Below are 54,042 nucleotides of genomic sequence, written 5' to 3'. Positions count from 1 at the left end.
GCGAGTGCGGCGACCTGGGTCTTCTCCAGGGCCACGCTGGTGACGCGGCCCGAGGCGGATGCCTGGAGGAAGAACGTACGGCGGCCAGGCAGCCCGACCGTACCGGCCACGAAGCGGTCCGGCGGGTCGTAGAGGAACACCTGACGGGACACGTCCTGTCTCCCTTGGGAATTGACGGAATGGGGCGGGCCGGGGGCTCCCGGAGAGCGATCCTCCAGGATGGCGCGGACGGCCCGTCCACCCTACTGCGCGCGGCGATCACGCGGCGCCGGTGCCGCCGCCCACGACGGCTTCACCGCCGCTGTCCTTCTTTCCCTCCGCGCCGTTCTCACGCGGTGTCAGGGAACCGAGGTCGCCGGTCTCGCCCAGTCGCAGCAGGAAGGGGCGCAGCCGGGTGTACCGGATGGCGGTGACCGAGCACGGGTCGGCGTGGATCCGCTGGAAGAGGTCGAGATGCATGCCGAGCGCGTCGGCGACCAGGGACTTGATGATGTCCCCGTGCGAGCACATCAGGAAGACGGCGCCTTCGCCGTGCTCGGCCTCGACGCGGGCGTTCCAGTCCCGTACGGCCTCGACGGCGCGTGCCTGCATGGCGCGCATCGACTCACCGCCGGGGAAGGCGGCGGACGACGGGTGCTGCTGGACGACCGCCATCAGGGGGTCGTCACTCAGCTCGGCGAGCTTGCGCCCGGACCAGTCGCCGTAGTCGCACTCGCTGATCCGCTCCTCCTGGTGCGTCTCGATGCCGGGGCGGGCGTCGATGAGCGGCTGGATCGTCTCCAGACAGCGCTGGAGGGGGCTGCTGACGACGGTGGCGAGCGGCAGGTCGGCGAGGCGTCCCGGGAGGGCGGCGGCCTGCGCCAGGCCCTGCTCGTCGAGCGCGACGCCGGGCGTCCGGCCGGCGAGGACGCCCGAGGTGTTGGCGGTGGAGCGTCCGTGCCGTACGAGGATCAGGGTGGCCATGGCGGCCAGCCTAAACGGTGCGCGGAAAGGCGGGCCGGCCACCTGGACGACGGGGCTCGGAGCGGACGGCGGGCCGGTCCTGGAGTCCGGCGCTGGTGCGGCAGACGTGCGTCGAACCCCTTCGGCCGGGAATATGGACGGGGTGATCGTCGACCGTGCCATCTACCGCGACGGGCGCCGCACCGACGGGCCCGCCGATCTGTCCGACGCCCTGGCCGAGGCGCGCGCCGAGGGGGACGCCTTCCTCTGGGTCGGTCTCTACGAGCCGACGGAGCAGGAGTTCGACCTCGTCAGCAGTGAGTTCAACATGCATCCGCTGGCCGTCGAGGACGCGCTCAAGGCACACCAGCGGCCCAAGCTGGAGATCTACGACGACTCGCTGTTCATGGTCCTCAAGCCGGTGGTGTACGACTCCGAGCACGACACCGTCTCCAGCGGCGAGTTGATGGTCTTCGTCGGCGACTCGTTCGTGGTGACGGTCCGGCACGGCGAGGGCGCGCCGCTGCACGCCGTACGCATGCGTCTGGAGTCGGAGCCCAAGGTGCTCAAGCACGGTCCGACGGCGGTTCTCTACGCGGTGAGTGACGCGGTGGTCGACCACTACGTCGATGTCGGCTCGGAGCTCCAGGTCGACCTGGAGGAGCTGGAGGCGCAGGTCTTCTCGCCGAACGAGGACGGTTCGGGCAGGAGCCGGAGGACGGGCGGCCAGCCGACGGCGGAGCGGATCTACACCTTCAAACGGCAGGTGCTCGAGTTCCGCAGGGCGGCCGGACCGCTGGCCGAGCCCATCTCGCGCCTCACGCGCGCCGGGGTGCCGTTCGTCAGGGAGAAGTCGCATCCCTTCTTCCGGGACGTGGACGACCATCTGACGCGCGTCAACGAGCAGGTGGACGGGCTCGACCGGCTGGTCTCCGACATCCTGTACGCCCATCTCGCGCAGATGGGCGTACGGCAGAACGACGACATGCGCAAGATCTCCGCCTGGGCGGCGATGGCGGCGGTGCCGACCCTGCTCGCGGGGATCTGGGGCATGAACTTCCAGCACATGCCCGAGCTGAGCCAGGTGTGGGGTTATCCGGCCGCGCTGTCCGTGATGGTCGGCGCGGTGACCTTCCTGCACCGGCTCTTCAAGCGCAACGGCTGGCTCTGACCCGGCGCCCGCGCGCCGTACGGCTCAGAAGGCGGGCGCGGTCGCCGGGCCGCCCAGCGCGTCGCGGCGCTCCGGCATGCTGAGGCTGACCATCCGCCGCCAGCGGCCCGCCCGTTCGACCCCGTACATGGCGTGGATGCCCGCGGCCAGCAGCGCCGCCTTGGGGCGGGGCCAGCGCAGGATGCGGCCCATGTGCGCCATCACGGCGATGCTCACGTCGCGGTAGATCTGGATCTCGGCGTGCGCGCTCTCCTGGAGCACCCGCTGGATGGTGCGGCCGTGGCCCTGGCGCGCGAGGCGCAGCAACTCCTCGTGGCAGTACGCCAGATGGTTGTCCTCGTCGGCGCTGATCATCTGGACGGCCTTGCCGACGACGGGGTGGTCCGCGAAGTGCTTGCGCAGCAACTCCATCTGGTCCGAGGCGCGTTGCTCGGTCACCCGGCTGTGCGAGAGATAGACGACGATGTCGTCCTCCGTCAGCGGGTCGTTCCGGCGCAGCTTGTCGTGCGGGAGGCCGATACCGCGCCGTTCGAGCAGCAGCGTGTAGTCGGTGGCGGGCGGGACGTCGACGGGCTCCAGACCGCGCTTCTTCAGCATGGCCTGGAAGATCCGCCCGTGTTTGTCCTCGTCGGCGCCGTGCCGCGTGATCTTGGGTGCGAGGTCCCGCATTCCTTCGGGTACCAAGGCGGCGATACGGCCGTTCTCCCAGCCGCCCTGGGCCTCGCCGCTGGCCGCGATGGAGCAGAAGAGCTGAAAGGACTCGTCGTTGTCGAGGATTTCCTCGAACAGGCCTCGGGCCGAGAGCATTGGATGCCACCTCCATACCGATGTCCGCACAGACATCGCACAAGGATTCAAATCCGACACCGTGGTGCGGGCAACAGCTCAGGTACCGGAATCGGCCGTTGGAGGGAGAGGCGGGCGCACGTCCGTACGTATACGGGCTTGCGTAACCCGGTGGGGGCCGGGGCGTTGTCCTCTGTGACGGCCGTGGCGGGGAAGACCCCCCGAGCCCCCACCACGGCCGCAGACTTCTCCGCCCTCCAGAGCCTCTCAGGCTCTCGGCGCCTCAGCGCCTCAGGTGACGAGACCGGCCAGTTCCAGGGCCTCGGTGCCGGCGCGCAGGGCCGTGAGGCGTTCGTCGAGGGTGAAGCCCGCGGGGGCCAGGGTCAGCGTCGTGACTCCGGCCGCGTCGTACGCCTTCATTCGGTCGGCGATCCGCTCCACCGAGCCGAGCAGCGTGGTCGAGTCGATGAGCTGGTGCGGGACGGCCGCGCCGGCGCCATCCTTGTCGCCCGTCAGGTACCTGTCCTGGATCTCCACCGCCTCGCGCTCGTAACCCATGCGCCGCGCGAGCTGGTTGTAGAAGTTCTGCTTGCGGCTGCCCATACCGCCCACGTACAGCGCGGTGTACGGGCGGAACATGTCCGCCAGGGCCTCGATGTCGTCGCCCAGCGCGATCGGCAGGGTCGGGCAGACGTCGAAGCCGTCCATCGTCAGACCGGCCTTCTCGCGGCCCGCGCGCAGATGGCTGAGCGCGGTCTCCTCAAGATGCTCGGCCGAGGGGAAGATCAGCAGTGCGCCGTCGGCGATCTCACCCGTCTGCTCCAGGTTCTTGGGGCCGATCGCGGCGATGTAGAGCGGGATGTGCTCACGCTCGGGGTGGACGGTCAGCTTGAGCGGCTTCCCGGGGCCGCCCGGCAGCGGCAGGGTCCAGTGCTCGCCTTCGTAGGAGAGCCGCTCGCGGGACATCGCGCGGCGGACGATCTCGACGTACTCACGGGTGCGGGCCAGCGGCTTGTCGAACTTGACGCCGTACCAGCCCTCGGAGACCTGCGGTCCCGAGACCCCGAGGCCGAGACGGAACCGGCCGCCGGAGAGCGAGTCCAGCGTGGCGGCCGTCATCGCCGTCATCGCGGGCTGGCGGGCCGGGATCTGGAGGATCGCCGAACCGATGTCGATGTTCTCCGTCTGGGCGGCGACCCAGCTCAGCACCGTGGGGACGTCGGAGCCGTACGCCTCGGCGGCCCAGCAGACGTCGTAGCCGAGCCGGTCGGCCTCCTGGGCGACGGCGAGGTTGTCGCTGTCCATGCCGGCGCCCCAGTAGCCGAGATTGATGCCGAGCCGCATAACCACTCCCTTACCGATCAGTAACGTCTCTGTGCCGGGACTCTAGCGCGTGGCGCGGGCATTCGTCAGGGCCGCCATCGGGCCTCCGCTGGGGGCGGGTTGTCCACAGGCTGACTGCGAGTGGGGCCCCGGCCAGTAATCTCAGCGGTCATGGAGCAGAGGCATCTCGGCCGTACCGGCCTGCGAGTGTCCCGGATCGGGCTCGGCACGCTGACCTGGGGGCGGGACACCGACGAGCACGACGCCGCCGACCAGTTGAAGGCTTTCTGGGAGGCGGGCGGCACTCTCGTCGACACCGCCGACGTGTACGGGGGCGGGGAGGCGGAGTATCTGCTCGGGCAGCTCGTGGAGAGACTTGTGCCGCGCCGGGATCTGGTGATCGCCACCAAGGCGGGCAGTGTGCCGGATCCGTACCGGCGCTTCAACGGCTCACGCGGGCATCTGCTCGCCGCCCTGGACGCCTCGCTGGAGCGGCTGGGCACGGACCATGTCGATCTCTGGCAGATCCACGCCTTCGACACCGGGACACCGCTGGAGGAGACGCTTCAGGCGCTCGACATAGCCGTGAGCAGCGGCCGGGCCAGATACGCGGGGGTGTCCAACTTCTCGGGCTGGCAGCTCGCCAAGGCGGCGACCTGGCAGCTGGCCTCCCCCGGCGTACGGACCCGGCTGGCCAGCACGCAGATGGAGTACTCCCTGCTCCAACGGGGCGTGGAGCGCGAGGTGTTGCCGGCCGCCGTCGATCTGGGGGTCGGGCTGCTGCCCTCGTCGCCGCTCGGCCGGGGTGTGCTGACGGGCAAGTACCGGTACTCCACGCCGGCCGACTCCCGTGGCGCCTCCGAGCAGTTGGCGCCGTTCGTCGAGCCGTATCTCGACGAGCCCGCGAGCCGCATCGTCGACGCGGTGCTGACCGCGGCCGAAGGACTGGCGACGACGGCGCTGGAGGTGGCGCTCGCGTGGGTCAGGGACCGGCCCGGCGTGGTCGCCCCGATCATCGGGGCGCGCAACGCGCACCAGCTCACGGCCGCGTTGTCAGTGGAGAGCCTTAGGCTTCCCGACGAGATCTGCCGGGCGCTCGACGATGTGTCGGCGCCCGTGCACCGCTATCCCGATCAGGACTGGAGCACCCTGTGACTGTGCCTTCCCCGGGGGCGACCCCCGGATCCCCTGCCGAGGACAGCGACACCGCGGTCGCGGAGGTGGCCACGTCCGAGGCGGTCGGCGGGGCGGACGGCGACGGGGCCGAGGGTACGGGCGGGGACGAGGCGAAGTCCGCCGAGGACGCGCCCGCGCAGCTGTCCGAGGCGGAGGCCGAGATCGCCGCGCAGCGTGAGCTGCGCGCCCGGATCGCACAGCGGAAGGCCGAGAAGGAGGGCCCCATCCCGGCGGGCGCCAAGCTGAGCGGGCAGGCGGCGGATCTGCTCGCCGCCGTACGGGCCATGGAGAGCGGTCAGGCGGCGCCGGCCCGTCCGGTGGCGCCCGCTGCCCCCGCGCCCTCCGTGTCTGCCGCCGGGGCCCCCGTACCGGCTCAGAACGGGCCACGGGCTCCCGAGCCCGCGCGGGCCGCCCCGGTGGCCCCCGTGAGCGCTCCGGAGGCCGTGGCGGCCGTCGAGGCCGTGCTCGCCGACGGCGGTGCGCCGGCGGCGCTGGCCCCGCAGGCCACGGCGGTGCTCGGGGAGCGGGCCGGTGACGCGCTGCGCGCCGATCCGTGGCTGCTGCTGTCCGTCCCCGGGGTCCGGCCCGAACAGGCCGACGGTTTCGCCCGCGCGCTGCTCGGCGACGGCTGCGGTCCCGGGGACGAGCGGCGGTCCGCCGCCCTCGTCGGCTGGCTGCTGGCGCGCGCGGCTCTGCAGGGGCACACCGCGCTCGCCTTCCCGGCGGTGCGCGCCGCACTGGCGGAGCGGTCGGTGCCCGACCCCGACGGGGCGCTGCGGCACGCCATCGCGGAGGGCGCCGTGCTGGTGTTCCAGGACGGCGCCGAGGACATCGACGAGGACACGCAGGAGGCGGCGGAGGAGAAGGCGGCGGAGGAGAAGGCGGAGGAGGACATCGCCGAGGCCGCGCCCGTCCTGCTCGGTCTCGACCGGTACGCGCTCGCCGAGGAGAGCCTCGCCGACGGTCTGGCCCGGCTGGTGAAGACCGCCCAGGAGGCGTCCTGGGACGAGGCCGCGGCGGGGGCGCCCTCCCCTTCGGCGGCCGAGCTCATCCGCGCGGTCGCCGGACACGGTCTGGTGGTCCACACGGGCGGCGAGGCCGCGCGCGCCGAGCCGGTGGCCCTCGCGGATGCCGTGCGCGCGCTCGGTCTGCGGCCCGTCGTGGCCGCACACAGCGAGAACGGCCGGCGCAGGCTCGGTGACAGCGCCGTGACGGTCGCGGGGCTGCTGTCCGGGGCGGAGGGACCGGGTCGGGACGCGGACGGCGCGCTGGACCTCGACCTCCTCGTCGTCCTGGACGCGCCCCAACTGGACGTGGAGACGGCGACGACGCTGGTGGAGTCGCTGCCCGACGGCGCGCGGCTGGTTCTCTGCGGCGACCCCGGGGTGCTCTGGTCTGCGGGATCCGGCCGGGTCTTCGCGGATCTGCTGGGCGCCCGGGTGTGCCCGCAGATCGCCTCGCGCACGCCCGACCCCGGGCCGCTCGGCGAGCTGGTCTCCGGCATCGGCATCGGTGAGCTGAACCAGGTCGAAGCGCCCGGCAAGGAGGTCGTGATCGTGCCCGTGCGCGACGCGGGCGAGGCCCTGCACCGTACGGTGCAGCTCGTCGCCGACTCCGTGCCGCGCGCCATCGGTGTGCCGTCCGGGCAGACGCAGGTGATCACGGTCGGGCACGGCGGCGCGGTGGGGACGCGGGCGCTGAACGTGGCGCTCAAGGAGCGGCTGAATCCCGGCCCCGGCCCGTTCGGCGGCTTCGACCCGGACGACCGGGTCGCCTATGTGCCCGCACCGGGCCGGACGCTGACCGGCTCGGTCGTGTCGGCGGACGCGGAGGGGCTGCGGCTGGACTGTGACGGGGTGCCCGTCCTGGTGCCCAGGGAGCTCGTCGAATCGGTCGTACGGCACGGCTGGGCCCTCACCGCGCACCAGGCGGCGGGGATGCGGTGGCCGGCCGCCGTCGTGGTCCTGCCAGGCGACGCGGCGCAGGGCCTGAGCCGGCCCTGGGTCTACACGGCCTTCGGCCGGGGCGAGCGTCATCTGTCCGTGGTCCACGGCGTCGACCAGGCGCTCGCACACGCGGTGGCGGAGGTGCCTGCGGCCGAGCGGACGACACGGCTCCGGACGCTCCTGGAGGGCCTGCTGGCGCCCGCGGTGTGACGCCGGCACCCCGGATGACCCGAACGGCCGACGGCCCGGCCACCAATTCGGTGGCGGGCCGCCGGCGGTGCCGGACCGCGCGGTCAGGCGTCCTGTTCCTCCAGGTCACCGAGGGGATCCCGGCCCCGGACCCCGGCGCCGTCGAAGTCCTCGTCGTCGAAGACGGAGCTGACGTCGAAGCGGCAGACGACCTGCTGCGGATCGGCCTGTTCGAAGGGGGCGCCGAGCCATTCGCCGGGCTCCGGAAGATCGTCGGCGGCCGACACCCAGAGTGTCGAGTCGCCCTCCTCCAGGCCGAACTCCTTGTGCCGGGACGCGATCTCGTCCGGCTCGTACTCGCCGAAGAGCACGCCCACAGCGGCGTGCACACTGGCGCCGACGACCGCCACGGTCTCGGCGTCCCCGTCGACATCGGCGATGCGCTGTGCCTGAGCGAGCAGTCTCCGCGGCTCCGCCACCGCGTAGTCGCGGCGGATCAGCACGCTGAGCGCGTTCGGCTCCTCCGGCCCCGCGTAGGGCGGCAGGGAGTCGTCCGTGCCGGGGATCTCGAACGGGGTGACCTCGTCGTAGAGATCGTAGAGCCGCTCGTCGTACGCCTCCGCCGCGGTGGCAAGGGCGTTGAACGCTTCGGAAACCGCCGGGTCGTCCTCACCCGTGCGGCGTTCGACCGCCGCGAGGTGACGGTCCAGCGCGACCTTGACCGCCTCGGCGGCGGCACGTACCTCGGCAGCCGTGGGCTGCGCAGCATCAGACATAGAGCAGACGCTATCCGTACCGGGGCTCTGCCCGCACAATAGATGCGATGCCGGAATACGAATTTGTCGACGTGTACGTGCCGCGCGGGGTGTCCCGCAGCGACGCGACCCGCCTGCTGACCGACCACGCCGAGTACGGACACTGGGAAATGGACCGACTGAGCCTGCACAGGGACGGCAGTCGCAGAGTGCGGCTGCGCAGACGCATCATCCGTCAGGTACGCGCCACCTGGTGAACGGCGACGGGGCGGATCCCCCGCTGTGCGGAGGTCCGCCCCGTGCCGTACCGGGCTGAACACGTGCCGTACTCGCGCGCTCCTAGGCGGCCGACCGGGCGCGCCGGTAGATGACCGTGCCCGCGAGAAGCAGGGCCGCGCCGGCCGGAATGATCAGTCCGAGGCCGTCGCCACCGGTCGTGGCCAGCACGTCGGTGCCCTCGGCGGCCGGCTCGACGGTCTGCTCCTTGGGCTCGTTCGGGGACGGCGGGAGCGTACGGTCCGTCGGGGGCTCGGGAGTGCCCGGGGTCTCGGGCGTCTCCTTGGCCGGCGGAGCGGGGGTGTCCGCGTTCGCGCACTCGTTGCCGACGGCGGGGTTCAGCACGCCGACGATGTCCACGGTGTTGCCGCAGACGTTGAGGGGGATGTCGAGCGGCACCTGGATGGTGTTGCCGGAGCCGACACCGGGTGAGTTGGCGGTTCCGCCGTCGGCGTGCGAGCCGCCGCCTCCGGAACCTCCGTGCGAGCCGCCCTTTCCGTCGGTGCGGCCCTCGGAGCCGTGCGAACCGCCGCCCTGGCCGCGACCTCCGTCGGACTTGTTCGCGCAGGCGTTGCCCGTGGCGGGGTTCAGCGCCCCGACGGCGTTGACGGTGTTGCCGCAGGCGTTGACCGGGATGTGCACCGGAACCTGGACGTTGTTCCCGGACAGCACGCCCGGGGAGTTCGCCGCGGTTCCGTCGGCACTCGAGTCCGCTTGCGCGTAGCCGCCGATGGCGAGTACACCGCCGGCCGCCGCCACACTGATCAGGCCCTTGCGAGTGACCTGTCTCATAGCTTTTTCCTGCCTTCTGCCTTTCGGATACCCCCGGCACAACGCCCGGGGCTGGAAGCGCGGCGGCCCCGGAGTGCGTGGCGCGCACTCCGGGGCCGCCGGCTCAGACCCTTACGGGTACGAGGTACAACGTCACGCGTTGACGCAGGTGTTGCCGAAGGCGGGGTTCAGCAGCCCGATCACGGAGACCGTGTTGCCGCACACATTCACCGGAATGTGGATGGGCGCCTGGACGACGTTGCCGGAGAGCACACCGGGGGACCCCACGGCGGCACCCTGGGCACCGGAGTCGGCGACGGCCATTCCCGCGCCCGCGAGCACGAGACCGCCGGTGGCAGCCGCAGCGGCGACGACCTTCTTGATCATTATTCCTCCTTGTTGGCAAATGCGGTCCCAACCTCGGACCGCACATCTGTAACGAGCAGGAGGAAGTGGGGCTACGAGCCCATGGCCGCTTTCACTCTTTCCAGTCAGGTGCGCACGCACTGCCGAATACGGCTCAGCTGGCGTCGATGAAGCGGTCCAACACCCGTACGCCGAACCGCAGTCCGTCCAGCGGCACCCGCTCGTCCACGCCGTGGAACATGCCGGCGAAGTCCAGCTCCGGCGGGAGCTTGAGCGGGGCGAAGCCGAAGCCGCGGATACCGAGGTCGTCGAAGGACTTGGCGTCCGTGCCGCCCGAGAGCATGTAGGGAACGGCCCGCGCGATGGGGTCCTCCGCGACGAGCGCGGTCTGCATGGCGTCCACGAGCCTGCCGTCGAAGCTGGTCTCCAGGGCCTTGTCGCCGTGCACGTCCTCGCGCTTGACGCGCGGGCCGATGATCCGGTCGATGTCGGCGAGGAACTCCTCCTCGTAGCCGGGCAGGAAGCGGCCGTCGACATGGGCGGTCGCCTGGCCGGGGATCACGTTCACCTTGTAGCCCGCGCCGAGCATGGTGGGGGCGGCGGAGTTACGCAGGGTGGCGCCGATCATCTTCGCGATGCCGCCCAGGGTGGCGAGCGTGCCCTCCATGTCCTCCGGGTCGAGCGGGACGCCCAGCGCGTCGGACAGCTCGTCCAGGAAGGACCGCACGGTCTTGGTCATCCGCACCGGCCATTCGTGCCGGCCGAGCCGGGCCACCGCCTCGCAGAGTTCGGTGATGGCGTTGTCGTAGTTGGTCATCGAGCCGTGCCCGGCGGTGCCGTCCACGGTGAGCCGCATCCAGTGCATGCCCTTCTGCGCCGTCTCGACGAGATACAGCCGCAGGTTCTCGTTGACGGTGAAGGAGAAGCCGCCGACCTCGCTGATCGCCTCGGTGACGCCCTCGAAGAGGTCGGGGTGGTTGTCGACCAGGTACCGCGCCCCGTACGTACCGCCCGCCTCCTCGTCGGCCAGGAAGGCCAGGACGATGTCGCGCGGGGGCTTGCGCCCGCTGCGGAGCCTGTCCCGCACCACGGCGAGGGTCATGGCGTCCATGTCCTTCATGTCGACCGCGCCGCGCCCCCAGAGGCAGCCGTCGGCGATCTCGCCGGCGAACGGGTCGTGCGTCCAGTCGGCCGCGTTGGCGGGGACGACATCGGTGTGGCCGTGGATGAGCAGGGCGGGCCTGGAGGGGTCCTCGCCGGCGATCCGGGCGACGGTGGAGGCACGGCCCTTGTGCGACTCGAAGATCCGCGGTTCGAGCCCCACCTCGGCCAGCTTCTCCGCCACGTACTCCGCGGCGGCCCGTTCGCCGGGGCCCGAGTGGTCCCCGTAGTTGCTGGTGTCGATCCGGATCAGATCGCGGCAGAGATCGACGACCTCGTCCTCGCCCGAGACCGTCCCGCCCGTGTTCGACTCGCTCACTCTGCTCACTCCCGCTGTCGTTGCCGGTGGTCGCCCCATCCTCCCACCGGGCGTGGATCGGGCAGTGCCCGATGTTTGCTATGGTTTTCCACGTCGGAACGGCCTTCGGTCGTCCGGCGGACACCTTGTCCGGGTGGCGGAATGGCAGACGCGCTAGCTTGAGGTGCTAGTGCCCTTTATCGGGCGTGGGGGTTCAAGTCCCCCCTCGGACACCATCGTTGACGTAATGCCGGTCGGGATCTGTTTCCCGGTCGGCATTACGCGTTTCACGGCCCTGCCCCTTCACCCCTAACATCCGCCCCGAACTCCCAGGCGGGGGCCGGGATCGGGCGGAATAGGGGTTGCCCGCGAGGGGGCACGCTGGCACGTTTGCGAGGCAATTCTCAGTCGGCGTGTGCCCCCAGAATGAGGCGACGGAAACATCATGACTCTCGCGCCCAGCGAAACGAAGCCGTGGATTCGACGCTTCAAGCCGGCACCCGAAGCGCCCACCCAGTTGGTGTGTCTGCCGCACGCGGGCGGGTCCGCGCCGTTCTTCCTTCCGGTGACCAAGGCGCTCTCCCCCGAGACCGATGTGCTGGCCGTGCAGTATCCGGGCCGGCAGGACCGCCGCGACGAGAAGGGCATACCGAGCATTCCGAAGCTGGCCGACGCGGTGGCGCGGGAGCTGCTGGAGTGGGCGGACCGCCCGATCACCCTCTTCGGTCACAGCATGGGCGCTTCCGTGGCGTTCGAGGTCGCCCGGCGGCTGCGCGACACGGACGTGGAGGTGCTGGGGCTGATCGTCTCCGGCCGGTGCTCGCCGCGCTGCCGGTGCATCACGACGCGTCAGCTCTTCAGCGACGAGAACATCCTCGACGACGTCCGCCGGATGAGCGGGACGGACGCGGAGGTGCTCGGTGACGACGACGTCGTACGCATGATCATGCCGGCTCTGCGCAACGACTACGCGGCCGTGATGTCGTACCGGAGCGAGCCCGGGGCGACCGTGCCGTATCCCGTCGTGGCGCTGATCGGCGACTCCGATCCGCAGGTGCCGGTCGTGGACGCGCGCGGGTGGGCCGATCACACGGAGGCGGACTTCCAGCTGCACGTCTTCCCCGGCGGCCACTTCTACCTCAACGACCAGCCCGCCGCCGTGGTCGGCACGGTCAGGCAGCACATCGCGCGGTGGTCCACCGCGGACGCGCTGCGGGACCGCGTCGCCTGAGACGGCGACACGGCCCGCGCGCGGCGGTCCGGTCAGCCGCCGGAGCGGATCCACTCGTCCAGCTGCGGCGCCTCGTCCCCGATGGTGGTCGAGTCGCCGTGTCCGGTACGGACCACCGTCCCGGGCGGCAGCGTCAGTAGCCGTTCGCGGATCGACTCGATGATCGTCGGGAAGTGCGAGAAGGACCGGCCGGTGGCGCCGGGCCCGCCCTGGAAGAGCGTGTCGCCGGTGAAGACCGTGGACAGCTCGGGGGCGTGGAGACAGACCGCGCCCGGCGCGTGGCCCGGCGTGTGCAGGACCGTGAGGGTGATCCCGGCGACGGACAGGCCCTGGCCGTCGGCCAGTTCGCCGTCCGGGAGCCGGTCCGGGTGGGTCTGCTTCCACAGCGGCAGGTCGTCCGGGTGCAGCAGGACCGGCGCGCCGGTGGCGGCGGCGAGCGCCGGGGCCGCGTCGATGTGGTCGTTGTGGGCGTGGGTGCAGACGATGGCGCGCAGCGTCCGGCCGCCCAGCGCGGTCTCGATGGCCGTGGCGTCGTGGGCGGCGTCGATGACGATCGCCTCGGTGTCGTCGCCGACGATCCAGACGTTGTTGTCGACGTCCCAGGTACCGCCGTCGAGCGAGAACGTGCCCGAGGTGACGAGGTGGTCGACGCGCGCCGCGGCGCCGGTGGCGGCCATCAGAGCACCACGACCGAGCGCAGGACGTGGCCCTCGTGCATATGGGCGAAGGCCTTCTCGACGTCGCCGAGTCCGATGGTCTCGGTGACGAACGCACCCAGGTCGATACGGCCCTGCTGGTGCAGGTCGATCAGCATGGGGAAGTCGCGGGACGGCAGACAGTCGCCGTACCAGGACGACTTGAGCGAGCCGCCGCGCCCGAAGACGTCGAGCAGCGGCAGTTCGAGCTCCATCTCCGGGGTGGGGACCCCGACCAGGACGACCGTGCCGGCCAGGTCACGTGCGTAGAACGCCTGCTTGTACGTCTCCGGGCGGCCCACCGCCTCGATGACGACGTCCGCCCCGAAGCCCCCGGTCAGTTCGCGGATCGCCTCGACGGGGTCGGTGGAGCGGGAGTTGACGGTGTGCGTCGCGCCCATGGTCTTGGCGGTGGCCAGCTTCTGGTCGTCGATGTCGACGGCGATGATGCGGGCCGCGCCCGCGAGACGGGAGCCGACGATCGCCGCGTCGCCGACACCGCCGCAGCCGATGACGGCGACGGAGTCGCCCCGGCCGACGCTGCCGGTGTTGATCGCCGCGCCGATGCCGGCCATGACACCGCAGCCGAGCAGACCGGCGACGGCCGGTGAGACGGCCGGGTCGACCTTGGTGCACTGTCCGGCGGCGACCAGGGTCTTCTCCGCGAAGGCGCCGATGCCGAGCGCCGGGGAGAGCTCGGTGCCGTCCAACAGCGTCATCTTCTGTTCGGCGTTGTGGGTGTTGAAGCAGTACCAGGGCCTGCCCCGCAGACATGCCCGGCAACTGCCGCACACCGCACGCCAGTTGAGAATCACGAAATCACCGGGAGCGACGTCGGTGACGCCGTCGCCGACCGACTCCACCACGCCCGCGGCCTCGTGGCCGAGCAGGAAGGGGTAGTCGTCGTTGATCCCGCCCTGCTTGTAGTGCAGATCGGTGTGGCAGACGCCGCACGCCTGGATCTTCACCACGGCCTCGCCGGGGCCGGGATCGGGGATCACGATCGTCTCGATCCGCACCGGCTCGTTCTTGCCGGGCGCAACAACGCCTCGCACCTGCTGCGACATGTCAGGACCTGCCTCTCCATCGAGCCTGAAGGGCCAAGTCTGACATCGCGCCTCCGGGACGCGCCGCCTGGTCAGGGTGCGAGCACGTCGAGTTCCTGGAGGGCGCCCACGGCGATCTGCCGGGTCAGCTCCTCGGCGCGGGCCGCGTCCCGCTCCCGTACGGCCTCGGCGACCTGTACATGCAGGGTCACGGCCGCCGGGTCGGGGTCGTGGAACATCACCTCGTGCCGCGTGCGGCCCGTCAGGACCTCGGCGACCACGTCCCCGAGACGGGCGAACATCTCGTTGCCCGACGCGTCGAGCACCACCCGGTGGAAGGCGACGTCGTGCCGTAGATAGCCCTCCAGTTGGTGTCCTCGTGAGGTGGCGACCATGCCGAGCGCCTGCTCCGTGAGGGCGGCGCACTGCTCGGGGGTGGCATGGGTGGCGGCGAGACCGGCGGCGACCGGTTCGATCGCGGAGCGCAGCACGGTCAGTGAACGCAGCTGGCGCGGCCGGTCGTTGCCCGCGAGGCGCCAGCGGATGACCCGGGGGTCGTAGACGTTCCACTCGGCGGCGGGCCGCACCGTCACGCCGACGCGGCGCCGGGACTGGACGAGGTGCATCGATTCGAGGACGCGGACCACTTCCCGTACGACGGTGCGCGAGACGTCGAAGCGACGCGCGACCTCGTCGGTGCGCACGACGCCGCCCTCGGGGTACTCGCCCCCCGTGATGGCGAGACCGAGGGTGTCGAGCACATGGGTATGCAGGCCCCGGCCTTCTGTGGTCATGCCGGAAGCCTACGGGGCGGGTCGGGTGAAGAAAAAATATGACAAGTGAGTGACGACACCTTGAATACGTCGTACATATGAGTTTCAGTATCGCGGAGGCAGCGGAGCATGCGAAGACAGCGAGGCATCACATGAACACCCCCCACGTCGTCGTGGTGATGGGCGTGGCAGGTACCGGCAAGACGACCGTCGGTCCCCTGCTGGCCGCCGCCCTGGGCGTCCCGTACGCCGAGGGCGACGACTTCCACCCCCCTGCGAACATCGCCAAGATGTCCGCCGGCACCCCGCTGGACGACGACGACCGCCGGCCGTGGCTGGACGCGATCGGGCGCTGGGCGCACGGCCGTGCCGGTCTCGGCGGTGTGGTCAGCAGCTCGGCGCTCAAGCGCGTCTACCGCGACCGGCTGCGGGCCGCGGCGCCCGACGTCCTCTTCCTGCACCTCACCGGTGACCGCGCCCTGATCGAACGGCGGATGGCGGACCGCAAGGGGCACTTCATGCCCACCGCCCTGCTGGATTCGCAGTTCGCCACGTTGCAGCCCCTGGGCGACGACGAGGCGGGCGTCACCGTCGACGTGGCGGGCACCCCCGAGGAGATCACCGAACGGGGCGTCGCCGCGCTGGCGGCACTCGACCGTCCCCAAGGGCCCTACGAGCCCGAACTCACCTGACAGACAAGCCAGTCAACTCCCCGATACCTAAGGATCCCCCCGTGACCAGTCTCAGCGTCGAGACGCTGGCAGCGGACGCCGTAGAACCGATCACCTCGGCCGGCAACACGCAGCTGGGCATCGCCGTTCTCGCCGGTATTGCCGTCATCGTCCTGCTCATCACCCAGTTCAAACTGCACGCCTTTCTCGCCCTGACCATCGGCACGCTGGCGCTGGGCGCGTTCGCCGGCGCGTCCCTCGGCGACACGATCACCAGCTTCTCCGCCGGTCTCGGCTCGACCGTCGCGGGTGTCGGTGTGCTGATCGCGCTCGGCGCGATACTCGGCAAGCTGCTCGCGGACTCGGGCGGCGCCGACCAGATAGTCGACACGATCCTCAGCCGGGCGAGCGGGCGTGCGATGCCGTGGGCGATGGTCCTCATCGCCTCGGTGATCGGGCTGCCGCTCTTCTTCGAGGTCGGCATCGTGCTGCTGATCCCGGTCGTGCTGCTGGTCGCCAAGCGCGGCAACTTCTCCCTGATGCGGATCGGTATCCCGGCGCTGGCCGGCCTCTCCGTCATGCACGGACTGATCCCGCCGCACCCCGGTCCGCTCGTCGCGATCGACGCCATCGGCGCCGACCTCGGCGTGACGCTGGCGCTGGGCCTCCTCATATCGATCCCGACAGTGATCATCGCCGGGCCGCTGTTCTCGCGTTACGCCGCGCGCTGGGTGGACATCCAGCCGCCCGAGCGGATGCTCCAGACGCTGGAGAAGCGTCCGTCCGAAGAGAGCGACAGGCGTCCGAGCTTCGGCGCCACCGTCGCGACCGTGCTGCTGCCGGTCGTGCTGATGCTGGTCAAGGCACTGGTCGACATCGTCGTGGACGACCCGGAGAACCAGGTCCAGAAGGTCGCCGATGTCATCGGCTCCCCGCTGATCGCGCTGCTCGCCGCCGTGCTCGTCGGCATCTTCACACTGGGGCGGGCCGCCGGCTTCACCAAGGACCGGATCGCGTCGACCATCGAGAAGTCCTTCGGGCCCATCGCGGGCGTGCTGCTGATCGTCGCCGCGGGCGGCGGTTTCAAGCAGACCCTGATCGACGCGGGCGTCGGCCAGATGATCCTCGACTTCTCCGAGGACTGGTCGATCCCGGCGCTGCTGCTGGGCTGGCTGATCGCGGTGGCGATCCGGCTGGCGACCGGCTCGGCGACCGTCGCGACGATCTCCGCCGCCGGGCTCGCGGCACCGCTCGCCGCCGACATGTCCACGTCCCACGCCGCACTGCTGGTGCTGGCGATCGGCGCCGGTTCGCTCTTCTTCAGCCATGTCAACGACGCGGGCTTCTGGCTGGTGAAGGAGTACTTCGGGATGGACGTCGGTCAGACGATCAAGACCTGGTCGGTGATGGAGACGATCATCTCCGTCGTCGGTCTCGGCTTCGTGATGCTGCTCTCGCTGATCGTCTAGCCGGTCACGTCGCACGCGAGCCGGTTACGTCCCCCGGGCGGGGCGGGTCACTCCTCTTCCTTCCACAGAGCGTGCTCCCGCTCCGCCCACGGCCGTTCCACCGATCCGGTCCGCATGCCGCGCCGTGCCTCCGGGTCGGCGAACGCCATCCCGATGTGCCCGACGAGTACGAGCCCCACGGCCAGCGACAGCCAGTCGTGCACGAAGGTGGCGCTCGTCCGCCACACCAGCGGCGTCAGCCAGGTGAACCACATCATCAGGCCCGTCGCGAGCATGACCAGGACCGCTCCCGCGATCCAGCCGCCGTACACCTTCTGCCCGGCGTTGAACTTGCCCGCCGGGCGCGACTCCGGCCGGAAGTCGCGGCGCCGCACCGCTCGCAGCCACTCCTTGTCGTGCGGCGCGAAGCGGTTGAGCCGGCGCAGATCGGCGCGGAAGGAGGGGGACGCGAGCCCCAGGAGGAACGGCGCGGGCAGCAGCAGGCCCGACCACTCGTGCAGGGTGACCACGAGATGGCGGCGGCCGACGAGTTCGGCGAGCTGGGGTACGTACAGAGACGCCGCCGTCACCACGCACACCAGCATCAGGACGCCGGTCGCGCGGTGGACCATCCGCTCGGCGCGGCTGAACCGCCGCCGCAGCCGGGGTCGCGCCGGCTCCGGCCGGTCCGAGGGCGGGCCGTCGGGCCGGTCAGACGGTCGGGGTGTCGGTGCGGCCGTTGGACCGCCCGACCCAGGCGTCGACGTCATAGCCGCGCTCCTCCCAGTAGCCGGGGCGGACGTCGGAGGTGACGGAGATCCCGGAGAGCCATTTCGCCGATTTGTAGAAGTACATGGGTGCGACGTAGAGCCGTACCGGACCGCCGTGCGCGTGCTCGACCGGTTTGTCGCGCATCTTCAGCGCCACCAGGACGTCGGGCCGTCTGGCCTGCTCCATGGTCAGGCTCTCGCTGTACGTGCCGTCGAAGCAGGTGAAGCGGACCGCCTTGGCGTCCGGCCGTACCCCCGCGGCATCGAGGATCCGCGACAGCCGTACGCCTTCGAACGGCGTTTCCGGCACCCGCCAGCCGGTGACGCACTGGACGTCACGGACCATGCGGGTCTGCGGGAGCTTCCGCAGGGCGTCGAGCGTGTACGTGGTGGGCCGGTCGACCAGCCCGTCCACGGTGAGCCGGTAGTTCTCAGGGCCTTTGCGGGGTACGGAGCTGGCCACCGAGTAGTAGCGGAACCCGCCCCCGTTGGGCAGCAGGCCGGTCAGCCCGGTCGGGTCGGTGTCGGCCACCGAGCCGAGGAAGGCTTCGAGCCCCCGCTGGAGATAGGGCGCCGTGACGACGCCCGCCGCGCCGAGACCGAGCATGGAGAGCACCAGGCGCCGCCCGACGGGCGTGCCCTCCCGGTCGTTGTGTGGAGTGGTCACCCATTGATTCGAACACCGTGGAGACGCGGAAACCAGGGGCGCCGGCGATCCGTCATCGTTTCGTCAGAGTCCGGCAGACTGACGCCATGGCGACCCCCCAGGAACACCCCGAAGCCCTCCCGCCCTTTCTGCTGGCCTTCCCCGGGCCGCTGCGCGATCAGCTGGTCGCGGCGGTCCTGTCCGGGAAGAAGGTCTCGACCACGGGCCTGCTGGCCGAGTACGAGGTGGAGAACGAGGAGCTGCCTCCGGTCGGCGAGCGTTCGGCGCTGATCGACTCGGCCGGTCGCGAGACCGCCGTGCTGGAGCTGACGGAGGTACGGGTGCTGCCGCTGGGACAGGTCGATCTCCAGCACGCGCTGGACGAGGGCGAGGGGTACGACTCGGTGGCGGCCTGGCGCGCGGGCCACGAGGCGTTCTGGCACAGCGACGAGATGCGCGAGGCGATGGGCGACCCGTCGTTCACGGTGCACGACGGGACGCTGGTGGTGGCGGAGCGCTTCCGGGTGGTGGAGCGCCGGTAGTACCTGTCGGGCGATCCGGCCCGATCCGAAAGACCCCCTAGGCGACCGCCTCCGCCGCCGCCCGCCCGGCCGCGCGCCCGGAGAAGACGCAGCCGCCGAGGAACGTGCCCTCCAGCGAGCGGTAGCCGTGCATCCCGCCGCCGCCGAAGCCGGCCGCCTCCCCCGCCGCGTACACCCCGGCCAGCGGTGTGCCGTCCGGCCGCAGCACCCGCGACGACAGGTCCGTCTGAAGCCCGCCGAGCGACTTGCGGGTCAGGATGTGCAGCCGTACGGCGATCAGCGGACCGGCCTTGGGGTCGAGGATGCGGTGCGGCGCCACCGTACGGATCAGCTTGTCGCCCAGATAGGCGCGCGCCCCTCGGACGGCCGTCATCTGGAGGTCCTTGGTGAACGGGTTGGCGACCTCCCGGTCGCGGGCCACGATCTCCCGGCGCAGCCCGTCCTCGTCGATCAGCGGCTTCTCGGTGAGCGCGTTCATCCCCCGCACGAGCGAGGCCAGGTCCTTCTCCACGACGAAGTCCGCGCCGTTGTCCATGAACGCCTTGACCGGTCCCGGCACGTCCTGGCGCGCCCGGTCGATCACGTCGCGGACGGACTTCCCGGTCAGGTCGGGGTTCTGCTCGGAGCCCGAGAGCGCGAACTCCTTGCCGATGATGCGCCGGTTGAGAACGAACCAGGTGTAGTCGTGGCCGGTGTGCATGATGTGGTCGAGGGTCCCGAGCGTGTCGAAGCCGGGGAACAGCGGCACCGGCAGCCGCGTGCCGCGCGCGTCCAGCCAGAGCGACGAGGGACCGGGCAGGATCCGGATGCCGTGCCTGGCCCAGATCGGGTTCCAGTTCTCTATGCCCTCCGTGTAGTGCCACATCCGGTCCCGGTTGATGTGGTGGGCGCCGGCCCGTTCCGTGATGCCGAGCATCAGACCGTCGACATGGGCGGGTACGCCGGAGAGCATCTTCCCGGGCGGGGTGCCGAGGCGTTCGGGCCACTGGGCGCGTACGAGGTCGTGGTTGCCGCCGATGCCGCCGGACGTGACGATCACGGCCTGCGCCCTGAGTTCGAACGTACCCGTCGTGACGCGGCTGCTGGCCGTGCCGCGTTCGGCGTCGCTCGGCTCAAGCACCTCACCGGTGACCGTGTCGACGGCGCCGGCGCTCGCGCCGAGTCCGGTCACCCGGTGCCGGAAACGAAAGGTCACCAGTCCCTTGGCGACGCCCTCGCGCACCCGCCGCTCGAACGGCTCGACGACGCCGGGGCCGGTCCCCCAGGTGATGTGGAAGCGCGGCACGGAGTTGCCGTGCCCGCTCGCGCCGTAGCCGCCGCGCTCGGCCCAGCCGACGACCGGGAAGAAGCGTATGCCCCGCTCGCGCAGCCAGGACCGCTTCTCACCGGCGGCGAAGTCCACGTACGCCTCGGCCCATTCGCGCGGCCAGTGGTCCTCCTCGCGGTCGAAGCCGGCCGTGCCGAGCCAGTCCTGGAGCGCGAGGTCCCTGCTGTCCTTGACCCGCAGCCGCCGCTGCTCGGGCGAGTCCACGAGGAACATCCCGCCGAAGGACCAGTGCGCCTGGCCGCCGATGGACCGCTCCGGCTCCTGGTCGAGCAGGATGACCGAGCGCCCCGCGTCGACGAGTTCGGCGGTGGCCACCAGCCCGGCCAGTCCCGCGCCGATCACGATCACATCAGCGTCGTACGCCATGGGTTCCCACCTTCTCGGGGCGACTGAGGTGGTCCGATCTTCCGTACGGGCCGGTAACGAGTCAACTGTTCGGCATGCCAGGCTGTCCCCCATGAGCGCCGCTGACGAAATCCTCGACATCGTCGACGAGCAGGACCGCGTCGTGGGGCGGGCCCCGCGCGGCGAGGTGTACGCGAAGGGGCTGCGGCACCGCTGCGTCTTCGTCCTCGCGCGCGACGCCGAGAGCCGTGTCTTCGTCCACCGCAGGACCGCGACCAAGCTCGTCTTCCCGTCCCACCACGACATGTTCGTGGGCGGTGTGGTCGGCGCGGGCGAGACCTACGACGACGCGGCGCTGCGCGAGGCCGAGGAGGAGTTGGGGGTCTCGGGCCTGCCCCGCCCCGTACCGCTGTTCTCGTTCCTGTACGAGGCCGGGGACGGCCCGCTGAGCTGGTGGTCGCGCGTCTACGAGGTCCGCTGTGTGCTGCCGGTGTCCCCGCAGGCGGAGGAGATCGACTGGCACGCGTTCCTGACGGAGGAGGAGCTGGAGCGGCGTCTGGCGGAGCGCCCCGGCGACGGTGGGTGGCGGTGGACGCCGGACGGCCTGACTGCGTACGAACGGCTCAAAGCGTCCCGCGCGTAAGGTGCGACGGGTGATCGATTTTGTGCGGAGCCTGCGCCTGTGGTTCGCGCCCCGGCGGATCAGCGACGAGGGTACGACCCCCGACTACCGCTTCTCGCTCGCCAACGAACGCACCTTCCTTGCCTGGATCCGTACGTCACTGGCCCTGGTGGGCGGCGGATTCGCCGTCGACCAGTTCCTGCCGGACCTGCGCTGGGGTGTGCGGGTGGGGCTTGCGGTGGTGCTCTTCGCGATCGGGGCGCTCAGCGCGCTGCGGTCCATCAGCCAGTGGGTGCGCAGCGAGCGGGCGATGCGCCGGGGCGAGGATCTGCCGGTGACGGCGTTCCCGACGCTGCTGGGGCTGTCGGTCGCGGCCGTCGCCGTGATCATGCTGGTCGTGGTTTTGGCGGGCGGGACCCGCTGATGGGGGGCCCGGCCGCCGGGGCGGCGCGCGACCCGGGCCTCCAGCCCGAGCGGACCCGGCTGGCCTGGCGGCGTACGACTCTGACGTACACGGTCGTAGCGGTGCTCGCGGGCCGGCAGGTGCTCCGGAACGAGGTGTCGGCCGCGGGCGTCGCGGCGGCGGTGGCGGGCGCGCTCGTCTGGCTGGCGTTCCTCTGGGTGGCGCACCGGCGGATGACGACCCTCGACACGCCGGAACCACGCCCGCTGCCGACGGGTGCGGGGGTCGCGGCGGTGGTGTGTGTGATCTGCCTGGCGGCGTTCGGCGTGACCGTGCTCTGAGGGGACGGCCGGGCGGCGGACAGGACTGGTAGCGTCCGGTCCGGCCGGGCAAATCACCCCAAAACACAGCAGGGGAGCACATCATGACGACTCTTCACCAGGAACACCCCACGCACGAGCACTCCCACGGACCGACCTGCGGCCACACCGAGGTGCGGCACGGCGACCATGTCGACTACGCCCACGACGGCCATCTGCACCGGCGGCACGCGGAGCACTGGGACGAGTGCGAGACCACCGCCCATGTCGTCCACGAGAACCATCCCCACCGGCACGGCGAGGGCTGCGGCCACCCCGCCGTCAGACACGGCGACCACCTGGACTACGCGCACGACGGCCACCGGCACGCGGCCCACGACGGGCACTGGGACGACCACTGACCCCACGTACACCCGACACACCCCCGACAGCACCCGGCACACGGCACACCGCCGCGGACGTACACCGCCGGGTCCGCCCGCGGACCCGGCGCACCGATCCCGTCACAGCCGGGGCCGGTTTCCCGCGACGCACTGGACGGCATACCGACTGGTCGGCATCATGAACGCCTAGGCATCCCCACCCCCGCCCTCATGGAGGTACGACAGATGAGCGCCAGTCCCCCGCCAGGACTCGACCCGGAGCGGCTGCGCGGCCACCTCGACCGCGAGCGCCCCGGACTGGTGGGCGGACCACTGAGCGCCCGGCTGATCGAGGGCGGCCGGTCGAACCTGACGTATCTGATCGGCGACGGTACCCACGAGTGGGTGGTCCGCAGGCCGCCGCTCGGCCATGTCCTCGCCACGGCGCACGACATGACACGCGAGTTCCGGGTGATCAGCGCGCTGCACCCGACGGCCGTGCCGGTCCCCGGTCCCCTGCTGCTGTGCGAGGACCCGGACGTCCTCGGAGCGCCCTTCTACGTGATGGAGTACGTGGCGGGGACCCCGTACCGTACGGCCGAACAGCTCGCCCCGCTCGGCCCCGGCCGCACCCGCACCGCGCTCCTGGGTCTGGTCGACACCCTCGTCGAGCTGCACGCGGTCGACCCCGCCGCCGTGGGACTCGCCGACTTCGGCCGGCCCGAGGGCTTCCTCGACCGCCAACTGCGCCGCTGGGCGAAGCAGTTGGACGCCTCACGCAACCGGGACCTGCCCGGCATCGACGAGTTGCACGCCGCTCTGGGCCGCTCCCTGCCCGGCTCCCCCGCGCCCACCGTCGTCCACGGCGACTACCGGCTCGACAACGTACTGCTCGGTGACGACGACCGGATCAAGGCCGTGCTGGACTGGGAGATGTCCACCCTCGGCGACCCGCTGACCGACCTCGGTCTGCTGGTGATGTACAGCGCGCCGCTGGAGATCACGGGCTCCCCGATCAGTACGACCGCCGGCGCGGCCGGCCACCCCGACCCGGCCGAACTGGTCGAGCGCTACGCCGCCCGGTCGGGCCGCGACACCTCGGCGATCGCCTGGTACACGGCCTTCGCCTGGTTCAAGCTCGCCGTGATCCTCGAAGGCATCCACTACCGCTACACGCTGGGCCGGACGGTCGGCGGCGGTTTCGAGCGCATCGGCGATCTCGTCCCCGTCTTCATCGAGCACGGCCTCACCACCCTCCAGGAAGGCTGACCCGGCATGGACTTCGCGTTCGACGCCCGCACCGAGGAACTCCGCGCCAGGCTGCTGGCGTTCATGGACGAGCATGTCTTCCCCGCCGAGGCGATCGCCCAGGAACAGCGGGCCAGGCTCGCCGATCCCTGGGACACCCCGGCGGTCGTGGGTGAGCTGAAGGCCGAGGCGCGCAGGCAGGGACTGTGGAATCTCTTCCTCCCTGACGCGGAGCACGGCGCCGGGCTGACCAACCTCCAGTACGCGCCGCTCGCCGAAATCACCGGCCGGAGCCCGCAGTTGGCCCCGACGGCGCTCAACTGCGCGGCGCCCGACACCGGGAACATGGAAGTGCTGGCCCAGTTCGGCAGCGACGAGCAGAAGAAGCGGTGGCTGGAGCCGCTGCTCGACGGTGAGATCCGCTCGGCGTTCGCGATGACCGAGCCGGAGGTCGCCTCGTCCGACGCGACGAACATCCGGACCAGGATCGAGCGCGACGGCGACGACTACGTGATCAACGGCCGTAAGTGGTACATCTCCGGAGCCATGAACCCGGACTGCCGGATCTTCATCGTGATGGGCAAGACCGACCCGGACGGCGCCGACACCCGCCGCCAGCAGTCGATGATCCTCGTCCCGCGCGACACCCCCGGTCTCACCGTCGTCCGCGCGATGAGCGTGTACGGCTACGAGGACCACTCCCACGGCGGCCACGCCGAGGTCGTCTTCTCGGACGTCCGTGTCCCGGCGGACAGTCTGATCGGCGAGGAGGGCGGCGGTTTCGCCATCGCCCAGGCCCGGCTCGGCCCCGGCCGGATCCACCACTGCATGCGGCTGATCGGCATGGCCGAGCGCGCCATCGAGCTGATGTGCCGGCGGGCCCTGTCCCGTACGGCCTTCGGCAAGCCCATCGCGCGGCAGGGTGTGGTGGGGAACTGGATCGCGGACGCACGGGTGACGGTCGAGCAGCTGCGCCTGCTCGTGCTCAAGACGGCCTGGCTGATGGACACGGTGGGCAACCGGGGCGCGCACACGGAGATCCAGGCGATCAAGATCGCGACGCCGCGCGCGGTGGTCGACATCATCGACAGCGCGGTGCAGCTGCACGGCGCGGGCGGGGTGAGCCAGGACTACCCGCTCGCGGAGCTGTGGACCGCGGCGCGGACCCTGCGGCTGGCGGACGGGCCGGACGAGGTGCACCAACGGTCGCTGGCGCGCCGGGAGTTGAAGAAGTACCTGTAGGGCGGCGGCCGGTCAGGGGCGCAGCGCGCGCAGCAGCAGGTCGGCGAGGTGGTCGGCGACCTGCTGCGGGGTGAGCGGCCCGTCCGGGCGGTACCAGGTGGAGAGATGGTGGACCGACCCGAAGTGGTAGTCCACCACCAGGTCGGCCGGGGTGGCGGCGGTGAACACCCCGCTGCGCTGGCCCTCTTCGACCAGCGCGCGGAAGCGTTCGTGGTAGCGCCGCCGCTCGGCCCGTACCTGCTTGTTCTTCTCCGGGCTCAGATGGTGCATCGAGCGGAAGAAGATCGCCGCGTCGTCCAGGTTGTCGATGGTGGTCACGACCACGTCGGCCGCCGCCGCGCGCAGCCGCCGCTCCACGGGCTCGTCGGCGTCGGCGAAGGCGTCCAGCCGCTCCTGCTGGAGGCGGAGCACCCGCGCATACACCTCCTGGAGGAGGTCTTCCTTGGAGCCGAAGTAGTGGTACAGCGCGCCCTTGGTGACGCCGGCCGCCTCCACGATCTCCTGGACCGACGTGCTGCCGTAGCCCTGCTCGGCGAAGAGCCGGGTGGCGGCGGCCAGCAGCCGCTGGGGTACGGGGATGGAGTTCCCGTCCGTCTTTCTGGCCACTGTCGCCACCTGCCTTTCTCAGTCCTGAACGGTGTACGCCGCCGTGGTGTACGCCGCCCTGTGACGGCGTGAACGCGGCACGCGCCCGAGGATCTTCCCACTCGTCGCGCCGGGCGGCCCGCTCAGGACCTCCCTCACCGCCCGCTTCCTTCCCATTTCTGCTGAATCTGGTTCATGCCGGCGAGCCAGCGGTCGGGATCGCCGGAGCGGGCCCGGTAGTACTCGGCCACCTCGGCGTGCGGCAGCACCAGGAACCGGTCCTCGTCCATCGCGTCGAACAGCGCATCGGCGACGTCCTCGGGCTCGATCGCCGTCGGGGCCAGGACGAGTTCGCCCGCCGATCCGGCGGCGGTCAGCATGTCCGTACGGACTCCCTGGGGGCAGATCGCGTGGACCTTGAGCCCCCGGTGGCGGTAGGTGAGCGAGAGCCATTCCGCGTAGGCGAGCGCGCCGTGCTTGGTGACGCTGTAGGGCGCCGCGCCGATCATCGTGAGCAGTCCGGCGGCGGAGACGGTGGAGATGAACCGGCCCTCGCCGCGCTCCAGCCAGTCGGGCAGCAGGATCCGGGAGGCACGGACATGCGCCATGACGTTGACGTCCCAGGCCGACGCCCAGATCTCCTCGTCGGCGAACGGGTCACCGGCCGTGCCGTAGCCCGCGTTGGCGCAGTAGATGTCGACGCCGCCGCCGAGCGCGTCGCGCGCCTGCTCGACCACGGCGGAGGCCTCACCCGGCAGGGCGATGCCGCCGACGCTCTCGGCGACGGCATGGGCCTTGACGGCGTCGAGATCGTTGACGACGACACGGGCGCCCCCGGCGGCGAATCTGCCGGCGAGCGCGGCACCGATACCGCCGCCGGCTCCTGTGACCACCACTCGCGCGCCCCGCACCGTGCTCATCGGACCTGCCTCTCGGATTCCCCGCGGTGTCCACCGCTCGACCAAGAGAGACTAACCGGTCGGTATGTCGCGGGGAAGAGTCCAACCCGGAACGGGTCCGTGTTCCCCCGCTCCGACCCGGTGAACCGGCGTGGTCCCGGCACTAGAGTCCATGTCCATGACAGTCGGCTTGATCACGGAGGTGGCCGAATGAGCCTGTCCAGACGGGGTTTGCTCGCCGCGAGCGGCGCGGTGGGTGCGGCAGGTGCGGCGAGCGCGGCCGGGGCACCGTCCGCCGCCGCGGCGGCCGACCGGGGCCGGGGCGGCGACGGCGGGCGGGTCCTCACGGGCTTCGACCGGCTGGCGGCCGACGACTACCGGCTGCTCGCCGGACAGCGGATCGGGGTCGTCACCAACCCGACCGGTGTGACCCGGGACGTGCGGCACATCGTCGACGTCATGCACCCGGACGAACGCGTCGACCTCACCGCCGTCTTCGGCCCCGAGCACGGCTTCCGGGGCACGGCCCAGGCCGGGGGCTCCGAGGGCAGATACGACGACCCGGCGACCGGGCTGCCGGTGTACGACACGTACCAGATCAGCGGGCAGCGGCTCGCCGATGTCTTCACCCGGTCCGGGGTCGACACGGTCGTCTTCGACATCCAGGACGCGGGCGCCCGCTTCTACACCTACATCTGGACGCTGTACGACTGCATGGAGGCGGCGGCCATCGCAGGCAAGCGCTTCGTCGTACTCGACCGGCCCAACCCCGTCACCGGCCGGGCGGCCATCGGACCGGTCCTGCACCCGGAGTTCGCGACCTTCGTCGGGCGCGGGCCGATCTCGCAGGCGCACGGCATGACGGTCGCCGAACTGGCGCTGCTCTTCAACGGCGAGTTCCTCGGCCGGCCGGTGGAGCTGGACATCGTGCGGATGTCCGGCTGGCGCCGCGCCGACTTCTTCGACGCGACCGGTCTGCCCTGGGTGCCGCCGAGCCCCAACATGCCGACGCCCGAGACCGCGTTGGTCTACTCGGGCACCTGTCTCTTCGAAGGCACCAACCTCTCCGAGGGGCGCGGCACGACCCGCCCCTTCGAACTCCTGGGCGCCGAGGGCGTCGACCGCGCGTGGGCCGAGGCCGCCGACGCGCAGGAGCTGCGCGGGGTCCGCTTCCGTGAGGCGTACTTCGCGCCGACCTTCTCCAAGTTCCAGGGCAGGACGGTGGGCGGGGTCCAACTGCACGTCCACGACCGGGAGTCGTTCGACCCGGTACGTACGGGCATCGCGCTGCTGGTGACGGCGAAGAAGTCGTGGAGCGGCTTCGCCTGGCGCCCGGACAACTGGATCGACAAGCTGACCGGCTCGGCCTCCGTACGCACATTGATAGACGCGGGCGCGGACACCGACGAGGTGGTCGGGGCCTGGCGCGCCGAACTCGCCGCGTTCCGGGCGACGCGGGCCCGGTACCTCCGGTACCGCTGAGCCTGAGCCCGAGCCGGACGACGGGCCCCCGCCGTCAATCGGACCACCTCCGGCGTGCGCCCTCAGGGTGAAAACCCGGCTGATGACTGCCATCGGATTTTCGATGGAGCCGGATCGGGCACGCGTACGTCTATTGGATGACGCCGATGCAGCAACCGACGGAGGTGGCAGGCGATGGCCGGATTCCGGAGCCTCGCGAGACAGGTGCGTGATCCGCGATGTGATCTGGCACTACGCCGGTATTCACTGCGCAAGTGCCTTGAACGATTCGCCCCTTACGGGCATCGGGCCACCTGGGACCACCTCTGCGAACGGCATGACATCGAGCCGGAGGACAGAGCTCCCGATCCGGCGCGGCTGATGGCCGCGCTCGACGAGCTGGAAGAGGCGCGGGCCGTCTGGCTGGCCTACGAGGTCCAGTTCGCCCAGCGCCGTAAGCGCGAGAAGCACGACGGGCTGAGAAGACCGGGCACGTTCGACGACTGGCACCGCCGGACCTGGGGCGGCAACGGGGTGGCGCGCTGCGACGACCCGGCCGTGCATCCGACGGAGCCGCTGGCCGAGGTGCTGCGCCGGCTGATCGCCGGGCTGGAGTCGGGACCGGGCGGCGCGTGCCCGGTGTGCGCGGAGAAGGGGATCGTCTGGCGGCCGGATCTGTCGCAGGCTCCCTGGTCGGGACCGGTGTGCAAGGGCTGTGGCATTGTCGTGCCGCGGCCCGTTCTCACGTCCGAGGCCATGGAGCGGGCGAAGCGCGTACGGCAGCGGGAGCTGGCCTCGGTGGCCTGACCCGCCGCGGTGGCGGGACAGGCCGGAACACGGCGGCTACTTGGGCGCGCGCCTGCGCTCCGCCAGCAGCCGGGAACCGGTCATCCGGTCACCGAACCGGTCGTCCGGGTTGGACAGGACACAGGTCTCCAGCGAGAGACAGCCACAGCCGATGCAGTCGGTCAGATGGTCGCGCAGCCGGCCGAGCTGTCTGATGCGCTCGTCGAGTTCCGAGCGCCACGCCTGTGAGAGCCGTGCCCAGTCGTCGTGGTTCGGCGTACGCCCCTCGGGAAGCTCCGCGAGCGCGTCCCTGATGGTGGCGAGCGGGATGCCCACGCGCTGGGCCGCGCGTACGAAGGCGACACGGCGGAGCATGTCCCTGCTGTAGCGGCGCTGGTTGCCGCTGGTCCTGCGGCTGCTGATCAGCCCCTTCGTCTCGTAGAAGTGCAGGGCCGACGTCGCCGCGCCGCTGCGCGCTGACAGCTGCCCGACGGTGAGTTCTTGGATCTTCTCCGGAATCTGCGGCACCCGACCGAGCCTACGGGGGCGCCGTGTCACGCGTTGACAGGACCGGAAGCCCCAACCATGCTGAGCAAGCGCTTGGACACCGGGCGGACGGCACTGGAGACGGCGTTGCGGACGGCGCCCGAGAGGCAGGGATCGACAGACATGGCTGAGCCGAGGATCTTCACTTCCGCAGCGGAACTGCACGCCGCCGTCGGCGAGCAGTTGGGACACAGCGACTGGCTGGAGGTCGACCAGGAGCGGATCGATCTCTTCGCCGCGGCCACCGGTGACCACCAGTGGATCCATGTGGACCCCGAGGCGGCGGCGAAGGGCCCGTTCGGCTCGACCATCGCGCACGGCTATCTGACGCTGTCGCTCCTGCCGGTCCTCTTCCCGCAGATCCTGACCGTCGAGAACGTGACGATGGGCGTCAACTACGGCGCCAACAGGGTGCGTTTCCCCTCTCCCCTGCCCGCGGGCTCCCGGGTGCGCGCGACGGCCGTGCTGAAGGAGGTCGCCGAGGCGGGCGGTGGTGTGCAGGTCACGGCCCTGGTCACGGTGGAGCGCGAGGGGGCGGAGAAGCCGGTGTGTGTGGCGGAGTCGGTCTCCCGCTACTACTTCTGACCCTCAACTCCCGGCGGACGGCGGCGGAGAGTCGCGTGCCACCACCATGCGGAGCACGAGGTCGGCGTAGAGGGCACCGACCTCGTCCGGCGTCCGGCGCCCCCGCGCGTTGAACCAGCGCGACACGTCGATGCACAGCGACAGCACCGCCAGGGTGGTGCCCGGCACGTCCGGGACGTCGAACTCCCCGTCGCGTACGCCGTCCTGGAGGATCCGGCGTACGGCCCCGTCGCTGCGCCTGCGCAGTTGGACGATCTCGGCGCGGTGCTCCTCGGCCAGCGCGTCGAGTTCGTACTGGACCACGCGCGCCGTGGTGTGGCGGGCCGCGTGCCAGCCGACGAACGAGCGGACCGCCTCGGTGAGCCGTTCGGCCGCGGTGCCTTCACGGTCGGCGGCCGCGGTCAGGATCTCCAGGGCCTTGTCGTGGCCGATCCGGCTGATCCGGTGGAGCAGCTCTTCCTTGGTCTTGTAGTGGATGTAGAGCGCCGCGGGGCTCATTCCGGCGCGGCTCGCGATGTCGCGGGTGGTGGTGGCGTGGTAACCGCGTTCGGCGAACGCCTCCACGGCGGCGACGAGCAGCCTTCTGGCCGCCTCGGGGGTGACCTCACCCCACGGCATGCCCTCGCCGTCGGCCGTCCGTTCCGCCGTACGCATCGCTCTCGCCCCTTCCGGTCGGCAGAACGCACACCCTACCCCCGAAGCTGAGCAAGCGCTTAGGGCTTGTCGAACTGTCGTCGCACTCCGCGGCGCTCCGCACCCGGGACCACAGCCATACGATGTGCGCCATGGCCCGACCCCGCAAGCCGCTGCTCAGCAGAGACCGCATCGTCGCGACCGCGAGCGCGCTCGTGGACGCCGAGGGTCTCGGGGCCGTCTCCACCCGGCGGCTGGCCGCGGAGCTGGGGGTCAGCGGGCCGTCTCTCTACAACCACTTCCGCAACAAGGACGAGATCCTGGACGCCGTCGCGGACTCCGTCAGCGCGCAGGTCGACCTGTCGATGTTCGACGCGGACGACGTACGGGACTGGCGCACCGCGCTGCACGACTACGCCGTCTCCTACCGCGCCGCCCTCACCGCGCACCCGCACATCGTGCCGGTGCTGGCCCAGGGGCCCGGCCGCCGCCCGGCGGGGCTGCGGGTGGCCGACACGGTCTTCGGCGCGATGGTCCGGGCGGGGTGGCCACCGGTCAAGGCCACCCATATCGGGGCGCTGATGCGGTACTTCATCACGGGCTCGGCGCTCGGCTCGTTCGCGCGGGGCTTCGTGGACGACGAGACGGCGTACGACCCGGCCGACTATCCGCACCTCGGCCAGGCCCATCTGCTGGCCGAGCGGCAGCAGCGGGTGGACGAGGGGGCCTTCGAGACGGGGCTCAGGGCACTGATCGACGGGCTGGCCGCCCAGTACGAGACAGTTCGGGCCACACCGAAGCGTATCTGAGGCACCCTGGAGGTATGCCGCAGACCACCGCGCCCAGCGCCACCACCGCCGGCTCCGGCGACGGCGACTCCTTCGGGCTTCCCCCCGCCCCGTCGGCCTCCCCCGGCTCGCTCCTCGCGGGCTTCGCCGCGCTGCTGGCCGACGAGACACGGGCCGTGTTCTGTCTGTCCCTGCTCGACGGACGGGCCTGGACGGCCGGCGAACTGGCGCGGGAGGCGGGTGTCGCCGCGTCCACCGCCAGCGAGCACATCGGGAAGCTGATCGCCGCCCGGCTGGTCACCGAGGAGCGGCAGGGGCGCCACCGGTACGTACGGCTGGCCGACGCGACCACCGCCGAACTGGTCGAATCGCTGGCCGCGCACGTCATGCCGGGCCGCGACAGCCCGCACATCGTGCGCGCGTCGAGGGCGAGCGGGGCCATGGCACGGGGACGTACCTGCTACGACCACTTCGCGGGCCGGCTCGGGGTGGCCCTCACCGATGCCATGGCACGGCGCGGGCTGCTGCTCATGGACGCGGGCTTCGCGCTCACCGAGCAGGGCACCCAGTGGTTCGGCGAGCGGGGAATCGCGCTGACGGGCGCCGGCCGGCGCCCGGTGGTCAGCTCGTGTCTGGACTGGACGGAGCGCCGGCGCCACTTGGCGGGGGTGGCGGGGGCGGGTCTGTGCCGGCTCGCCATGGAGTCGAAGTGGTGCGTACGCATCGGTACGGAGCGGGCGGTGCGGGTGACACCGACCGGGGAGCGCGTCTTCGCCGAACTCCTCGGGATCGAGGCGGCAGTACTTCGATGACAGCCGAACTGTTACGCGACGGGTGCGCCCGGGGCGAATCGGTCTCTCTTCCGGGTCAGAACTGGAGTGACTTGGTCTGGAGGTACTCGGCGAGCCCGTGCCGGCCGAATTCCCGGCCGACGCCCGACTGCTTGTAACCCCCGAAGGGGGCAAGGGGGTTGAACCGGCCGCCGTTGATGTCGACCTGGCCCGTGTCCATCCGACGGGCGAAGGCGACGGCCTCGCCCTCCTCGCCCGCCCACACGGCGCCCGCGAGGCCGTAGACGGTGCCGTTGGCGATGCGCAGGGCGTCGTCCTCGTCCTCGTACTTCAGGATGGACAGCACGGGGCCGAAGATCTCCTCCTGCGCGATCGTCATCTCCGGGGTGACGTCGGCGAAGACGGTCGGGGCGACGAAGTAGCCGGTCTCGTGCGGCGGTTGGGCTCCGCCCGCGACCAGCCGGGCGCCTTCGGCGACACCCTTGGCGATATAATCGAGCACCCGGGCGTGCTGGGCCGCGTTGACGAGGGGGCCCAGGCGGCACAGTTCGTCCGTCGGGTCGCCGGGACGGTACGAGGCGACAGCGGCCACGGCGGCATCGACCGCTTCGTCGTAGCGGTCGGCGTGGACGAGCATGCGGGTCCAGGCGCTGCACGTCTGGCCGGAGTTGGTCATCACGTTGGCGACCCCGGCCTTGACGGCCCTGGCGTGATCGGCGCTCGGCAGGATGACGTTCGCGGACTTCCCGCCCAGCTCCAGCGCGACCCGCTTGACGGCCGCTCCGGCGGTGGCGCCGATCCTGCGGCCGACGGCGGTGGAGCCGGTGAAGGACACCAGGTCGACGTCCTCGTGCGCGGCGAGCGCCTGCCCGGCGACGGCGCCGATACCCGTGACCACGTTGACGACACCCGCGGGCAGCCCCGCCTCGTGGACAGCCTCGGCGAAGAGCCGCGCGGTCAGCGGGGTGTCCTCGGCGGGCTTGACCACGATCGGGCAGCCGGCGGCCAGCGCGGGGGCGACCTTGGCGACGATCTGGTGCAGCGGGTAGTTCCAAGGGGTGATCGCCCCGACGACACCCACCGGCTCCATCAGCACCGTCGAGTTGCCGATCCGCTCCTCGAAGGCGTAGGAGGCGGCGAGTTCGGCGTACGACCCGGCGACGGTGACCGGCGAGGTGGCGTGCACCGCCCTCGACAGCCGTACCGGTGAGCCCAGTTCGGCGGTGACGGTCCCGGCGATCTCGTCCTTGCGGGCGGCCATCGCGTCCCGCAGGGCCGCGAGACGCGCCGCGCGTTCGGCGGGCGGGGTGGCGGCCCAGCCGGGGAAGGCGGCGCGCGCGGCACGTACGGCGGCGTCGATGTCCTCGGCGGTACCGGCCGGCACTTCGGCGATGACCTGCTCGGTCGCCGGGTTGACGACGGCGATGGCGTCGGGGCCGGCGGCGGGGCGCCACTCGCCGCCTATGTACATGCTGTCGTGTGCCTTCATCGCTGTTCCTCCCGGGGACTGCCGCATACCCAAACTAGCGGCGTTAGTTTTCCGGCGCCAGGGAGGGTGCTGGTCGAATGGGTGCCGGTCAGTGCTGGTCAGGCGGGAGCCAGCTCGACCGGGAAGCCGTTGAGGACCGACGTACCCGACAGCGGGTCGCGGCGGCTGCCGTCGAGCAGTTGGTTGACGTTGACGCCCGGCCGCGCGTGGGCCACCGCCATCCGGGTGCCCGGCCGGTCGTGGCCCCAGCCGTGCGGCACACTCACGACCCCGGCCCTGACCGTGTCGGTGATCTCCACCGGGATCGTGATCTCGCCCGCCTCGGTGGTGATACGCGCCGGCCTGCCGTCCGCGAGGCCGAGCCGTGCGGCGTCGGCGGGGTGGACCTGGACGGTGCAGCGGTTCGAACCGCCGTTGAGCGTCGGCACGTTGTGCATCCAGCTGTTGTTCGAGCGCAGATGACGGCGCCCGACGAGCACCAGGGACGCGGGGACGCCGGTGAGCGCGGCGCGCAGCCGGGGCAGGTCGGCGGCGATCGGCGCGGGGAGCAGTTCGACGTGTCCGCTGCGGGTCTTGAGTATCCCGGGGATCCGGGGCTTCAGCGGCCCGAGGTCGATGCCGTGCGGCCGGTCGGCGACCCGGGCGAGGGTGAGCCCGGCCGGGTCGGCGCCGAATCCGTCGCCGTACGGGCCCAGGCGCAGCATCAGGTCGAGCCGGCGCTCGGGGCCGCCGGTTCCGGTGAGTTCGGCGGCGAGTTCTTTCGGGTCGCGTCCGTGGACGGGTGAGAGCGGGTCGTCGACCGCCTCCGTGAGCGTATGGCTGATCACCTGGTCGTCGACGGCCGACGGGTCGGCCCCGTGCATCCCGCCCACGGCGAGCGCGAGCCGCGCGAAGATCTCGCACTCGTCCATCGAGCCCGCTTCCAGGGGGATGGCGGGCGGGCTGTAGCGGACCTGGTTGCGTACCGCGAAGCCGTTGAAGACGATGTCGAAGTGGGCGCTCCTGGAGGGCGGCGGCGGGGGCAGTACGACGTCCGCGTGCTGCGAGGTCTCGTTCAGGTACGGATCGACGCTGACCATGAAGTCCAGGCTGTCCAGGGCCCGTTCGATGCGGCTGCCGTCGGGCGCGGAGAGCGCGGGGTTGGCCGCCACGGCGATCACCGCGCGGATCCGCTCGTCACCGGGTGTCTCGATCTCCTCCGCGAGGACGGCGATGGGCAGTTCGCCCCTCACCTCCGGATGGCCGCCGACCCTGCTGGCCCAGCGGCCGAGCGTGAATCCCTTGCCGGGTCCCGCCGGGCGGGGCGCGCGGTCGGTCGCGGAGAGCGGGAAGAGGGCGCCGCCCGGCCGGTCGAGATTGCCGGTGACCGCGTTGAGGACGTCGATGAGCCAGCTGGTGAGTGTGCCGTACTCGACGGTGCAGCTTCCGATGCGTCCGTAGACGGCGGCGGTGGGCGCTGCGGCGAGTTCGCGCGCGAGGGTACGGATCTCCTCGGCGTCCAGGTCGCAGCCGGCCGCGACGGCCTCGGGCGTGAAGTCCTCTGTCGCCGCACGGAGTTCGTCGAGACCTTCGAGATGGCCGGCGAGCGCGCCGGGGTCGGTGAGCCCTTCCTCGAAGAGGACCTGGACGAGGGCGGCGAGCAGCAGCGCGTCCGTGCCCGGCCGGATCGCGAGGTGCCGGTCGGCGACGCGCGCGGTGCGGGTACGGCGCGGGTCGACGACGGTGAGGGTGCCGCCGCGCTCGCGCAGCGCCTTGAGCTTGCCGGGGAAGTCGGGCGCGGTGCAGAGACTCCCGTTGGAGTCAAGCGGGTTGGCCCCCAGGAGCAGCAGATGGCCGGTGTTGTCCAGGTCGGGCACGGGGATCGCGAAGGCGTCGCCGAAGAGCAGGCCGGACGAGACGTGCTTGGGCATCTGGTCGAGGGTGGAGGCGGTGAAGAGGTTGCGGGTGCGCAGCATGCCCAGCAGGACGGGCGGATAGAGGGTGCCGGCGATGGTGTGGACGTTGGGGTTGCCGAGGACGACGCCGACGGAGTGTGTTCCGTGCTCCTCGATCAGGGGGCGCAGCCGGGCGGCGACCAGGGCGAACGCCTCGTCCCAACTCGCCTCCCTCAGCTCGCCGTTCTCGCGTATCAGCGGGGTGCGCAGCCGGTCGGGGTCGGCGTCGAGCTCGCCGAAGGAGGCGCCCTTGGGGCAGATGAAGCCCTTGCTGAACACGTCGTCGTGGTCGCCGCGCGCTCCGGTGACCGTGGTCCCCTCGATCGTGAGGGTCAGTCCGCAGGTGGCCTCACAGAGGGGGCAGACACGCAGGGCGGTGCGGGCGGTGCCGGTGGGCGGCATGGGTCCTCCATGGGGCGGCGGCGATGACGCGCGGGCCGGTTGAGCATACCGAGCGGTACGGACAAAGGAAGGGGATGGCCGGTTCCGTACGCCGGGCCCCGCAAGGCCCGCCGACCGTCAGCCCAGCGTGCGTGCCAGATACGCGCGGACCAGCTCACGCGTCTCCGCGATGATGTCCGGATCGCCCGACGCGTCGTCACGGAAGGCGAGTTGGAACAGCGCGTCCGCCGCCTCGACGGCGACCAGGACCATCCGGCGCGGTACGGCGTCCGGGGCGCGGCCGAGCTGCGCGGCGAGCAGAGCGGTGAGGCGGTCCGCGACCCGGTGGTTGGCGTCGGGCACCGGCTCGCCGTCGGCGGTCCGCGCGGCGGGCGGACCGGGCGGCCCCGCCGGGACCCTGGTGCCGAAGTCGACCAGCCCGAAGCCGGGCACCGTGCGCTTCATGGCGAGGTACTCGTCGAGTACCGCGTCCAGAGCGGCCTGCCAGTCGGCGGCCGGGATCGTGGCGAGCCGACGCTCGACGCGGTCGGCGTAGCTGTCCAGATTGCGCCGGGCGAGCGCGTCGGTCATGGCGCGCTTGTTCCCGAAGAAGCGGTACACCGAGCCGATGGGCACGCCCGCGCGGGTGGCGACGGCGCGGGTGGACAGCTCCTCGTAGCCGGTCTCGTCCAGCAGTTCGGCGCAGGCGTCGAGGATCCGGGCGAGCCGCACCGCGCTGCGCTGCTGCACGGGGACCCTGCGGAGGCCCTCGTGGGTGTCGGCGCCGACTCCGTACACGGGCAGGCCCACCCTTCGGCGAGATACGTGGTGACGGGCGCGTACGACCGCGCCCCTTGGAGTCTCCCTCGCGGAGGGCCGCTGTTCGAGACGGCGCGACCGTACTTCCGTTCGCCCCTGCCGTGCGCCGCCTTTCTCGCCCGGCCGCCTGTTTCGGCCAACGCGGCCTGCCCCGTTGACGCACGACCGGCGGAATCCTACGGTGTTGCATAGGATTGATGGGTCCGGGCAGACGCGGCGGACAGCGGACAGGCGCACGCGGACGCTGCCACACGCGAAGAGCGACACGGGAGCGACGATGAGCGGCATCGAGCAGGCCAGGAAGACGGCCGAGAGCCTGGCGTACGCCACGGGCTTCGGCAACGAGCACAGCTCGGAGGCCGTCGCGGGCGCCCTGCCCGTCGGACGCAACTCGCCGCAGAGAGCCCCGCTCGGCCTGTACGCCGAGCAGTTGAGCGGCAGCGCCTTCACCGAGCCCCGCGCGCACAACCGCCGTTCCTGGCTCTACCGGATCCGCCCGTCGGCCGCGCACCCGCCGTTCACCCGGACCGGCAACGGCACGCTGCGCGCCGCCCCGTTCACCGATTCCGTGCCCGACCCCAACCGGCTGCGCTGGAACCCGCTGCCGGCGCCCGCCCCCGGCACGGACTTCCTGGCGGGCCTCTGGACACTCGGCGGCAACGGGGACGCCGCGCGGCGCACGGGCATGGCCGTGCACCTCTACCACGCCGACTCCCCCATGACCGACCGGGTGTTCAGCGACTCCGACGGCGAACTGCTGATCGTCCCCGAGCACGGCGGACTGCTGATCGTCACGGAGTTCGGCCTGCTGGCCGCCCGCCCCGGCGACATCGCGCTGATCCCGCGCGGCGTGCGTTTCCGGGTCGAGCTGCTGGACGAGACGGCGCGCGGATACGTCTGCGAGAACTACGGCCGCCCGTTCGTCCTCCCCGATCTCGGCCCGATCGGAGCCAACGGGCTGGCGAACGCACGGGACTTCCTCTCCCCCGTCGCCGCCTACGAGGACGTCGAGCGCCCCACCGAGGTGATCAACAAGTTCTGCGGAAACCTGTGGACCGCGACGTACGACCACTCCCCGCTCGATGTCGTCGCCTGGCACGGCAACCATTTGCCGTACGTCTACGATCTGCGCCGCTTCAATGTGATCGGCACGATCAGCTACGACCACCCGGATCCGTCGATCTTCACGGTGCTGACCTCGCCGTCCGACACCCCGGGACTGGCGGGCGTCGACTTCGTGGTCTTCGCGCCGCGCTGGCTGGTCGGCGAGAACACCTTCCGGCCGCCGTACTTCCACCGCAATGTGATGAGCGAGTACATGGGGCTGATCGAGGGCGCGTACGACGCCAAGGCGGAAGGCTTCGTGCCCGGCGGCGGCTCGCTGCACAACATGATGTCGGCGCACGGGCCCGACCGGGAGACGTTCGACCGGGCGAGCGGCACCGAGCTGAGGCCGCAGCGGATCGACGACGGGCTCGCCTTCATGTTCGAGACGCGCTGGCCGGTGACCGCCACCGCCCAGGCGGCGACGGCCGGACACCTTCAGACGGGTTACGACAAGGTGTGGCAGGGTCTGGAGCGCCACTTCAGGCCCACGCCAGGACCGGCCCCCACCGACAGACCCTGACCCGGCCGGACCGACCTGGACCGGTCCCGGACCGACCCGCCCGACTCGGAGCCCGCCGTGACCGCCTTCGCACCCGATTCGCTGGTCCTCAACCGCAAGCTGCCGCTCTGGTATCAGGTCTCGCAGTCGCTGCGTGCCTCCATACTCGGCCGGCGCCCGCACGATCCGCTGCGCCTTCCCACGGAGGAGCAGTTGGCGGAGCACTACGGCGTCAGTGTGCTGACGATGCGTCAGGCCCTCAAGGAGCTGGAGCAGGAGGGCCTGATCAGCCGGCACCGGCGGCGCGGCACGTTCATCGAGCCTGGTGCGCGGCGCGGTGCGCCCCGCCGGCTGCTGGGCTCCGTCGACGCGGTGGTGGCACAGCAGTCGGGCGATCGGACGACGGTGATCGGCCACGGCCGGGAGCCGGTGCCCGGCGACCTGGCCGAGTACTTCCCCGGTGTCGAGGAAGTGGCCCTCTACCGGCGGCTGCGCCGCGACGGCGAGAGCGGCGAGCCGGTCAACTGGGCGGAGAACGCGGTCCGTACGGAGATCGCGGACCGGCTCGATCCCGGCGATCTGGAGCGCTGGCCGATGACCAAGGTGCTGCGCGACGTGCTGGGGGTGCGCATCGGCCGGATCACTGACACGGTGGAGGCGACGCTCGCCGACCCGGCCACGGCCGGTCTGCTCCAAGTGCCACTGCTCAGCCCGATCCTGCACTACACGGGTGTCACGTGCGACGCGGACGGCCGGGTGGTGGACGTGGCCAGGATCCGCTACCGGGGCGACCGCTTCTCCTTCTCGGTGACCATGGAGACGGACTGACCCGGACCTCGGCCGGTTCCGCCCCGACCGGTGGGCAGGCCCGCCGTCGGACCCGGTCGGTACGCTTTCGCCGACGGCACGTACCGGACCGGGGAGGGGTGTGCCCGTATGACGGCCCCGCTGCTGAGCGACCTCATGCCGTGGTCGGCGGCGCCGCTGCGGCTCGGCCGCGGCTGGATCCTGGCGCCCGACGCCGCGTCGCTCACCGCGCGCTGGGACACGCTGATACGGGCCACGGGCGCCGAGCGCGAGACGCTGTTCCGGCCGACCCGGTCCCGTACGCCGCACAGTGCGGTCACCGCGCTGCCGGGACAGCTCACCGGCACGGGGAGGTTCGCGCGGGAGTCCGGGCGGTGCCCGGAGCCGTTGCGGGTGGGGCACGGACCGTTCGACGAGCGCTATCTGATTCCCGACCACCGGCTGATCGACGCGGCCAGGCCGGAGCTGTGGCGGGTCGCCGACGGGCGTCAGCTCTTCGCGGTGGAGCAGGGGTTCGTCCCCGGCGCCAAGGGGCCGGCGCTGCTGGTGAGCGCCCTGCTGCCGGACGGGCGCTCGCCCGCCGGGCGGCCGGGCCGGATCCGGCCGCTCTACCGGCGGCCCGGCGGCGTCGAACCCAATGTGACGCCCGGCCTCCTGGCGTCGCTGAGCGGGCGCCTGGGAGTCGAGGTCACTCCGGGCCGGTTGCTCGACTGGGCGGTCGCGGCTGCCCGGCCCTCGCCGCGCGGCTGTGTGGTGCCGCTGACCGCCGACCCGGACCTGTGGACCACGGGTGTGGAGCTGGGCGCTCTGCTGACCGGCGTCCAACTGCGCGGCGCCCGGGGCGGGGAGCGCCGCCGGCTGCCCGGCGGCCGGCGCCCGTACGTACGCGCCGCGATCCCCGCCCGCCCCACGACGATCGGTTACGACTCCGAGGACGAGACGCTCCACCTGGGTGACGGCCGGATCTCGCCCGTGCCGGCGGAGGCGTGGGACTTCCAGGTGGGCGGCGTACGGATGATCGAGCTGTGGTTCGAGCGCCGGGCGGAGCCGCCGGAGCCCGGCACCCTGGAGGCGATCGGTCCGCGCGCCTGGCCGCAGGAGTGGACCTCGGAGCTCCTCGATCTGATCACGGTGCTGGCGCTGCTCGCCGGACTGCGGCCCCGGCAGCGGGAGTTGGGCGAGGCGCTGGCCGCGGGTCCAGTGATCGGCGCCGACGAGTTGCGGGCCGCGGGAGTGCTCCCCGTACCCGACACCGCCCGGCGGCCCGCCTCCGTGCTGGACCACCACGAGGAGGGCCCGGAAGGGCAGTTCGCCCTCATCTGAACGGCCATCCGCTCAGTCACCGACGGGCGTCAGTCGCTCCCGAAGGCGTCCAGCACCCGGCTCAGCGCCCGGTCGAAGTAGGCCTCCATGTCGACGGGTCCCGAGTCCTCGGCGAAGGCCGCCGCCATCCGGGGGTACTGTCCGGAGGAGACCTGCTGGGACAGATACGCCATCCGGATCTCGTGCTCCCGCTCGGCCGACCAGGGCAGTGACCGGGTGCGCTCGGCGGTCTGGATCTCGTTGGCGACGTAGGTGGTGACGATGCCGTTCACCATGGCCACCAGCTCCATCTTCCGGCCGTACGGCAGGTCGAGCGGGTCCAGGCACCAGAGGCTGAACTCGAGGAACTTCATCGCGTTCGGGCTGAAGCCGTACGTCGCCGACATCAGGCGCGACATCCACGGATGGCGCCGCATCAATGCCCGTGCCCGGTGGGCGAGGCCCGTCAGATCGGCCCGCCAGTCGCCGGTGGGCCGCTCGGGCAGTTCGTGCTCCGCGGCGACCATGTCGGCCATCAGCTCGTACAGATCCTCCTTGCGCGGCACGTAGTTGTAGAGCGACATCGTGCCGCAGCCCAGCTCGGCGGCCACACGGCGCATCGAGACGGCTTCCATGCCGTCGGCGTCCGCGATCCGTACGGCGACGGCCGCGATCTCGGCGCGGGTGTGCGCGGGCCTCGGGCCACGGGCCGCGCGCTCGGGACGCGACCAGATCACTTCGGGTTCAGCAGGTCGCCCCGCCATCGGTCATCACCTCGTCGGCCATTCTCCCTCAGCGCCCAGTTACGTACGGCGTACGTAGTGAGCTACGATGAGCCGCATGGATACTACGTACGCCGTACTTAGTGAAGGTCTGGAGAAGCGGTTCGGTGACGTCCACGCCCTGCGGGGGCTGGATCTCGCCGTCGCCCGGGGCACCGTCTGCGGGGTGCTGGGACCGAACGGCGCGGGCAAGACCACCGCCGTACGCGTCCTCACCACGCTCAGCGCACCCGACGGCGGATCCGCCCGCGTCGCCGGGCACGACATCGTCAGGGAGCCGGCCGCGGTACGCCTGGCGATCGGCGTCGCCGGCCAGTACGCCTCCGTGGACAGCGAGTTGACCGGCCGGGAGAATCTCCGGCTCTTCGCGGGACTGCTCCGGCTGCGGGGAGCGGCCGGCCGGGCCCGCGCCGACGAGCTGCTGGAGCGGTTCGACCTCACCGAGGCGGCCGACCGGGCGGCCCGTACCTACTCCGGCGGAATGCGCCGCCGCCTCGACCTGGCGTCCAGCCTGCTCACCAGGCCCCAGGTGCTCTTCCTCGACGAGCCGACGACCGGTCTCGACCCGCAGAGCCGCGGGCGGATCTGGACGGCGGTACGCGAACTGGCCGACGAGGGCACGACCGTCCTGCTGACCACGCAGTATCTGGAGGAGGCCGACCGGCTGGCCGACGACATCGTGCTGATCGACCACGGCCGGGCCGCGCACCGGGGCACGCCCGCGGAGCTCAAGTCCCTCATCGGCTCGTACGCGGAGGTCGTGCTGGCCGGGGACGCCCCGCGGCCGGCGTTCGTCGCCGCGGCGGGCGTGCTCGACCAACTGACCGGCGCCGAGCCGGTGATCGACCGGGAGCGCCGGACGGTGGGGGCCGTGGCGGCGGGCGGCTCGCTCACCCTCCCCCGGATCGTCCGCGAACTGGACGCCGCCGGGGTGCCGGTGGTCGACGCCGCCCTGCGCCCGCCGACACTCGACGAGGTGTTCCTGCGCCTGACCGGCGGCGCGGGGGCGACTGGGACCGCCGGCCGGACGGGCCGCCCGGTGCGACCCACGGCCCGTACGACCACCGAGGAGAGTGCCGTATGAGCACCGTCGCCTACGACACCACCGCCGTCCTCGGCCGCCATCTGCGGCGGATCAGACACTCCCCCGGCGTGGTCGTCCTCACCCAGACCATGCCGATCACGATGCTGCTGTTCTTCGGCTTCGTCTTCGGCAGCGCGCTCGCGACGCCGGGCCAGGAGTACCGCGCCTTCCTGGTACCGGGGCTGCTGGCGGCCACGGCGGCCGGCGGCATCATGACCGGCATGTTCCAGTCCTCCCAGGACGTCCAGCGCGGGGTGATGGACCGGTTCCGTACGATGCCGATGAGCCGGGTCGCCGTACCGCTGGGCCAGACCGCGGCGGATCTGCTCACCACGGCGATCGGCATGGTCCCGCTCGTACTGGTCGGTCTCGCGGTGGGCTGGCGGATCGAGGGCGGCGTGCCCGGCGCACTCGGGGCCTTCGGTCTGCTGCTGCTCTTCCGCTTCGCGACCAACTGGGTCGGCGCGTATCTCGGACTGCTCATCCGCAACGAGGAGATCGCAGGACAACTGGGAAGCGTCACCTTCGTCCTGCCGCTGCTCTCGAACGCGTACATCCCCACCGACGGCCTGCCAAGCTGGCTCCGCACCGTCGCCGAGTGGAACCCGATCAGCGCGGTGGCGGCGGCCGTACGCGATCTGTGCGGCAACGCGTCGCCGAGTGCCGACGCGGCCTGGCCGACGGCCAATCCGGTGCTGGGTGCCCTGCTCTGGGGTCTGGTGATCCTGGCGGTGTTCGTACCGCTGACGGTCCGCGCCTACACGCGAAGCGGCGAATAGCCGCCCACCGCACCGCTGTTACGGCTCTGTCCCCTCGCCTCCCCTGTCGCTGCCGCCGGTTCACGTTGCCGGGTGGTGACGCGGCGGCACCTCTGGGGGAATCCCGGCGCTCGGCGAACACACCGACGCACCGCCGCGCGCCCTGGGAGTGACGGGCGAGCGGAGAGCGGCGCTGCGTCGGGACGGTGTGATCACCCGAGCGTGCTCCGGTGGTCGGCGACCGCCGACCGGCTGGGTCAGTGGCGGCTGCCGAAGAGGGACCGTCGCAGCCGCCTCAGCGGTGCGAACAGGGAGACACGCGCGCTCTTGCTCCTGCGGGTCCGTACCTCGTCGCGCGAGGTCAGCTCCCGCATGAGGCTCGTCGCCTCGGCCGTCTCGCGCTGCGGGACGGCAGGGCCGCCGAGCACCGACAGATGACGGTCGAGCCGTGAACTGGTCGCGCTGCTCCCACATGTGATGGCAGGGACTCGCGCCCTGCTGTGCACTATCTGATCCATGTCACTCCCCACCCGTACGAGGGCACCCGGCTCGGGCAGGTTAACCCTATCGCCCCCGTGGGACACACGTGTATCCCGCCTCAGGGATTGACAACACCCGTTGGGGGATGGCAGTTCGCCCGGTGAATCCATTGCATTCCAGGGCGAGTTGGACAATCGACCCGCGAAGAGTTCGATGAGATCGAAGGTCGGTTCCTGCCCGCCCGCCCCAGGTGGGCGGACGGACAGGCTTCTCACCGGTGGTCAGTTCGTACGATCCGCGATTGGGTCAGACGGCCGAGGAGAAGGCCGGCAGATAACCACCCGACTGGCCCTGGGCGGTGGGGTGGTACGACTCGCCGATCGGGAGGCTGACGCTGTGCAGCCAGGACGCCGACGAGCAGATCTCATGACCGGTGAAGGGTCCTGTGACGTCCGCGAAGCTGTAGCCGTGGTCGGCGGCACGCTTGGCGAGCAGGTCGTTCAGGTGGTCGGCGGCCCCGTTGATCGCGGCGCGCTCGGTCTCGGTCATGCCCACCAGGCAGGAGCCGTTGAGCTTGTAGAAGCGCGGGTAGCCGATCACGACGACCTTGGCGGCGGGGGCCTTGGCGCTGATCGCGTTGTAGACCGAGTCGAGCTGGCCGGGCAGCGTGTTGGTGACATAGCTGCGGGCCTGGTTCACGCGCGCCACACAACTGGCCTCGGACTGGAGGACACAGGTGGTCATGACGTCGGCGAAGCCGGCGTCGTTGCCGCCGACGGTGATGCTGACGAGGTCGGTCCCGGAGTTGACCGGGCCGAGCTGACTGCCGGTCACGTCACCCGTACGAGCGCCCGAGCAGGCGGTGAAGGCGAACGACGAGGGCGAGTTGGCCGCGGCCCAGAGGGACGGGTAAGCCTTGCTGCTGCGCTTGCAGTCGCCGCTGCCGCTGTCGTACGAACCGGACCCCAGTCCGGATGAGTAGGAGTCACCGAGGGCGACGTAGTCGAGTGCCGCGTTCTCGGCCGCCTGGGCCTGGCCGGCCCCGGTGAGGGCGAGGGCCGCGCCGAGCAGGAGCGTGGACGTCAGGGCGGCGAATCTGGACAGCTTCATGAAACCTCCATTGAGCAGGATCTCTGCCTCAACGTTCGTACCAGGGACGGGACTTGACCGTAAGTGTCCATGCCAAGTCAATCTGGTGAGAACTTACTGATGGACGCGCGTATACCGAGCGAACCGGCAGGAAGCGGATCGCCGGCCGGCGGACCGAGTAAATCCGAACACGGATGTTCCGGAAGCCGATGCCGAAGTAAGGCCAAATCGCAAATAGGCACGGTGATGTCGCAGCCCTTGCCATACAGTCCTAAGTATCAATACCTTCGGACATCCACCCGCATCGGACCGTCATGGAGAGCGACTTCAGGGGAGGGCTCGGACGTCGCGACGGCTCCCGGCGCGGGGCGCGGTAGGGGGGTGCCGCGCGGCGCTCGCTTTCTCGACTCACCCGGCGGCGAGGAGTCAACGCCGCCGCGTACAGGGTGAGAACCCCCCTTTCGAACCGGCACATCATCCGGACCGCCCGGGGGCGGGCGGTCCACCGGTGGAGAGGGAAAGATCCCGTGAGCTCATTCCTGCGCCCGACGACCTCGGGCGAAGACCCGTTAGGCCTGCCGTTTTCCGATGACGACCTGGACGAACACGTACTCGAAGGCCGGTTCCGGCCGGTCTCCTCGTATCTCGCGATCGCGCCGCCGGTGAGCGTGGTGATCCCGGCGATGAACGAGGCGGAGAATCTGCCGTACGTGTTCAAGACACTGCCCGACTGGATCCATGAAGTCGTCCTCGTGGACGGGAACTCGACCGACGGCACGGTCCGCGTCGCACGGGAGCTGTGGCCGGGCATCAAGGTCGTGGAACAGCGCGGCAAGGGCAAGGGTGACGCCCTGATCAGCGGCTTCGCCGCGTGCACGGGCGACATCATCGTGATGATCGACGCGGACGGCTCGGCCGACGGCCAGGAGATCGTCAGCTATGTGTCGGCCCTGGTCTCGGGCGCCGACTTCGCCAAGGGGTCGCGGTTCGCCAACGGCGGCGGCACGGACGACATGACACTGATCCGCAGGCTCGGCAACGCCGTGCTCTGCTCGGTCGTGAACGCCAAGTTCGGCGCCCGCTACACCGACCTCTGCTACGGCTACAACGCCTTCTGGCGGCACTGCCTGGACCGGATCACGCTCGACTGCACCGGGTTCGAGGTCGAGACCCTGATGAACATCCGGGTCGTCAAGGCCGGTCTGAAGGTGCAGGAGATCCCGAGCCACGAGTACGACCGGATCCATGGCGTGAGCAATCTCCGGGCCGTACGCGACGGGCTGCGGGTGCTGAAGGTCATCCTCCGGGAGAAGGGCGTCCCGAGGTCGGCGCGGCGCAAGCCGCGCACCGTCCGGGCGGCGCTCCCGCTCGCCGTCCGTCCGGGCCTCCCGGGGCCCATGATCGGGCGGGGGGAGGTGTCTTGATCGACCGTCAGCTCCACCGTTCGTTCTCCGTGGTCGTCTGCGCGTACACGGAGGAGCGCTGGGAGGACATTCTCGCCGCGGTCGCCTCCGTACGGAGTCAGTCGATGCCGGCCACGGAGACGCTGCTCGTGGTCGACCACAACGAGACGCTGCGGACACGCCTTCGCGCGGAGTACGCCGGGGCGTCGGCGGCGGACGGCGGGGAGGTGCGGGTGCTCGCCAACGCGGGCCCCCGCGGGCTCTCGGCCGGACGTAACACCGGAATCGCCGCAGCGCGGGGGGAGTTCGTGGCCTTCCTGGACGACGACGCCGTGGCCGAGCACGACTGGCTGCGGTATCTCGCCGCGGGTTACGGGGACGCGCGGGTGATGGCGGTCGGCGGCAGGACGCTGCCCGCCTGGGCGTCCGGGAGCCGGCCCGCCTGGTTCCCGGAGGAGTTCGACTGGGTCGTCGGCTGTACGTACCGGGGGCTGCCGCCCGGCAAGGTGCGGGTCCGCAACATCCTGGGCGGCAACGCCTCGTTCCGCCGTACGGCTTTCGACGCGGCGGGCGGCTTCGCGACCGGCATCGGGCGGGACGGCGACAAGCGTCCGCTGGGCTGCGAGGAGACGGAGCTGTGCATCAGGCTCGGCGAGGCGCTGCCGCACGCGGTCCTGCTGATCGACGACCGCGCGGTGATCCACCACAAGGTCCCCGAATCGCGCATGGGGTTCGGGTACTTCCGCAGCCGCGCCTACGCCGAAGGGCTCTCGAAGGCGCTGGTCGCCCGGAGTGTCGGCGCGGGCAAGGGACTTGAGTCCGAGCGTCGCTATGCCACCCGGGTGCTGCCCGCGGGGGTGGCGCGCGGGCTGCGGGACGCCGTGCGGGGCCGGGAACGGGGCGGCGCTGGGCGGGCCGGGGCGATCGTGGCGGGGGTGCTGACGACGGCGGCCGGTTTTTTGGTGGGCAGTGCCCGGACGCGCCGGGGCGCGGTCACATTCTCGTCCGGTCCGATCAGTCCGGTGGCCTCATCGGCTTCGTCAACTCCGGCTTCGGCGCGGGAGAGTCCACGGGGAGCCGTCGTATGAGCATGGGCATGGGGGACGGCGCACCACCACGCCCGGGGCCGGTGCCGGGATCCGAGTTGCCCGTGCCGATCCTGATGTACCACGCGATCGCGCACCGGCCGGCCCCGTCGGTGCGCGCCCTGTCGGTGTCGCCCGACGCGTTCGCCGAGCAGCTCGCGCTGCTCGGCGAGCGCGGGTTCACCCCGCTGACGACGGCGGCGCTGGCCGCCGCGTGGCGGGGGGACGGGCGGCTGCCCGAGCGGCCTGTGCTGATCACGTTCGACGACGGCTACGAGGGCGTGCACCGGTACGCACTGCCCGCCCTGGCCCGGCACGGCTTCGCGGCCACCCTGTTCGTCTCCACGGGGTGGCTGCGCGGCCCGTACGACGAGGGCGGCGCACTCGACACGATGCTCGACTGGGACCAGGTGCGCCAACTGGCCGCCGCCGGGGTGGAGATCGGCGGCCACAGCCATACGCACCCGCAGCTGGACCGGCTCGGCGACGCGCGTCTTCGCCACGAGGCGGTGCGCTGCCGGGAGATCGTCGCCGCCGAACTGGGCGCCGCGCCGGTCTCGTTCGCGTATCCGTACGGCTACTCCACCCGCCGGGTGCGGCGCGCCGTGCGGGCGGCCGGGTTCGCGCAGTCGCTGGCCGTGGGCAACGGGCCGGCCCGCCGGCGGCAGGGCCCGTACGCCCTGGAACGGCTTACGGTGCGGCGCTCCACGGAGATCGGGGAGTTCGGGCGGCTGGTCGACGGCCGGTCCGTCGGCCGCCTCTTCGCCGGGGACCGGGCGCTGACGAAGGCGTACGCGGTGGTACGCGCGGCCCGCCGGGCCACGCGGGCGGTCGGCGGCGGCTGACCGGACCAGCGGGCGCCGCCGGGGCAAAACACCGTGCGTCGGCGGCGCCCGTGCCGGATCATGGGCGACATGTCTGCCAAGCCTCAGGACGCCCTGCCGATCCGGCTGAACGTCGACGACAGCGACTCCCCGTCGGATGTCGTCGACGCGCTCTTTCTCGGCCGTTTCGCGACGGGCGAGCAGCCGCACTCGCACAGTTCGTCGATCGACCGCGTCAAGTCCGGTGTCTCCCTGCTGCCGCCGGGCGCCACCGTGCTGCGCTCGGCGCGCGACGACGACCGCAGTGCCACGCTGGCCGAGGGCGACGGCTGGACGCTGCTCGTCTCCCGCTGGAACCGGGGCGCGGACGTGACGGTGACCGCGACCAGCTCCGAACTCGCCGAGAAGGTGCACCGCCAGGCGACGGACGGGGCGCAGGACGAGCCGGAGCCGGTGCCCGAGAACGTGACCATGGGGTTCTGGTACGTGTCGCCGCGCCGCGGCCCGCACCGCACGACCCGGCAGATCGCGGCCGGCACGTGGGACGAGGTCAGGGACAACTACACGGCGCCGGTGGCCGACGCGATGGACCGGCTCATGAAGGTGACCCCGGACGACATCGCGGGACGGCTGCTCCTGCTGCACGGCCCGCCCGGCACCGGGAAGACCTCGGCGCTGCGCACGCTGGCCCGGTCCTGGCGCGACTGGTGCCAGGTCGACTGCGTCCTGGACCCGGAGCGGCTCTTCAACGACGTCGGCTATCTGATGGACATCGCGATCGGCGAGGACGAGGGCTCGTCCAAGGGCCGCTGGCGGCTGCTGCTCCTGGAGGACTGCGACGAGCTGATCCGGGGCGAGGCCAAGCACACGGCGGGCCAGGCGCTCTCCCGGCTGCTGAATCTCACCGACGGGCTGCTCGGCCAGGGCCGTAACGTCCTGGTGGGCGTGACGACCAACGAGGACCTGGAACGGCTCCACCCGGCGGTCGTCAGGCCCGGCCGCTGTCTGGCCCGGATCGAGGTCGGCTCGCTGACCCGCCCGGAGGCGGAGCGCTGGCTGAGCCGGGAGGAGGGCGACTGGGAGGGGGCGGTGGGCCGGGAGGGCGCGACGCTGGCCGAACTGTTCGCACTGCGCCGGGGCGGCGGCCCGACGTCGGTCCCGGGTCAGTCGAAGGGCGCGGACGCGGGGCTGTACCTGTAGTTGGCCCGCTGCTACCAGCCGGCCGGCCGCTCCCACCTGGCGTACCTTTTGCGTCATTTTTCCAGGCCGGGGCTACTGTGAAGCCATGACTTCCGACGGGGCGGACCGGTCCACCGCCAAGGCCGATGCCGAGGCCGTGAGCTGCCGCGGACTGGACTACTCGTTCGGTGACACCAAGGCCGTCGACGGCCTCGACCTGTCCGTCCGTACCGGCGAGATCTTCGGTCTGCTCGGCCCCAACGGCGCCGGCAAGACGACCGCGATCCGCTGCGTCACCACGTTGCTGCCGGTCCCCGCGGGCATCGTCAAGGTGTTCGGACACGACGCCGCGAAGGACAAGATGGCGGTACGCCGCCTGCTCGGGTACGTGCCGCAGCAACTGTCCGCCGACGCGACGCTGACCGGGCGCGAGAACGTGACCCTGTTCGCCCGCGTCTTCGACGTCCCGCGCCATGAGCGAGCCGCGCGGGTCGCGCAGGCGCTGGACGTGGTCGACCTCTCCGGGGCCGCCGACCGGATGGCCCAGACGTACTCGGGCGGCATGATCCGCCGGCTGGAACTCGCGCAGGCGCTGGTGAGCGCACCCCGGCTGCTGATGCTGGACGAGCCGACGATCGGTCTCGACCCGATCGCCCGGAGCAGCGTCTGGGACCACATCAACGCGGTGCGGCGGGCCACGGGTATGACCGTGCTGGTGACCACGCACTACATGGACGAGGCCCAGCAGTACTGCGACCGGGTCGGGCTGATGCACCGTGGCCGGATCCACGCCCTCGGCACACCCGACGAGCTGCGGGAAGAGCTGCGCGAACGCCGCCGCGCCGAGGCGGGTGAGACGGGTGAGGCGGGTGCGTCCCGTAAGTCCGGTGGGACCGGTGAGACGGCCGAACCTGGCGCGTCCCGCGCAGCCGCGCGGAGCGACACCCTCCCCACCCTGGAGGACGTCTTCCGCGATGTGGTCGGCCAGGGCCTGGAGGAGGAAGGAGGCACCTACCGCGATGTCAGAACCACCCGCCGGACGGCGTCCAGACTCGGCTGAGGACGTCGATCCCGCCCGCTTCGAGCTGCTGCTCGTACCACCGCGGCCCCGAACGGGCCTGCGCGTCCTGCCCTCCAGAGTCATCGCCATGTGCGTGGTCGAGCTCCAGAAGCTCCGCCACGACCGCACCGAGCTCTACACCCGGGCCGTCCAGCCGGCCCTCTGGCTGCTGATCTTCGGCGAGACCTTCACCCATCTCAGGGCCATCCCGACCGGCGGCATCCCCTACATCGACTTCCTCGCGCCCGGCATCATCGCCCAGTCCGCGATGTTCATCGCGATCTTCTACGGCATCATGATCATCTGGGAGCGGGACGCCGGAATCCTGACCAAACTCCTGGTCACCCCGACCCCGCGAGCCGCCCTGATCAGCGGCAAGGCGTTCGCCTCCGGGGTGAAGGCACTGATCCAGGCGCTCGTGGTGATCCTCATCGCCGCCGCCCTCGGGGTGGGGCTGACCTGGAACCCGCTGAAACTGCTCGGGGTCGCGGTCGCGGTGATCCTCGGCTCGGCCTTCTTCTCGTGTCTGTCGATCACGATCGCCGGCATCGTCCTCACCCGGGACCGGCTGATGGGCATCGGCCAGGCGATCACGATGCCGCTCTTCTTCGCGTCGAACGCGCTGTATCCGGTGGCGATCATGCCGGCCTGGCTCCAGGTGGTCAGCAAGATCAACCCGCTCAGCTACCAGGTGGACGCCCTGCGCGGACTGCTGCTCGGTACCTCGTCCCATCTGCTGCTCGATTTCGGGGTGCTGCTCTTCGCGGCGGTGCTGGGGATCACCGCGGCGTCGTCGCTGCTGGGGCGGCTCGCCAGATGACGCCGGGGGCCGGCCCGCCCCAGAGGGCCCGCCCTCAGCGCGAGTACGCCGCCCGCACCGCGTCCTCCGCCAGCGACAGCGCCTCCGCGCGCGCCAGACCGAGCCGTCTCGCCTGCCGCGCGTACTCCTGGGCCGCTGCCGCCGCCTTGCGGTCGGCCGCGTCGCCCGCCGCCGCGATGAACGTGCCGTTGCGCCCGCGCGTCTCGATCACCCCGTCCGACTCCAGGGCCCGGTAGGCCTTGGCCACGGTGTTCGCCGCGAGGCCGAGTTCCTCGGCGAAGCCGCGTACCGTCGGGAGCTTGTGTCCCACGGGCAGCGCGCCGGAGCGCGCCTGTTCGGAGATCTGGGTGCGCAACTGCTCGTACGGAGCGGTGGCATCGTCGTCATCGATGGAGATCTTCAAGGTCACAGGGCTGATTCTCCCTCATCTCCCGCGCTTGGGAGCCGAGAAAAATAGGGGGCGTTCCGGTGGTGCGGCCACGTAGCGTGCCGCTCCATGACTGTGATCGTTCGTGATTTCCGCCCCGGGGACGCCGCCGCCGTCGTCCGCGTCCGGCGTGCCACCATCCCGTACTCCGTGACGACCGAGGAGTCCCTGCACTTCACCGTGCGCAGCGCCAACCCGGCGGCGAAGTACCGCATGCTGGTCGCCGAGGACGGCGGCGAGGTGATCGGCATGTCGCACGTCGGTCTCGCCTACGACAGCGCCGAGCCCGGTCAGTCCCGGGTCAACCCCCATGTGCACCCCGACTACACGGGCAGGGGCGTGGGATCCGCGATCCTGCGGGCGGCCGAGGAACATCTGGCCGCCGAGGGCGCGACCACCGCCTTCGGCTGGGTGAACGACGAGCCCGCGTCCCTCGCCTTCGCCGCCCGCCGGGGCTACTCGCCGCTGCGTACCGCCCGCTTCCAGCGCCTCGATCTGGCGGGTGCCACGCTGCCCGAGCCGCTGAGGCTGCCCGCGGGCTGCGCGGTGGCGACGGCGGCGGACTTCACCGACGACCCGCGCGCGCTGTTCGAGGCGGACGCAGAGGCGACGGCGGACGAACCGGGCGACGTCAACACGAACCTCGACGACTACGAGGACTGGCTGAACAACGTCTGGCACCACCCCTGTCTGGACCGCCGGCTCAGCACCCTCGTGGTCGCCGACGGCAGGATCGCGGCCTTCGCCCTTGTCCACACGGACCGTGCCACGACCTATCTGTCGGCCATGACGGGCACGCTGCGCGAGCATCGCGGCCGGGGTCTGGCCAAGGCCGCCAAGGCCGACTCCCTGCGCCGGGCCCGCGCCGCCGGTTACACCGACGCGTTCACCAACAACGACGCGCACAACGAGCCGATGCTGGCGGTCAACCGCTGGTTCGGCTATCAGGTCTCTGCCTCGGAGGTACGCCATGTCCGCGAGCTCACCTGACTCGGGCGGGGCCCCCGCGGTCCAGGTCGATGTGCGACTGGTCAAGGCGGGTGCGAAGAAGATCCGCTACCCCGCCTCCCTCGTCGCCGACGACGGCACCCATGTGGTGGTGCGCGCGCCGTGGGCGGCCGAGGGCGTACGGGACTTCGGCTTCGTACGCTTCGAGCCCGGCGACGTCTTCACCGAGCACTACTGGCGTGACCGCTGGTACGCGGTGAAGGAGGTCCGCACGGGCGACGGCGTTCTCAAGGGCTGGTACTGCGACGTGACACGGCCGGCGGTCGTGCGTGGCCGGGGTCCGGGAGAACTCCGGTACGAGTTGGTGGTCGAGGACCTGGACCTCGATCTGTGGGCGTCGGCCGACGGCGGGACCGTACTGCGGCTCGACGAGGACGAGTTCGATGAGAGCGGCCTCGCCGAGCGGGACCCGGTCGCCGCCGACGCGGCCCGCCGCGCGCTGGACGAGCTCGAACTCCTCGTACGCGACGGCGCGTTCACGGCCCTTCTCGGTCGCCCGCTCCCCTCGTAGCACCCGTGTCCGTCTTGGCCAGCAGGGTCGCGCGCGGTGTGCCCGCCGGGTCGTGGGCGATGGAGTCGGCGTCGTCGTGCCAGTGGATGACGAAGCGCTCCCCCGCGCGGTACGCCTCCAGGCCCGCGCGGCAGTAGGCGACCATGTCGTCCGGGAGCGCGGAGAGCGGGTGCCAGAAGAGGCCCGAACACTTCTCGGGCTCCCGGTTGTACGGCTCCCAGGCCGTGCGCCCCGCGTCGTACCCAACCTCGAAGAACCAGCCGGTGCGCGGCCGGCCGCCGGGGCCTCGGTGGTGCATGACCAGAGCCGTACGCAGGTCTTCCGGGTCCAGTTGGGCGCCGATCTCCTCGGCGGCCTCGCGGATCATCGCCGTACGGACGTCCTCGCCGTCCTCGACGTGCCCCGCCGGGCAGTTGAGCAGTCCGTCGCCGTAGCCCGTGCCGGACCGGCGGGCGAGCAGCACCTCGTCGCCCCTGCGCAGGATCAGATGGACGTCGACCACTTCCGTGTGGCGGCGCCGCTCCGCCGCGTGGGCGATCAGCGCGTACCGCTCGTCGTCCACGGCGCGGCCCCAGAGCGCGGCATCGGCCGACAGATGCTCGTGCTGGACGCGCTCGACGAGCGGGGCGACGGACATCGTGACACGTGTCGCCGGGAGTCCGGCGCCTGACCAGACACCTTCGATCAGGACCAGCCGGCCGCCGGGCCGCAGCAGCGACAGCCAGTGGGTCAGGGCCCTGTCCGGATCGGGCAGCAGCCACAGCACATGGCGGGCCATGATCACGTCGAACGTCCGCTCCCCCACGGGCGGTCTGGCCGCGTCGCCGACCAGCACCTCGGTGTCCGTGCCTGACAGCTTGGCCCTGGCGAGTCCGACCATGCGCGGCGAGAGGTCGACGGCGGAGACGCGGTGGCCCAGCTCGGTGGCGAGGAGGGCGAGGCTGCCGGTGCCGCAGCCGAGGTCGAGCACCCTCGACGGCTCGGCCGGCAGCCAGCCGGCGAGCTTGGCGGACCACGCCTTGCGCACGGCCGGATCGAGCAGCCCGTGGTCGGGCTCCTCGTCGAAGGAGTCTGCCGCGTCGTCCCAGTCGATCGGGGTCATGAGTCGATGGTCCCATCCACCACCGACAGTTCGGACCGGCGGGCATTCGGTCACCGGCCGCACGGCCGGTTCTCGACTCGGCCGCGGGGGGGGGTGGACAGCGGGGGCGCCGGCGGCGGGGGCGGGGTGGCCGGGCCTGTTGTTGTGGTGGAGGGGCGCCCGGGGAG

Annotated in this window: 58 protein-coding genes and 1 tRNA gene (1 of these 59 only partly in view); 33 read left to right on the top strand and 26 right to left on the bottom strand. The window is 71.5% G+C overall.

Annotated features, from left to right (window positions below; all coding sequences use genetic code 11):
* Both ACFWV8_RS29150 and ACFWV8_RS29145 read right to left on the bottom strand, forming a co-directional pair.
* Positions 1–152 carry the beginning of a DUF3090 domain-containing protein gene (locus tag ACFWV8_RS29150; RefSeq protein WP_078078138.1) on the bottom strand. It extends 439 nt beyond the left edge of the window, so only the first 152 of its 591 coding nucleotides appear in the window; it begins with the start codon at positions 150–152; its stop codon lies off the left edge, out of view.
* Between the two features lie 106 nt (positions 153–258).
* Positions 259–963, bottom strand: a complete 705-nt coding sequence (locus ACFWV8_RS29145) for a histidine phosphatase family protein (RefSeq protein WP_329389586.1) — start codon at positions 961–963, stop codon at positions 259–261.
* Positions 964–1,096: 133 nt separating this feature from the next.
* On the opposite strand from ACFWV8_RS29145, the gene ACFWV8_RS29140 reads away from it, so the two are divergent.
* Positions 1,097–2,113: a magnesium and cobalt transport protein CorA gene (locus tag ACFWV8_RS29140; protein ID WP_384210321.1), complete on the top strand. Its 1,017-nt coding sequence runs from the start codon at positions 1,097–1,099 to the stop codon at positions 2,111–2,113.
* A gap of 24 nt (positions 2,114–2,137) precedes the next feature.
* On the opposite strand, the gene ACFWV8_RS29135 is transcribed toward ACFWV8_RS29140, so the two are convergent.
* Together ACFWV8_RS29135 and ACFWV8_RS29130 are read right to left on the bottom strand one after the other, a co-directional pair.
* Positions 2,138–2,920, bottom strand: a complete 783-nt coding sequence (locus ACFWV8_RS29135; RefSeq protein ID WP_384210290.1) for a ferritin-like domain-containing protein — start codon at positions 2,918–2,920, stop codon at positions 2,138–2,140.
* Positions 2,921–3,190: 270 nt separating this feature from the next.
* The gene (locus tag ACFWV8_RS29130; RefSeq protein WP_384210287.1) at positions 3,191–4,243 is read right to left on the bottom strand and encodes an LLM class F420-dependent oxidoreductase; all 1,053 of its coding nucleotides are present in this window, start codon (positions 4,241–4,243) and stop codon (positions 3,191–3,193) included.
* 150 nt (positions 4,244–4,393) lie between these two features.
* On the opposite strand from ACFWV8_RS29130, the gene ACFWV8_RS29125 reads away from it, so the two are divergent.
* Entirely contained in the window at positions 4,394–5,377 is a 984-nt protein-coding gene (locus ACFWV8_RS29125; RefSeq protein WP_329389580.1) for an aldo/keto reductase, read from the top strand.
* The gene (locus ACFWV8_RS29120; RefSeq protein WP_384210318.1) at positions 5,308–7,554 is read left to right on the top strand and encodes a helix-hairpin-helix domain-containing protein; all 2,247 of its coding nucleotides are present in this window, start codon (positions 5,308–5,310) and stop codon (positions 7,552–7,554) included. Before ACFWV8_RS29125 ends, ACFWV8_RS29120 begins: the two co-directional genes overlap by 70 nt.
* 83 nt (positions 7,555–7,637) lie before the next feature.
* On the opposite strand, the gene ACFWV8_RS29115 is transcribed toward ACFWV8_RS29120, so the two are convergent.
* Entirely contained in the window at positions 7,638–8,309 is a 672-nt protein-coding gene (locus ACFWV8_RS29115; protein WP_329389576.1) for a hypothetical protein, read from the bottom strand.
* Positions 8,310–8,356: 47 nt separating this feature from the next.
* Between ACFWV8_RS29115 and ACFWV8_RS29110 the strand changes: the two genes are divergently transcribed.
* Complete coding sequence (locus ACFWV8_RS29110) at positions 8,357–8,545, top strand: DUF5703 family protein (protein WP_023542774.1); 189 nt, start codon at positions 8,357–8,359, stop codon at positions 8,543–8,545.
* An 82-nt stretch (positions 8,546–8,627) separates the two neighbouring features.
* Here the strand turns inward: ACFWV8_RS29110 and ACFWV8_RS29105 are convergent, their stop codons facing one another.
* The 3 genes from ACFWV8_RS29105 to ACFWV8_RS29095 all read right to left on the bottom strand — a co-directional run bounded on the left by ACFWV8_RS29105 (position 8,628) and on the right by ACFWV8_RS29095 (position 11,220).
* Positions 8,628–9,356 (bottom strand): chaplin, encoded by a 729-nt coding sequence (locus tag ACFWV8_RS29105; protein WP_384210282.1) that lies wholly within the window; start codon positions 9,354–9,356, stop codon positions 8,628–8,630.
* Between the two features lie 132 nt (positions 9,357–9,488).
* Entirely contained in the window at positions 9,489–9,722 is a 234-nt protein-coding gene (chpH, locus tag ACFWV8_RS29100; RefSeq protein ID WP_329389571.1) for a chaplin ChpH, read from the bottom strand.
* Between the two features lie 133 nt (positions 9,723–9,855).
* The gene (locus ACFWV8_RS29095; protein WP_384210279.1) at positions 9,856–11,220 is read right to left on the bottom strand and encodes a M20/M25/M40 family metallo-hydrolase; all 1,365 of its coding nucleotides are present in this window, start codon (positions 11,218–11,220) and stop codon (positions 9,856–9,858) included.
* A gap of 88 nt (positions 11,221–11,308) precedes the next feature.
* On the opposite strand from ACFWV8_RS29095, the gene ACFWV8_RS29090 reads away from it, so the two are divergent.
* Both ACFWV8_RS29090 and ACFWV8_RS29085 read left to right on the top strand, forming a co-directional pair.
* A tRNA-Leu gene (locus ACFWV8_RS29090) sits at positions 11,309–11,396 on the top strand.
* Between the two features lie 209 nt (positions 11,397–11,605).
* The gene (locus ACFWV8_RS29085; protein WP_384210276.1) at positions 11,606–12,391 is read left to right on the top strand and encodes a thioesterase II family protein; all 786 of its coding nucleotides are present in this window, start codon (positions 11,606–11,608) and stop codon (positions 12,389–12,391) included.
* A 32-nt stretch (positions 12,392–12,423) separates the two neighbouring features.
* Here ACFWV8_RS29085 and ACFWV8_RS29080 read toward each other — a convergent pair whose 3' ends face one another.
* From ACFWV8_RS29080 to ACFWV8_RS29070, 3 genes are all read right to left on the bottom strand, one after another.
* Positions 12,424–13,068 (bottom strand): MBL fold metallo-hydrolase, encoded by a 645-nt coding sequence (locus ACFWV8_RS29080; RefSeq protein WP_384210273.1) that lies wholly within the window; start codon positions 13,066–13,068, stop codon positions 12,424–12,426.
* Positions 13,068–14,153 carry an S-(hydroxymethyl)mycothiol dehydrogenase gene (locus tag ACFWV8_RS29075; RefSeq protein ID WP_384210270.1) on the bottom strand — a complete coding sequence of 362 codons (1,086 nt, stop codon included), beginning with the start codon at positions 14,151–14,153 and terminating at the stop codon, positions 13,068–13,070. The genes ACFWV8_RS29080 and ACFWV8_RS29075 overlap by 1 nt, the downstream gene beginning before the upstream one ends.
* Before the next feature lie 71 nt (positions 14,154–14,224).
* Positions 14,225–14,926 (bottom strand): FCD domain-containing protein, encoded by a 702-nt coding sequence (locus ACFWV8_RS29070; RefSeq protein ID WP_329389561.1) that lies wholly within the window; start codon positions 14,924–14,926, stop codon positions 14,225–14,227.
* Between the two features lie 131 nt (positions 14,927–15,057).
* On the opposite strand from ACFWV8_RS29070, the gene ACFWV8_RS29065 reads away from it, so the two are divergent.
* Complete coding sequence (locus tag ACFWV8_RS29065) at positions 15,058–15,597, top strand: gluconokinase (RefSeq protein WP_384210266.1); 540 nt, start codon at positions 15,058–15,060, stop codon at positions 15,595–15,597.
* A 41-nt stretch (positions 15,598–15,638) separates the two neighbouring features.
* Positions 15,639–17,045, top strand: coding sequence for a GntP family permease (locus ACFWV8_RS29060; protein ID WP_384210263.1), 1,407 nt, complete (start codon positions 15,639–15,641; stop codon positions 17,043–17,045).
* Positions 17,046–17,092: 47 nt separating this feature from the next.
* Here ACFWV8_RS29060 and ACFWV8_RS29055 read toward each other — a convergent pair whose 3' ends face one another.
* Together ACFWV8_RS29055 and ACFWV8_RS29050 are read right to left on the bottom strand one after the other, a co-directional pair.
* Complete coding sequence (locus ACFWV8_RS29055) at positions 17,093–17,794, bottom strand: cytochrome b/b6 domain-containing protein (protein ID WP_384210260.1); 702 nt, start codon at positions 17,792–17,794, stop codon at positions 17,093–17,095.
* Entirely contained in the window at positions 17,736–18,401 is a 666-nt protein-coding gene (locus ACFWV8_RS29050) for a molybdopterin-dependent oxidoreductase (RefSeq protein ID WP_329392516.1), read from the bottom strand. Before ACFWV8_RS29050 ends, ACFWV8_RS29055 begins: the two co-directional genes overlap by 59 nt.
* Before the next feature lie 146 nt (positions 18,402–18,547).
* Between ACFWV8_RS29050 and ACFWV8_RS29045 the strand changes: the two genes are divergently transcribed.
* Entirely contained in the window at positions 18,548–18,982 is a 435-nt protein-coding gene (locus ACFWV8_RS29045) for an ASCH domain-containing protein (protein WP_384210257.1), read from the top strand.
* Between the two features lie 37 nt (positions 18,983–19,019).
* Here ACFWV8_RS29045 and ACFWV8_RS29040 read toward each other — a convergent pair whose 3' ends face one another.
* Complete coding sequence (locus ACFWV8_RS29040; protein ID WP_384210254.1) at positions 19,020–20,675, bottom strand: FAD-binding dehydrogenase; 1,656 nt, start codon at positions 20,673–20,675, stop codon at positions 19,020–19,022.
* A gap of 91 nt (positions 20,676–20,766) precedes the next feature.
* Here ACFWV8_RS29040 and ACFWV8_RS29035 point away from each other — a divergent pair, with 91 nt between their 5' ends.
* From ACFWV8_RS29035 to ACFWV8_RS29010, 6 genes are all read left to right on the top strand, one after another.
* The gene (locus ACFWV8_RS29035) at positions 20,767–21,297 is read left to right on the top strand and encodes an NUDIX hydrolase (RefSeq protein WP_384210251.1); all 531 of its coding nucleotides are present in this window, start codon (positions 20,767–20,769) and stop codon (positions 21,295–21,297) included.
* Between the two features lie 10 nt (positions 21,298–21,307).
* Complete coding sequence (locus ACFWV8_RS29030; RefSeq protein WP_384210248.1) at positions 21,308–21,700, top strand: YidH family protein; 393 nt, start codon at positions 21,308–21,310, stop codon at positions 21,698–21,700.
* Complete coding sequence (locus ACFWV8_RS29025) at positions 21,700–22,020, top strand: DUF202 domain-containing protein (RefSeq protein ID WP_384210245.1); 321 nt, start codon at positions 21,700–21,702, stop codon at positions 22,018–22,020. The genes ACFWV8_RS29030 and ACFWV8_RS29025 overlap by 1 nt, the downstream gene beginning before the upstream one ends.
* An 83-nt stretch (positions 22,021–22,103) precedes the next feature.
* Complete coding sequence (locus tag ACFWV8_RS29020; protein ID WP_384210242.1) at positions 22,104–22,400, top strand: hypothetical protein; 297 nt, start codon at positions 22,104–22,106, stop codon at positions 22,398–22,400.
* A 207-nt stretch (positions 22,401–22,607) separates the two neighbouring features.
* Positions 22,608–23,630: a phosphotransferase family protein gene (locus ACFWV8_RS29015; RefSeq protein ID WP_384210239.1), complete on the top strand. Its 1,023-nt coding sequence runs from the start codon at positions 22,608–22,610 to the stop codon at positions 23,628–23,630.
* A 6-nt stretch (positions 23,631–23,636) separates the two neighbouring features.
* Positions 23,637–24,851, top strand: a complete 1,215-nt coding sequence (locus ACFWV8_RS29010) for an acyl-CoA dehydrogenase family protein (RefSeq protein ID WP_384210236.1) — start codon at positions 23,637–23,639, stop codon at positions 24,849–24,851.
* A gap of 12 nt (positions 24,852–24,863) precedes the next feature.
* Here the strand turns inward: ACFWV8_RS29010 and ACFWV8_RS29005 are convergent, their stop codons facing one another.
* A complete protein-coding gene (locus ACFWV8_RS29005; RefSeq protein ID WP_384210230.1) occupies positions 24,864–25,457 on the bottom strand; it encodes a TetR/AcrR family transcriptional regulator in 594 nt (197 codons plus the stop codon).
* Between the two features lie 134 nt (positions 25,458–25,591).
* Positions 25,592–26,356 carry an SDR family oxidoreductase gene (locus tag ACFWV8_RS29000; protein ID WP_384210223.1) on the bottom strand — a complete coding sequence of 255 codons (765 nt, stop codon included), beginning with the start codon at positions 26,354–26,356 and terminating at the stop codon, positions 25,592–25,594.
* Between the two features lie 189 nt (positions 26,357–26,545).
* Between ACFWV8_RS29000 and ACFWV8_RS28995 the strand changes: the two genes are divergently transcribed.
* Both ACFWV8_RS28995 and ACFWV8_RS28990 read left to right on the top strand, forming a co-directional pair.
* The gene (locus tag ACFWV8_RS28995; RefSeq protein WP_384210218.1) at positions 26,546–27,817 is read left to right on the top strand and encodes an exo-beta-N-acetylmuramidase NamZ domain-containing protein; all 1,272 of its coding nucleotides are present in this window, start codon (positions 26,546–26,548) and stop codon (positions 27,815–27,817) included.
* Positions 27,818–27,991: 174 nt separating this feature from the next.
* Positions 27,992–28,603, top strand: a complete 612-nt coding sequence (locus ACFWV8_RS28990) for a hypothetical protein (protein WP_384210211.1) — start codon at positions 27,992–27,994, stop codon at positions 28,601–28,603.
* 36 nt (positions 28,604–28,639) lie between these two features.
* Here the strand turns inward: ACFWV8_RS28990 and soxR are convergent, their stop codons facing one another.
* Positions 28,640–29,110, bottom strand: a complete 471-nt coding sequence (soxR, locus tag ACFWV8_RS28985; RefSeq protein ID WP_329389529.1) for a redox-sensitive transcriptional activator SoxR — start codon at positions 29,108–29,110, stop codon at positions 28,640–28,642.
* A 141-nt stretch (positions 29,111–29,251) separates the two neighbouring features.
* Here soxR and ACFWV8_RS28980 point away from each other — a divergent pair, with 141 nt between their 5' ends.
* The gene (locus ACFWV8_RS28980; RefSeq protein ID WP_329389527.1) at positions 29,252–29,713 is read left to right on the top strand and encodes a MaoC family dehydratase; all 462 of its coding nucleotides are present in this window, start codon (positions 29,252–29,254) and stop codon (positions 29,711–29,713) included.
* Positions 29,714–29,716: 3 nt separating this feature from the next.
* Here the strand turns inward: ACFWV8_RS28980 and ACFWV8_RS28975 are convergent, their stop codons facing one another.
* Positions 29,717–30,367, bottom strand: a complete 651-nt coding sequence (locus ACFWV8_RS28975; protein ID WP_329389525.1) for a TetR/AcrR family transcriptional regulator — start codon at positions 30,365–30,367, stop codon at positions 29,717–29,719.
* A gap of 131 nt (positions 30,368–30,498) precedes the next feature.
* Between ACFWV8_RS28975 and ACFWV8_RS28970 the strand changes: the two genes are divergently transcribed.
* Complete coding sequence (locus ACFWV8_RS28970) at positions 30,499–31,155, top strand: TetR/AcrR family transcriptional regulator (protein ID WP_384210197.1); 657 nt, start codon at positions 30,499–30,501, stop codon at positions 31,153–31,155.
* A 14-nt stretch (positions 31,156–31,169) separates the two neighbouring features.
* Positions 31,170–31,946, top strand: coding sequence for an ArsR/SmtB family transcription factor (locus ACFWV8_RS28965; protein WP_384210193.1), 777 nt, complete (start codon positions 31,170–31,172; stop codon positions 31,944–31,946).
* Positions 31,947–32,001: 55 nt separating this feature from the next.
* On the opposite strand, the gene ACFWV8_RS28960 is transcribed toward ACFWV8_RS28965, so the two are convergent.
* The 3 genes from ACFWV8_RS28960 to ACFWV8_RS28950 all read right to left on the bottom strand — a co-directional run bounded on the left by ACFWV8_RS28960 (position 32,002) and on the right by ACFWV8_RS28950 (position 36,527).
* Positions 32,002–33,414: an aldehyde dehydrogenase family protein gene (locus ACFWV8_RS28960; RefSeq protein WP_384210186.1), complete on the bottom strand. Its 1,413-nt coding sequence runs from the start codon at positions 33,412–33,414 to the stop codon at positions 32,002–32,004.
* A 98-nt stretch (positions 33,415–33,512) separates the two neighbouring features.
* Complete coding sequence (locus ACFWV8_RS28955) at positions 33,513–35,750, bottom strand: molybdopterin oxidoreductase family protein (RefSeq protein WP_384210183.1); 2,238 nt, start codon at positions 35,748–35,750, stop codon at positions 33,513–33,515.
* Between the two features lie 117 nt (positions 35,751–35,867).
* A complete protein-coding gene (locus ACFWV8_RS28950; protein ID WP_384210180.1) occupies positions 35,868–36,527 on the bottom strand; it encodes a TetR family transcriptional regulator in 660 nt (219 codons plus the stop codon).
* A 298-nt stretch (positions 36,528–36,825) separates the two neighbouring features.
* Here ACFWV8_RS28950 and hmgA point away from each other — a divergent pair, with 298 nt between their 5' ends.
* From hmgA to ACFWV8_RS28935, 3 genes are all read left to right on the top strand, one after another.
* Positions 36,826–38,175 carry a homogentisate 1,2-dioxygenase gene (hmgA, locus tag ACFWV8_RS28945; protein WP_384210177.1) on the top strand — a complete coding sequence of 450 codons (1,350 nt, stop codon included), beginning with the start codon at positions 36,826–36,828 and terminating at the stop codon, positions 38,173–38,175.
* A 57-nt stretch (positions 38,176–38,232) separates the two neighbouring features.
* Positions 38,233–38,982, top strand: coding sequence for a GntR family transcriptional regulator (locus ACFWV8_RS28940; RefSeq protein ID WP_384210174.1), 750 nt, complete (start codon positions 38,233–38,235; stop codon positions 38,980–38,982).
* Between the two features lie 108 nt (positions 38,983–39,090).
* Positions 39,091–40,284, top strand: coding sequence for a type ISP restriction/modification enzyme (locus ACFWV8_RS28935; protein ID WP_384210171.1), 1,194 nt, complete (start codon positions 39,091–39,093; stop codon positions 40,282–40,284).
* 29 nt (positions 40,285–40,313) lie between these two features.
* Here the strand turns inward: ACFWV8_RS28935 and ACFWV8_RS28930 are convergent, their stop codons facing one another.
* Positions 40,314–41,027, bottom strand: coding sequence for a TetR/AcrR family transcriptional regulator (locus ACFWV8_RS28930; protein ID WP_384210168.1), 714 nt, complete (start codon positions 41,025–41,027; stop codon positions 40,314–40,316).
* A 76-nt stretch (positions 41,028–41,103) separates the two neighbouring features.
* Here ACFWV8_RS28930 and ACFWV8_RS28925 point away from each other — a divergent pair, with 76 nt between their 5' ends.
* On the top strand, positions 41,104–42,129 hold the full coding sequence (locus ACFWV8_RS28925) for an ATP-binding cassette domain-containing protein (protein ID WP_384210165.1): 1,026 nt from the start codon (positions 41,104–41,106) through the stop codon (positions 42,127–42,129).
* On the top strand, positions 42,126–42,908 hold the full coding sequence (locus ACFWV8_RS28920; RefSeq protein WP_384210162.1) for an ABC transporter permease: 783 nt from the start codon (positions 42,126–42,128) through the stop codon (positions 42,906–42,908). Before ACFWV8_RS28925 ends, ACFWV8_RS28920 begins: the two co-directional genes overlap by 4 nt.
* Positions 42,909–43,144: 236 nt before the next feature.
* On the opposite strand, the gene ACFWV8_RS28915 is transcribed toward ACFWV8_RS28920, so the two are convergent.
* Both ACFWV8_RS28915 and ACFWV8_RS28910 read right to left on the bottom strand, forming a co-directional pair.
* Positions 43,145–43,405, bottom strand: a complete 261-nt coding sequence (locus ACFWV8_RS28915) for a hypothetical protein (RefSeq protein WP_329389501.1) — start codon at positions 43,403–43,405, stop codon at positions 43,145–43,147.
* A 268-nt stretch (positions 43,406–43,673) separates the two neighbouring features.
* On the bottom strand, positions 43,674–44,477 hold the full coding sequence (locus ACFWV8_RS28910) for an SGNH/GDSL hydrolase family protein (protein WP_384210158.1): 804 nt from the start codon (positions 44,475–44,477) through the stop codon (positions 43,674–43,676).
* A gap of 554 nt (positions 44,478–45,031) precedes the next feature.
* Between ACFWV8_RS28910 and ACFWV8_RS28905 the strand changes: the two genes are divergently transcribed.
* The 6 genes from ACFWV8_RS28905 (at position 45,032) to ACFWV8_RS28880 (ending at position 50,827) form a co-directional block, all read left to right on the top strand.
* Positions 45,032–45,880: a glycosyltransferase family 2 protein gene (locus ACFWV8_RS28905; protein ID WP_384210306.1), complete on the top strand. Its 849-nt coding sequence runs from the start codon at positions 45,032–45,034 to the stop codon at positions 45,878–45,880.
* Positions 45,877–46,947: a glycosyltransferase family 2 protein gene (locus tag ACFWV8_RS28900; RefSeq protein ID WP_384210155.1), complete on the top strand. Its 1,071-nt coding sequence runs from the start codon at positions 45,877–45,879 to the stop codon at positions 46,945–46,947. The genes ACFWV8_RS28905 and ACFWV8_RS28900 overlap by 4 nt, the downstream gene beginning before the upstream one ends.
* 2 nt (positions 46,948–46,949) lie before the next feature.
* A complete protein-coding gene (locus ACFWV8_RS28895; protein ID WP_384210300.1) occupies positions 46,950–47,789 on the top strand; it encodes a polysaccharide deacetylase family protein in 840 nt (279 codons plus the stop codon).
* Between the two features lie 69 nt (positions 47,790–47,858).
* Positions 47,859–48,968, top strand: coding sequence for a DUF5925 domain-containing protein (locus ACFWV8_RS28890; protein ID WP_329389495.1), 1,110 nt, complete (start codon positions 47,859–47,861; stop codon positions 48,966–48,968).
* A gap of 85 nt (positions 48,969–49,053) precedes the next feature.
* A complete protein-coding gene (locus ACFWV8_RS28885) occupies positions 49,054–50,007 on the top strand; it encodes an ABC transporter ATP-binding protein (RefSeq protein WP_384210151.1) in 954 nt (317 codons plus the stop codon).
* A complete protein-coding gene (locus tag ACFWV8_RS28880; RefSeq protein ID WP_384210148.1) occupies positions 49,967–50,827 on the top strand; it encodes an ABC transporter permease in 861 nt (286 codons plus the stop codon). Before ACFWV8_RS28885 ends, ACFWV8_RS28880 begins: the two co-directional genes overlap by 41 nt.
* Positions 50,828–50,861: 34 nt before the next feature.
* Here the strand turns inward: ACFWV8_RS28880 and ACFWV8_RS28875 are convergent, their stop codons facing one another.
* On the bottom strand, positions 50,862–51,236 hold the full coding sequence (locus ACFWV8_RS28875; RefSeq protein ID WP_384210145.1) for a GntR family transcriptional regulator: 375 nt from the start codon (positions 51,234–51,236) through the stop codon (positions 50,862–50,864).
* A gap of 87 nt (positions 51,237–51,323) precedes the next feature.
* Between ACFWV8_RS28875 and ACFWV8_RS28870 the strand changes: the two genes are divergently transcribed.
* Together ACFWV8_RS28870 and ACFWV8_RS28865 are read left to right on the top strand one after the other, a co-directional pair.
* Complete coding sequence (locus ACFWV8_RS28870; RefSeq protein WP_384210142.1) at positions 51,324–52,244, top strand: GNAT family N-acetyltransferase; 921 nt, start codon at positions 51,324–51,326, stop codon at positions 52,242–52,244.
* Positions 52,225–52,773: a DUF402 domain-containing protein gene (locus ACFWV8_RS28865; RefSeq protein ID WP_384210139.1), complete on the top strand. Its 549-nt coding sequence runs from the start codon at positions 52,225–52,227 to the stop codon at positions 52,771–52,773. Before ACFWV8_RS28870 ends, ACFWV8_RS28865 begins: the two co-directional genes overlap by 20 nt.
* Here ACFWV8_RS28865 and ACFWV8_RS28860 read toward each other — a convergent pair.
* A complete protein-coding gene (locus ACFWV8_RS28860; protein ID WP_384210136.1) occupies positions 52,739–53,875 on the bottom strand; it encodes a methyltransferase domain-containing protein in 1,137 nt (378 codons plus the stop codon). The genes ACFWV8_RS28865 and ACFWV8_RS28860 overlap by 35 nt on opposite strands.
* Between the last annotated feature and the right edge of the window lie 167 nt (positions 53,876–54,042).

It is taken from the genome of Streptomyces sp. NPDC058665 (assembly GCF_042714995.1).
Taxonomy (GTDB): domain Bacteria; phylum Actinomycetota; class Actinomycetes; order Streptomycetales; family Streptomycetaceae; genus Streptomyces.
Note: the sequence above shows the minus strand (reverse complement) of the source record. Positions and strands in the feature narration are given on the sequence as shown.

Coding starts and splice junctions, on each gene's coding strand:
- ACFWV8_RS29145 (WP_329389586.1), bottom strand. CDS start 963: ATGGCCACCCTGATCCTCGTACGGCACGGACGCTCCACCGCCAACACC.
- ACFWV8_RS29140 (WP_384210321.1), top strand. CDS start 1,097: ATGGACGGGGTGATCGTCGACCGTGCCATCTACCGCGACGGGCGCCGC.
- ACFWV8_RS29135 (WP_384210290.1), bottom strand. CDS start 2,920: ATGCTCTCGGCCCGAGGCCTGTTCGAGGAAATCCTCGACAACGACGAG.
- ACFWV8_RS29130 (WP_384210287.1), bottom strand. CDS start 4,243: ATGCGGCTCGGCATCAATCTCGGCTACTGGGGCGCCGGCATGGACAGC.
- ACFWV8_RS29125 (WP_329389580.1), top strand. CDS start 4,394: ATGGAGCAGAGGCATCTCGGCCGTACCGGCCTGCGAGTGTCCCGGATC.
- ACFWV8_RS29115 (WP_329389576.1), bottom strand. CDS start 8,309: ATGTCTGATGCTGCGCAGCCCACGGCTGCCGAGGTACGTGCCGCCGCC.
- ACFWV8_RS29110 (WP_023542774.1), top strand. CDS start 8,357: ATGCCGGAATACGAATTTGTCGACGTGTACGTGCCGCGCGGGGTGTCC.
- ACFWV8_RS29105 (WP_384210282.1), bottom strand. CDS start 9,356: ATGAGACAGGTCACTCGCAAGGGCCTGATCAGTGTGGCGGCGGCCGGC.
- chpH (WP_329389571.1), bottom strand. CDS start 9,722: ATGATCAAGAAGGTCGTCGCCGCTGCGGCTGCCACCGGCGGTCTCGTG.
- ACFWV8_RS29095 (WP_384210279.1), bottom strand. CDS start 11,220: ATGGGGCGACCACCGGCAACGACAGCGGGAGTGAGCAGAGTGAGCGAG.
- ACFWV8_RS29085 (WP_384210276.1), top strand. CDS start 11,606: ATGACTCTCGCGCCCAGCGAAACGAAGCCGTGGATTCGACGCTTCAAG.
- ACFWV8_RS29080 (WP_384210273.1), bottom strand. CDS start 13,068: ATGGCCGCCACCGGCGCCGCGGCGCGCGTCGACCACCTCGTCACCTCG.
- ACFWV8_RS29075 (WP_384210270.1), bottom strand. CDS start 14,153: ATGTCGCAGCAGGTGCGAGGCGTTGTTGCGCCCGGCAAGAACGAGCCG.
- ACFWV8_RS29070 (WP_329389561.1), bottom strand. CDS start 14,926: ATGACCACAGAAGGCCGGGGCCTGCATACCCATGTGCTCGACACCCTC.
- ACFWV8_RS29065 (WP_384210266.1), top strand. CDS start 15,058: ATGAACACCCCCCACGTCGTCGTGGTGATGGGCGTGGCAGGTACCGGC.
- ACFWV8_RS29055 (WP_384210260.1), bottom strand. CDS start 17,794: ATGACGTCGACGCCTGGGTCGGGCGGTCCAACGGCCGCACCGACACCC.
- ACFWV8_RS29050 (WP_329392516.1), bottom strand. CDS start 18,401: ATGCTCGGTCTCGGCGCGGCGGGCGTCGTCACGGCGCCCTATCTCCAG.
- ACFWV8_RS29045 (WP_384210257.1), top strand. CDS start 18,548: ATGGCGACCCCCCAGGAACACCCCGAAGCCCTCCCGCCCTTTCTGCTG.
- ACFWV8_RS29040 (WP_384210254.1), bottom strand. CDS start 20,675: ATGGCGTACGACGCTGATGTGATCGTGATCGGCGCGGGACTGGCCGGG.
- ACFWV8_RS29035 (WP_384210251.1), top strand. CDS start 20,767: ATGAGCGCCGCTGACGAAATCCTCGACATCGTCGACGAGCAGGACCGC.
- ACFWV8_RS29025 (WP_384210245.1), top strand. CDS start 21,700: ATGGGGGGCCCGGCCGCCGGGGCGGCGCGCGACCCGGGCCTCCAGCCC.
- ACFWV8_RS29020 (WP_384210242.1), top strand. CDS start 22,104: ATGACGACTCTTCACCAGGAACACCCCACGCACGAGCACTCCCACGGA.
- ACFWV8_RS29015 (WP_384210239.1), top strand. CDS start 22,608: ATGAGCGCCAGTCCCCCGCCAGGACTCGACCCGGAGCGGCTGCGCGGC.
- ACFWV8_RS29010 (WP_384210236.1), top strand. CDS start 23,637: ATGGACTTCGCGTTCGACGCCCGCACCGAGGAACTCCGCGCCAGGCTG.
- ACFWV8_RS29000 (WP_384210223.1), bottom strand. CDS start 26,356: ATGAGCACGGTGCGGGGCGCGCGAGTGGTGGTCACAGGAGCCGGCGGC.
- ACFWV8_RS28995 (WP_384210218.1), top strand. CDS start 26,546: ATGAGCCTGTCCAGACGGGGTTTGCTCGCCGCGAGCGGCGCGGTGGGT.
- ACFWV8_RS28990 (WP_384210211.1), top strand. CDS start 27,992: ATGGCCGGATTCCGGAGCCTCGCGAGACAGGTGCGTGATCCGCGATGT.
- ACFWV8_RS28980 (WP_329389527.1), top strand. CDS start 29,252: ATGGCTGAGCCGAGGATCTTCACTTCCGCAGCGGAACTGCACGCCGCC.
- ACFWV8_RS28975 (WP_329389525.1), bottom strand. CDS start 30,367: ATGCGTACGGCGGAACGGACGGCCGACGGCGAGGGCATGCCGTGGGGT.
- ACFWV8_RS28970 (WP_384210197.1), top strand. CDS start 30,499: ATGGCCCGACCCCGCAAGCCGCTGCTCAGCAGAGACCGCATCGTCGCG.
- ACFWV8_RS28965 (WP_384210193.1), top strand. CDS start 31,170: ATGCCGCAGACCACCGCGCCCAGCGCCACCACCGCCGGCTCCGGCGAC.
- ACFWV8_RS28960 (WP_384210186.1), bottom strand. CDS start 33,414: ATGAAGGCACACGACAGCATGTACATAGGCGGCGAGTGGCGCCCCGCC.
- ACFWV8_RS28955 (WP_384210183.1), bottom strand. CDS start 35,750: ATGCCGCCCACCGGCACCGCCCGCACCGCCCTGCGTGTCTGCCCCCTC.
- hmgA (WP_384210177.1), top strand. CDS start 36,826: ATGAGCGGCATCGAGCAGGCCAGGAAGACGGCCGAGAGCCTGGCGTAC.
- ACFWV8_RS28935 (WP_384210171.1), top strand. CDS start 39,091: ATGACGGCCCCGCTGCTGAGCGACCTCATGCCGTGGTCGGCGGCGCCG.
- ACFWV8_RS28930 (WP_384210168.1), bottom strand. CDS start 41,027: ATGGCGGGGCGACCTGCTGAACCCGAAGTGATCTGGTCGCGTCCCGAG.
- ACFWV8_RS28925 (WP_384210165.1), top strand. CDS start 41,104: ATGGATACTACGTACGCCGTACTTAGTGAAGGTCTGGAGAAGCGGTTC.
- ACFWV8_RS28920 (WP_384210162.1), top strand. CDS start 42,126: ATGAGCACCGTCGCCTACGACACCACCGCCGTCCTCGGCCGCCATCTG.
- ACFWV8_RS28915 (WP_329389501.1), bottom strand. CDS start 43,405: ATGGATCAGATAGTGCACAGCAGGGCGCGAGTCCCTGCCATCACATGT.
- ACFWV8_RS28910 (WP_384210158.1), bottom strand. CDS start 44,477: ATGAAGCTGTCCAGATTCGCCGCCCTGACGTCCACGCTCCTGCTCGGC.
- ACFWV8_RS28895 (WP_384210300.1), top strand. CDS start 46,950: ATGGGCATGGGGGACGGCGCACCACCACGCCCGGGGCCGGTGCCGGGA.
- ACFWV8_RS28890 (WP_329389495.1), top strand. CDS start 47,859: ATGTCTGCCAAGCCTCAGGACGCCCTGCCGATCCGGCTGAACGTCGAC.
- ACFWV8_RS28885 (WP_384210151.1), top strand. CDS start 49,054: ATGACTTCCGACGGGGCGGACCGGTCCACCGCCAAGGCCGATGCCGAG.
- ACFWV8_RS28880 (WP_384210148.1), top strand. CDS start 49,967: ATGTCAGAACCACCCGCCGGACGGCGTCCAGACTCGGCTGAGGACGTC.
- ACFWV8_RS28870 (WP_384210142.1), top strand. CDS start 51,324: ATGACTGTGATCGTTCGTGATTTCCGCCCCGGGGACGCCGCCGCCGTC.
- ACFWV8_RS28865 (WP_384210139.1), top strand. CDS start 52,225: ATGTCCGCGAGCTCACCTGACTCGGGCGGGGCCCCCGCGGTCCAGGTC.
- ACFWV8_RS28860 (WP_384210136.1), bottom strand. CDS start 53,875: ATGACCCCGATCGACTGGGACGACGCGGCAGACTCCTTCGACGAGGAG.